Origin of the sequence: Comamonas sp. Z3 (assembly GCF_008121565.1) — a bacterium.
Lineage (GTDB): Bacteria > Pseudomonadota > Gammaproteobacteria > Burkholderiales > Burkholderiaceae_C > Comamonas > Comamonas brasiliensis.
Genome location: NZ_VOQU01000006.1, coordinates 404,980 through 461,272, shown reverse-complemented (window position 1 = coordinate 461,272; position 56,293 = coordinate 404,980). Strand labels below are relative to the sequence as shown.

At 64.2% G+C, this 56,293-nt stretch carries 50 protein-coding genes and 1 other RNA gene (2 of these 51 running past the window's edge); 26 read left to right on the top strand and 25 right to left on the bottom strand.

Annotated elements, in window-relative coordinates; genetic code table 11:
- The 3 genes from FSY59_RS19655 to FSY59_RS19645 all read left to right on the top strand — a co-directional run.
- Nucleotides 1-60, top strand: the 3' portion of a protein-coding gene (locus tag FSY59_RS19655; protein WP_003051098.1) for a Rieske 2Fe-2S domain-containing protein. The gene continues 1,020 nt to the left of window position 1, outside the view; only the last 60 of its 1,080 coding nucleotides appear in the window; the start codon falls outside the window, past its left edge; it ends in the stop codon at nt 58-60.
- Nucleotides 61-90: 30 nt separating this feature from the next.
- Entirely contained in the window at nt 91-1,059 is a 969-nt protein-coding gene (locus FSY59_RS19650) for a PDR/VanB family oxidoreductase (protein ID WP_148729112.1), read from the top strand.
- A gap of 112 nt (nt 1,060-1,171) precedes the next feature.
- A complete protein-coding gene (locus FSY59_RS19645; protein ID WP_029158371.1) occupies nt 1,172-2,113 on the top strand; it encodes a 2-hydroxyacid dehydrogenase in 942 nt (313 codons plus the stop codon).
- 289 nt (nt 2,114-2,402) lie between these two features.
- Here FSY59_RS19645 and FSY59_RS19640 read toward each other — a convergent pair whose 3' ends face one another.
- The 3 genes from FSY59_RS19640 to FSY59_RS19630 all read right to left on the bottom strand — a co-directional run bounded on the left by FSY59_RS19640 (nt 2,403) and on the right by FSY59_RS19630 (nt 5,381).
- Nucleotides 2,403-3,440, bottom strand: coding sequence for a DctP family TRAP transporter solute-binding subunit (locus FSY59_RS19640; protein WP_043008642.1), 1,038 nt, complete (start codon nt 3,438-3,440; stop codon nt 2,403-2,405).
- A gap of 82 nt (nt 3,441-3,522) precedes the next feature.
- Entirely contained in the window at nt 3,523-4,821 is a 1,299-nt protein-coding gene (locus FSY59_RS19635) for a TRAP transporter large permease (protein WP_148729111.1), read from the bottom strand.
- Complete coding sequence (locus FSY59_RS19630) at nt 4,818-5,381, bottom strand: TRAP transporter small permease (RefSeq protein ID WP_003051108.1); 564 nt, start codon at nt 5,379-5,381, stop codon at nt 4,818-4,820. The genes FSY59_RS19635 and FSY59_RS19630 overlap by 4 nt, the downstream gene beginning before the upstream one ends.
- A 424-nt stretch (nt 5,382-5,805) precedes the next feature.
- Here FSY59_RS19630 and FSY59_RS19625 point away from each other — a divergent pair, with 424 nt between their 5' ends.
- The 5 genes from FSY59_RS19625 (at nt 5,806) to FSY59_RS19605 (ending at nt 10,507) form a co-directional block, all read left to right on the top strand.
- Complete coding sequence (locus FSY59_RS19625; protein WP_003051111.1) at nt 5,806-6,756, top strand: LysR substrate-binding domain-containing protein; 951 nt, start codon at nt 5,806-5,808, stop codon at nt 6,754-6,756.
- Between the two features lie 430 nt (nt 6,757-7,186).
- Nucleotides 7,187-8,086 carry a transporter substrate-binding domain-containing protein gene (locus FSY59_RS19620; RefSeq protein ID WP_003051113.1) on the top strand — a complete coding sequence of 300 codons (900 nt, stop codon included), beginning with the start codon at nt 7,187-7,189 and terminating at the stop codon, nt 8,084-8,086.
- Nucleotides 8,087-8,200: 114 nt separating this feature from the next.
- Nucleotides 8,201-8,953 (top strand): amino acid ABC transporter permease, encoded by a 753-nt coding sequence (locus FSY59_RS19615; RefSeq protein ID WP_003051116.1) that lies wholly within the window; start codon nt 8,201-8,203, stop codon nt 8,951-8,953.
- A gap of 1 nt (nt 8,954) precedes the next feature.
- On the top strand, nt 8,955-9,626 hold the full coding sequence (locus FSY59_RS19610; protein ID WP_003051118.1) for an amino acid ABC transporter permease: 672 nt from the start codon (nt 8,955-8,957) through the stop codon (nt 9,624-9,626).
- 143 nt (nt 9,627-9,769) lie between these two features.
- Entirely contained in the window at nt 9,770-10,507 is a 738-nt protein-coding gene (locus FSY59_RS19605) for an amino acid ABC transporter ATP-binding protein (RefSeq protein WP_003051120.1), read from the top strand.
- Between the two features lie 79 nt (nt 10,508-10,586).
- Here FSY59_RS19605 and rocF read toward each other — a convergent pair whose 3' ends face one another.
- Both rocF and FSY59_RS19595 read right to left on the bottom strand, forming a co-directional pair.
- Nucleotides 10,587-11,540 (bottom strand): arginase, encoded by a 954-nt coding sequence (rocF, locus tag FSY59_RS19600; protein WP_003051121.1) that lies wholly within the window; start codon nt 11,538-11,540, stop codon nt 10,587-10,589.
- A gap of 13 nt (nt 11,541-11,553) precedes the next feature.
- Complete coding sequence (locus FSY59_RS19595; RefSeq protein ID WP_148729110.1) at nt 11,554-12,660, bottom strand: ornithine cyclodeaminase; 1,107 nt, start codon at nt 12,658-12,660, stop codon at nt 11,554-11,556.
- A gap of 128 nt (nt 12,661-12,788) precedes the next feature.
- On the opposite strand from FSY59_RS19595, the gene pyrC reads away from it, so the two are divergent.
- From pyrC to FSY59_RS19565, 6 genes are all read left to right on the top strand, one after another.
- Nucleotides 12,789-13,835 (top strand): dihydroorotase, encoded by a 1,047-nt coding sequence (gene pyrC, locus FSY59_RS19590; RefSeq protein ID WP_187427926.1) that lies wholly within the window; start codon nt 12,789-12,791, stop codon nt 13,833-13,835.
- Between the two features lie 149 nt (nt 13,836-13,984).
- Nucleotides 13,985-14,887, top strand: a complete 903-nt coding sequence (locus FSY59_RS19585; RefSeq protein ID WP_003051124.1) for an NYN domain-containing protein — start codon at nt 13,985-13,987, stop codon at nt 14,885-14,887.
- Nucleotides 14,888-15,041: 154 nt separating this feature from the next.
- Nucleotides 15,042-15,764 (top strand): DUF3025 domain-containing protein, encoded by a 723-nt coding sequence (locus tag FSY59_RS19580; RefSeq protein WP_370458233.1) that lies wholly within the window; start codon nt 15,042-15,044, stop codon nt 15,762-15,764.
- A gap of 73 nt (nt 15,765-15,837) precedes the next feature.
- The gene (gene htpX, locus FSY59_RS19575; RefSeq protein WP_003051126.1) at nt 15,838-16,710 is read left to right on the top strand and encodes a protease HtpX; all 873 of its coding nucleotides are present in this window, start codon (nt 15,838-15,840) and stop codon (nt 16,708-16,710) included.
- A 124-nt stretch (nt 16,711-16,834) separates the two neighbouring features.
- Nucleotides 16,835-17,203 (top strand): YXWGXW repeat-containing protein, encoded by a 369-nt coding sequence (locus FSY59_RS19570; protein WP_003051127.1) that lies wholly within the window; start codon nt 16,835-16,837, stop codon nt 17,201-17,203.
- Nucleotides 17,204-17,289: 86 nt separating this feature from the next.
- Nucleotides 17,290-18,084, top strand: a complete 795-nt coding sequence (locus FSY59_RS19565; protein ID WP_003051129.1) for an oxepin-CoA hydrolase, alternative type — start codon at nt 17,290-17,292, stop codon at nt 18,082-18,084.
- Nucleotides 18,085-18,102: 18 nt separating this feature from the next.
- Here the strand turns inward: FSY59_RS19565 and FSY59_RS19560 are convergent, their stop codons facing one another.
- Complete coding sequence (locus FSY59_RS19560; RefSeq protein ID WP_003051130.1) at nt 18,103-18,672, bottom strand: hypothetical protein; 570 nt, start codon at nt 18,670-18,672, stop codon at nt 18,103-18,105.
- A 173-nt stretch (nt 18,673-18,845) separates the two neighbouring features.
- Nucleotides 18,846-20,630, bottom strand: a complete 1,785-nt coding sequence (locus FSY59_RS19555) for an NAD(P)/FAD-dependent oxidoreductase (RefSeq protein WP_003051131.1) — start codon at nt 20,628-20,630, stop codon at nt 18,846-18,848.
- 208 nt (nt 20,631-20,838) lie between these two features.
- Here FSY59_RS19555 and FSY59_RS19550 point away from each other — a divergent pair, with 208 nt between their 5' ends.
- A complete protein-coding gene (locus FSY59_RS19550) occupies nt 20,839-21,873 on the top strand; it encodes an intradiol ring-cleavage dioxygenase (protein WP_043375211.1) in 1,035 nt (344 codons plus the stop codon).
- An 8-nt stretch (nt 21,874-21,881) separates the two neighbouring features.
- Here FSY59_RS19550 and FSY59_RS19545 read toward each other — a convergent pair whose 3' ends face one another.
- From FSY59_RS19545 to FSY59_RS19530, 4 genes are read right to left on the bottom strand one after another with little or no spacing between them, the layout of a single operon-like run.
- A complete protein-coding gene (locus tag FSY59_RS19545) occupies nt 21,882-25,337 on the bottom strand; it encodes an SbcC/MukB-like Walker B domain-containing protein (protein ID WP_148729108.1) in 3,456 nt (1,151 codons plus the stop codon).
- Entirely contained in the window at nt 25,334-26,614 is a 1,281-nt protein-coding gene (sbcD, locus tag FSY59_RS19540) for an exonuclease subunit SbcD (protein ID WP_148729107.1), read from the bottom strand. The genes FSY59_RS19545 and sbcD overlap by 4 nt, the downstream gene beginning before the upstream one ends.
- Before the next feature lie 48 nt (nt 26,615-26,662).
- Nucleotides 26,663-26,941 (bottom strand): hypothetical protein, encoded by a 279-nt coding sequence (locus tag FSY59_RS19535; protein ID WP_148729106.1) that lies wholly within the window; start codon nt 26,939-26,941, stop codon nt 26,663-26,665.
- A 1-nt stretch (nt 26,942) separates the two neighbouring features.
- Nucleotides 26,943-27,209 (bottom strand): DUF2164 domain-containing protein, encoded by a 267-nt coding sequence (locus FSY59_RS19530; RefSeq protein ID WP_043375203.1) that lies wholly within the window; start codon nt 27,207-27,209, stop codon nt 26,943-26,945.
- 393 nt (nt 27,210-27,602) lie between these two features.
- Here FSY59_RS19530 and FSY59_RS19525 point away from each other — a divergent pair, with 393 nt between their 5' ends.
- Entirely contained in the window at nt 27,603-28,577 is a 975-nt protein-coding gene (locus FSY59_RS19525; RefSeq protein ID WP_148729105.1) for a quinone oxidoreductase, read from the top strand.
- A gap of 15 nt (nt 28,578-28,592) precedes the next feature.
- The gene (locus tag FSY59_RS19520; protein ID WP_148729104.1) at nt 28,593-29,537 is read left to right on the top strand and encodes a LysR family transcriptional regulator; all 945 of its coding nucleotides are present in this window, start codon (nt 28,593-28,595) and stop codon (nt 29,535-29,537) included.
- Between the two features lie 78 nt (nt 29,538-29,615).
- On the opposite strand, the gene FSY59_RS19515 is transcribed toward FSY59_RS19520, so the two are convergent.
- From FSY59_RS19515 to cysK, 7 genes are all read right to left on the bottom strand, one after another.
- A complete protein-coding gene (locus FSY59_RS19515) occupies nt 29,616-30,857 on the bottom strand; it encodes a LuxR family transcriptional regulator (RefSeq protein ID WP_050874072.1) in 1,242 nt (413 codons plus the stop codon).
- Nucleotides 30,858-31,073: 216 nt separating this feature from the next.
- Nucleotides 31,074-32,324: a TolC family protein gene (locus FSY59_RS19510; protein WP_148729103.1), complete on the bottom strand. Its 1,251-nt coding sequence runs from the start codon at nt 32,322-32,324 to the stop codon at nt 31,074-31,076.
- A gap of 65 nt (nt 32,325-32,389) precedes the next feature.
- The gene (locus tag FSY59_RS19505) at nt 32,390-35,488 is read right to left on the bottom strand and encodes an efflux RND transporter permease subunit (RefSeq protein WP_148729102.1); all 3,099 of its coding nucleotides are present in this window, start codon (nt 35,486-35,488) and stop codon (nt 32,390-32,392) included.
- A complete protein-coding gene (locus FSY59_RS19500; RefSeq protein WP_148729101.1) occupies nt 35,488-36,555 on the bottom strand; it encodes an efflux RND transporter periplasmic adaptor subunit in 1,068 nt (355 codons plus the stop codon). Before FSY59_RS19500 ends, FSY59_RS19505 begins: the two co-directional genes overlap by 1 nt.
- 78 nt (nt 36,556-36,633) lie before the next feature.
- Complete coding sequence (locus FSY59_RS19495) at nt 36,634-37,029, bottom strand: hypothetical protein (RefSeq protein WP_255439423.1); 396 nt, start codon at nt 37,027-37,029, stop codon at nt 36,634-36,636.
- Between the two features lie 341 nt (nt 37,030-37,370).
- On the bottom strand, nt 37,371-39,215 hold the full coding sequence (locus tag FSY59_RS19490; RefSeq protein ID WP_003051166.1) for an ABC transporter ATP-binding protein: 1,845 nt from the start codon (nt 39,213-39,215) through the stop codon (nt 37,371-37,373).
- A gap of 216 nt (nt 39,216-39,431) precedes the next feature.
- On the bottom strand, nt 39,432-40,352 hold the full coding sequence (cysK, locus tag FSY59_RS19485) for a cysteine synthase A (RefSeq protein ID WP_003051168.1): 921 nt from the start codon (nt 40,350-40,352) through the stop codon (nt 39,432-39,434).
- Between the two features lie 156 nt (nt 40,353-40,508).
- Here cysK and FSY59_RS19480 point away from each other — a divergent pair, with 156 nt between their 5' ends.
- Entirely contained in the window at nt 40,509-41,450 is a 942-nt protein-coding gene (locus FSY59_RS19480) for a LysR family transcriptional regulator (protein ID WP_003051170.1), read from the top strand.
- 174 nt (nt 41,451-41,624) lie between these two features.
- On the opposite strand, the gene FSY59_RS19475 is transcribed toward FSY59_RS19480, so the two are convergent.
- From FSY59_RS19475 to FSY59_RS19465, 3 genes are all read right to left on the bottom strand, one after another.
- Entirely contained in the window at nt 41,625-42,989 is a 1,365-nt protein-coding gene (locus tag FSY59_RS19475; protein WP_148729099.1) for an amidase, read from the bottom strand.
- Between the two features lie 14 nt (nt 42,990-43,003).
- Nucleotides 43,004-43,681 carry a DUF2848 domain-containing protein gene (locus FSY59_RS19470; RefSeq protein ID WP_148729098.1) on the bottom strand — a complete coding sequence of 226 codons (678 nt, stop codon included), beginning with the start codon at nt 43,679-43,681 and terminating at the stop codon, nt 43,004-43,006.
- Nucleotides 43,682-43,754: 73 nt separating this feature from the next.
- Nucleotides 43,755-45,074 carry an MFS transporter gene (locus tag FSY59_RS19465; RefSeq protein ID WP_050874070.1) on the bottom strand — a complete coding sequence of 440 codons (1,320 nt, stop codon included), beginning with the start codon at nt 45,072-45,074 and terminating at the stop codon, nt 43,755-43,757.
- A gap of 413 nt (nt 45,075-45,487) precedes the next feature.
- On the opposite strand from FSY59_RS19465, the gene FSY59_RS19460 reads away from it, so the two are divergent.
- Entirely contained in the window at nt 45,488-45,652 is a 165-nt protein-coding gene (locus FSY59_RS19460; protein WP_223305621.1) for a hypothetical protein, read from the top strand.
- Here the strand turns inward: FSY59_RS19460 and FSY59_RS19455 are convergent.
- Complete coding sequence (locus FSY59_RS19455; RefSeq protein ID WP_043376924.1) at nt 45,636-46,550, bottom strand: DMT family transporter; 915 nt, start codon at nt 46,548-46,550, stop codon at nt 45,636-45,638. The two genes, FSY59_RS19460 and FSY59_RS19455, sit on opposite strands and share 17 nt — an antisense overlap.
- 91 nt (nt 46,551-46,641) lie before the next feature.
- Here FSY59_RS19455 and FSY59_RS19450 point away from each other — a divergent pair, with 91 nt between their 5' ends.
- Both FSY59_RS19450 and rnpB read left to right on the top strand, forming a co-directional pair.
- Nucleotides 46,642-47,466, top strand: coding sequence for a helix-turn-helix domain-containing protein (locus tag FSY59_RS19450; protein WP_003051188.1), 825 nt, complete (start codon nt 46,642-46,644; stop codon nt 47,464-47,466).
- A gap of 21 nt (nt 47,467-47,487) precedes the next feature.
- Nucleotides 47,488-47,848, top strand: an RNA gene (rnpB, locus tag FSY59_RS19445) — RNase P RNA component class A.
- A 42-nt stretch (nt 47,849-47,890) separates the two neighbouring features.
- Here the strand turns inward: rnpB and FSY59_RS19440 are convergent.
- Entirely contained in the window at nt 47,891-48,673 is a 783-nt protein-coding gene (locus tag FSY59_RS19440; protein ID WP_043375189.1) for a LuxR family transcriptional regulator, read from the bottom strand.
- A gap of 136 nt (nt 48,674-48,809) precedes the next feature.
- On the opposite strand from FSY59_RS19440, the gene FSY59_RS19435 reads away from it, so the two are divergent.
- Together FSY59_RS19435 and FSY59_RS19430 are read left to right on the top strand one after the other, a co-directional pair.
- Complete coding sequence (locus FSY59_RS19435; protein WP_148729097.1) at nt 48,810-49,295, top strand: DUF3237 domain-containing protein; 486 nt, start codon at nt 48,810-48,812, stop codon at nt 49,293-49,295.
- A 325-nt stretch (nt 49,296-49,620) separates the two neighbouring features.
- Nucleotides 49,621-50,622 carry a tripartite tricarboxylate transporter substrate binding protein gene (locus FSY59_RS19430; RefSeq protein WP_019042436.1) on the top strand — a complete coding sequence of 334 codons (1,002 nt, stop codon included), beginning with the start codon at nt 49,621-49,623 and terminating at the stop codon, nt 50,620-50,622.
- Nucleotides 50,623-50,679: 57 nt separating this feature from the next.
- On the opposite strand, the gene FSY59_RS19425 is transcribed toward FSY59_RS19430, so the two are convergent.
- Together FSY59_RS19425 and FSY59_RS19420 are read right to left on the bottom strand one after the other, a co-directional pair.
- Nucleotides 50,680-51,447 (bottom strand): pseudouridine synthase, encoded by a 768-nt coding sequence (locus FSY59_RS19425; protein WP_003051199.1) that lies wholly within the window; start codon nt 51,445-51,447, stop codon nt 50,680-50,682.
- 66 nt (nt 51,448-51,513) lie between these two features.
- Nucleotides 51,514-53,208, bottom strand: a complete 1,695-nt coding sequence (locus tag FSY59_RS19420) for an MBL fold metallo-hydrolase (RefSeq protein WP_003051202.1) — start codon at nt 53,206-53,208, stop codon at nt 51,514-51,516.
- A 158-nt stretch (nt 53,209-53,366) separates the two neighbouring features.
- On the opposite strand from FSY59_RS19420, the gene FSY59_RS19415 reads away from it, so the two are divergent.
- The 3 genes in view from FSY59_RS19415 to FSY59_RS19405 are tightly spaced (at most 60 nt apart) and all read left to right on the top strand, a layout consistent with a single transcriptional unit that may run on beyond the window.
- Nucleotides 53,367-54,149, top strand: coding sequence for a crotonase/enoyl-CoA hydratase family protein (locus FSY59_RS19415; protein ID WP_003051204.1), 783 nt, complete (start codon nt 53,367-53,369; stop codon nt 54,147-54,149).
- 37 nt (nt 54,150-54,186) lie between these two features.
- The gene (locus tag FSY59_RS19410; RefSeq protein ID WP_050873887.1) at nt 54,187-56,091 is read left to right on the top strand and encodes a feruloyl-CoA synthase; all 1,905 of its coding nucleotides are present in this window, start codon (nt 54,187-54,189) and stop codon (nt 56,089-56,091) included.
- 60 nt (nt 56,092-56,151) lie between these two features.
- Nucleotides 56,152-56,293, top strand: the 5' portion of a protein-coding gene (locus FSY59_RS19405; RefSeq protein WP_043375176.1) for an SDR family NAD(P)-dependent oxidoreductase. It continues 626 nt past the right edge of the window; the window shows 142 of its 768 coding nt (coding positions 1-142); its start codon is at nt 56,152-56,154; its stop codon lies off the right edge, out of view.

Below are 56,293 nucleotides of genomic sequence, written 5' to 3'. Positions count from 1 at the left end.
CGGCGCGTGATTGAGCGGTTGCGCCAGGCCGGCGCGCAAGCCTCGCAGGCGGTGGCCTAGCGACGCACAAGCAAAAGAGAAGTACCCGAGATGAAGACTGAAACCACGTTCGAGGTGCGCATTGCGCACAAGCAGGAGCAGGCAGCCGGTATCTGCAGCCTGGAATTGCGGGCTCTGGAAGGCGCCAGACTGGCGCCGTTCAGCGCCGGCTCGCACATCGATGTGCACCTGCCTGGTGGGCTGGTGCGCCAGTATTCGCTGAGCAACGATCCCGCCGAGCTGGATCGCTATGTGATTGCCGTGCTGCGCGAGCCCGCCTCGCGCGGTGGCTCGGCAGCTGTGCATGAGCAGCTGCAGGCCGGCCAGCAGATCACCATCAGCCACCCGCGCAACCATTTCGAGCTGCATGCACCGGCCCGCAAGCATTTGCTGCTGGCAGGCGGCATTGGCATCACGCCGATTCTGGCCATGGCGCGCAAGCTGGCGCATGACGGTGCGGAGTTCGCCTTGCACTACTGTGGCCGCTCGCGCGAGCGCATGGCGTTTGCCCAGACCATCGAGACTGCGCAATGGGCTGACAAGGCGCAGATCCATGTGGATGACGTGAATGGAAAGTCGTCGCTGGGTTTGAGCGAATTGCTGCAGCAAAGAGAGCAGGGTCAGCATCTGTATGTGTGCGGACCCAAGGGCTTCATGGACGCCGTGCTCGACACGGCGCGAGCGGCGGGCTGGCCTGCCGAGCAACTGCACTACGAGTTCTTTGCCGCCGAAGTGGAGCACCGCGACGACGACGAGAGCTTCGAGGTGGAGGTCGCCAGCAGTGGCCAGGTGGTGCGCGTCACGCCGGCGCAGACCGTGGTGCAGGCGCTGGAGTCCATCGGCGTCTGCGTGCAGACCTCGTGCGAGCAGGGCGTCTGCGGCACCTGCCTGACGCGCGTCATCTCGGGCGAGCCCGATCACCGCGATATGTATCTGACCGAAGACGAGCAGGCGGCCAACGACCAGTTCCTGCCCTGCTGCTCGCGCGCCAGGTCGGGCCGCCTGGTGCTGGATCTGTGATGCAGGGATGGGGGCGGGCTTTGACCATGCGCAGGCATGGCTGGCGCAGCATGCTCAAAATGGGCACTTTCCATGAAAGCGCTGTGTGAAGCCAGAGCGCCGCGTTCCCGCCATGAAGCCTGCCCTGCTAGTTCTGAACCTCCAGGTCCCCGCCCATCTGCAGCAGATGGAGCAGACCTTTGCCGACTTTGATGTGATCTATGCGCCCGAGGCCGATCAGGCCGAGGCCGCAATCGCCGCCCACGGAACGCGCGTGCAATGCGTGTGCACGATTGGCGCGACGGGCCTGTCTGCCGCGCAGATGCAGCGCATGCCCGGGCTGTCGCTGGTCTGCGCCATGGGTGCGGGCTACGAGAACATCGACGTGGCCCATGCCAAGGCGCACGGGATTGCCGTCGGCAACGGCGTGGGGACGAACGACGACTGCGTGGCCGACCACGCCATGGGTCTGCTGATCGCCGCGGTGCGCGGCATCGTCAAGCTGGACAAGGCCACGCGTGCCGGCATCTGGCGCTCGGCCCTGCCGCTGCCGGCCAATGTCTCGGGCAAGCGCCTGGGCATCGTGGGACTGGGCCAGATCGGCGCCAAGATCGCCAGGCGCGCAGCTGCCTTCGACATGCCCGTCGGCTATCACAACCGCAAGCCGCGCGAGGGAGTCGAGCACCAGTACTTCGACGATCTGCTGGCGCTGGCCACCTGGGCCGATGTGCTGCTGGTGGCCACGCCGGGCGGCGCGGGCACGCGCCATCTGATCAATGCCGAGGTGCTCGACGCACTGGGCGAAAAAGGCGTGCTGGTGAATATCGCGCGCGGCTCGGTGGTCGATACCGCAGCGCTGGCCGAAGCCGTGCGCGCAGGCCGTCTGGCCGGTGCCGGACTGGATGTCTACGAAAGCGAGCCGCTGCCGCCGCAGGAACTGATCGATCTCGACGCCGTGGTGCTGACGCCCCATGTGGGCGGCTGGTCGCCCGAGGCGGTGCAGAACTCGGTAGACCGCTTCATCGCCAATATGCGCTGCCATCTGGATGGCAAGCCCTTGGTCTCGCCCATCTGAGTGCTATTGAATTGAAAGCTTATTGCGCTTGATATTGTTGTATTTCAATATGATTTTACTTTGAAATTCACTTATATCAAGCGCTTATAGCTTTGATATTCATAGCAATAAGAAATCCCCGCGCAGATTGCTCTGGCGGGGATTTTTACTATCTGCGGCGTCATGAAGCTGGCGCGGACCAAACCAGTGACACCAAGCAAGGGCCGCCCCGCAGCGAGGGTGTCGTCCCCCTCCCGAAGAGAGAGGGGGAAGCCGCGGGGCCGCCTAGGCGTAGCGGCTCAGGGGGAGCTTATTTCTGGCTGGCGGCAATGGCTTTTTCGGCCTTGTCGACCAGCGGTGCGCCGATCTGGCTCTTCCACTTGTCGTAGACGGGGCGGGTGGCCTTGACAAAGGCTTCGCGCTCGGCGGCGTTAGGCGTGGTCACGGTCACGCCCAGGCCGGCCAGGTCCTTGAGCAAGGGCTTGTCGGCCTCGACCAGGCCCTTGCGTGCAATGGCGATTTCTTCCTTGGCGGCATCCAGCGCGGCCTGTTTGACGATGGCCTGGTCGGCAGGCGTCCAGCTGGCCCAGACGTCCTTGTTGACGACGAAGATCAGCGGGTCGTTCATATAGCCCCACATGGTCAGATGCTTCTGGCCCACGGACTGCAGCTTGGCCGCCATGTACACGCCGATGGGGTTCTCCTGGCCGTCCACGGCGCCGCTGGCCATGGCCGGCTGGGCATCGGCCCAGCTCATCTGCGTGGGGTTGGCGCCCAGGGCCGTGAAGGTGTCCAGGAACAGGGGCGAGCCCACGACGCGGATCTTCATGCCCTTGAGGTCGGCAGGCGTCTTGATGGCGTGCTTGGAGTTGGATATTTCGCGGTAGCCGTTCTCACCCCAGGCCAGAGGCACCACGCCGCCTTTTTCCAGGGTCTTGAAGATTTCCTGGCCCACTTCGCCCTGGGTCACGGCATCCACGGCCTTGAAGTTGGGGAAGAGGAAGGGCATGGAGAACAGGTTCAGCGACTTGACCTGGGGCGACCAGTTGATGGTCGAGCCCACGGCCATGTCGATCACGCCCTGGCGCAGCGCGGAGAACTCACGCGTCTGGTCGCCCTGCACCAGCGAGGTGCCGGGGTAGAGCTTGATGTTGATGCGGCCCTGGGTGCGCTCGCGCACCTTGTCGGCCCACAGCTCGCCGCCCTTGCCCCAGGGGAAGGCCGTGCCCAGCACCAGGGACATGCGGTATTCGCTCTTGTACTTGGCCTGTGCCATGGCCATGGGCGATGCAAAGGCCAGAGCGGCGGCAGTGGCCACGGCGGATGCGAGGAAGGTACGAAGTTTCATATGGTTTGTCTCCCTTTTAGAAACGAAAGAACTGGAAAGCAGGAATGAGCAGTTGCGGCCTCCAGTGCCGCAACTGCTGGAATCAATAGCCCATCTTTGCGGGCAGCCACAGAGCGAGCTGCGGGAAGGCAATGACCAGAATCATCACGACGAACATGGACAGCAGCATCCAGCCTACCCAGCGCACGGTGGACTCCATGCGCACGCCCGCGATGCGGCAGCTGACCATCAGGTTCACGGCCAGCGGCGGCGTGAACTGGCCCAGTGCCACCTTGAGCGTGAGGATCACGCCAAACCAGACGGGGTCCCACTGGTAGTGATTCATGATGGGCAGCAGCAGTGGTACAAAGATCAGGAAGATCGAGATTCCGTCCAGGAACATGCCCACGGTGATCAGCAGCAGGATCAGCAGACCCAGCACGCCGTATTCGCCGAGACCGGAATTCACGATGGCATTGGCCACCGGATCGATCACGCCCAGTGTGGACAGCGAGAAGGCAAAAATGCCGGCCAGCGACACCACCAGCAGGATCACGGCCGACAGCTCGCCCGCTTCGCGCAGAATCGGGAAGAGGTCGCGCACGCCGATAGTGCGGTGAATCACCATGCCGACGAACAGCCCGTAGAACACGGCAACCACGGCGGCCTCGGTGGGGGTGAACCAGCCCATGCGCATGCCGCCCAGGATCAGCACCGGAGCTGCCAGGCCCCAGGAAGCCTCGCGCAGGCTCTTCCAGAACAGCGGGCGGGGCATGGAGGCTTCGAGCGCGCCCATCTTGTGCTTGCGCGACATCCACACGGCGGGAATGATGAGCGCGATACCCGCCAGCACGCCGGGAATCATGCCGGCCGCGAACAGGGCCGGCACCGAAGCACCGGGCACCAGCACCGAGTAGATGATGAAAGCCACCGAAGGCGGAATCAGAATGTCCGTCGCTGCGGCCGCTCCGACCACGCTGGCCGAGAAGCTCTTGGGATAGCCGGCGCGGCTCATGGCGGCAATCATCACGCCGCCCACGGCCGCCGCATTGGCCGGTCCGGAGCCGGAGATGCCGCCCAGGAACATGGCCACGGCGATCGCCACCAGCGGCAGCATGCCGGGGCCGCGGCCCACGATGGCCACGGCAAAGTTCACCAGCCGCAGGGCAACGCCCGAGCGATCGAAGATGGAGCCCACGAGCACGAACATGGGAATCGCCAGCAGCGGATACTTGCCCAGCCCGGCATAGAAATTCTGCGGCACGGCCAGCAGGCCGAACCACTGCGTATCGGCATTGGCCAGGGCAATCGCGGCCGCACCGGCCAGACCGAGGGCCGTGCCTATGGGCACGCCGATGAACATCAGGCCCAGAAAGGCCACGAACAGCAAGGTGGCGATCATGCGATCTCCTTGCTGTGGTCTTTTTCCACGGGCTCGTCAGGGAAGGCGCCGGGCTTGCCCTGGCGGATGAACAGGCCGACGGCGCGCAGCGTGATCAGGGCCGAGACCACGGGCAGCCAGATCGAATACCACCACTGCGGCACGCCGATGCCGGGCGAGGTTTCCTCGAAGCGGAAGTCGTCCCAGACCACGCGCACGCTGAGCACGGCAATGATGGCAAACAGCAGCGCCACCATCAGCGAGCCGAAACGGGCCAGAGCCTTGCGGCGCTGGACGGAGCCGCTGTCCGAGAAAAACTCGATGCGGATATGCTGATTGCGCGCCACGGCGGCAGAGCCTGCGACCAGGGCCAGCAAGATCATCAGAAAGACCGAGATTTCCTCGGTCCAGGCAAAGGAGGAGTTGGTGAAATAGCGCACCAGCACATTGGCAAAGGTGATCAGGGCCAGAGCGGCCATGATGATCACGGTCAGCCAGTCTTCAATGCGCAGTGAGCGAGGCTCGTCCGGGCGCGCGCCGGTATCGGCGCCACCATCGGTCTCGGGAGGAGTGGAGGACATGAACGCGGAAAGTCAGAAAAACACACAGGGGTCAGGGCAGCTCGCCTGAATGGCGTGATCCGCGCGCACTCGATGAAAATGCCCTTATGTTCACGACTTACGCAAAACGGGTTCAGGCAAGACGATTGCCTCAGGAGGCAGGCCGTTGTTGCATTCTTGTCTGCGTAAGTCCTTATGTTGTTCCTTGACCTTCACGGCGTTGTGCACCGGGATGGCTTGGAGCGAGTAGACACACCGGATAGATGTGAGCAAATATTATCAAGGTATCTATGTCGCATGGCTTACGTCGTGCAGCAGGCATTACCCTAGGGTCTGATGAGCAGGGCGGGCTTGGCGCCGAGTCCGTGCTGTGTCCCGTTTAGCATCCAACAAGGATTACCTCCGTTGCACAGCTTTGGTGCAGGGCAGCGGATAATGAGAGTCTATGGAAACCAAATGGCTTGAAGATTTTGTCAGCCTTGCTGAAACCCGCAGTTTCAGCCGCTCGGCCCAGTTGCGTCACGTGACGCAGCCTGCGTTCTCGCGCCGCATCCAGGCACTGGAGGCCTGGGCGGGCACGGATCTGGTCGACAGAAGCTCGTACCCGACGCGACTGACGCCAGCAGGCAAGACCATGTACGAGCAGGCGCTGGAGATTCTGCAGTCCCTGCAGAGCACCCGGACCATGCTGCGTGCCCACGTCAGTGCGGGCAAGGGCATGGTGGGCTTTGCCGTGCCACATACGCTGGCGTTCACGTTCTTCCCGAACTGGGTGTCGGCCGTGCATGAGAAGTTCGGCCCTTTCCGCAGCCGTCTGTTCGCCCTCAATGTTCACGATGCGGTGATGCGCCTCGTGGAAGGCGGCTGCGATCTGCTGATCGCCTACTACCACTCTTCCCAGCCTTTCCAGCTCGACCCCTCGCGCTATGAAATGGTGAGCCTTGGGCATGAGGTGCTGGCTCCCTACTCCAAGCCCGACGAGAACGGCAACCCTATCTTTGCCCTGCCCGGCCGCCAGGGCCAGCCGCTGCCCTATCTGGGCTATGCCGCCGGCGCCTATCTGGGCCGCGTGACGGAGCTGATCCTCAAGGAAGCGTCCGAGGCCGTGCACCTCGAGCGTGTCTATGAAACCGACATGGCCGAAGGTCTCAAGGCCATGGCACTTGAAGGTCATGGCGTGGCCTTTTTGCCCTATAGCGCGGTGCGTGGCGAGCTGGAGTCCGGCCGTCTGGTGCGCGCCGTGCCCGAGGGCGTGACCGGTTTCCAGATGGACATGGAGGTGCGGGCCTATCGGGAAAAACCCACGGGCGATGCGCCCCAGGGAGGAGCTGCCGCGCTCTGGAACTTCCTCAAGGAGCAGGGCGAGATTGCGGGTGGCGAGGTCAAGGCTGTGTAACCCGACCGAGTGTTGCTTTTCTTCCAAAAGGGCCAATTGGCCCTTTTCTTGCTTGTGTGACCAGGTTTGAGTGATTTTGGGTGTTTTACTGGTGAAAACCCTAATGTTATGCATCGGGTAAATACTGAATATGCAAGTTGCGCATAAGGATTTTTGCCATCGGCATTAGCTTGTGAAATCACGAAAGCATTAGAGTTCGCAGCTTGCACAAAAAGAGGTGCTGCTTTGCAACACAAGATTGAGGCGGTGAGTAGGTGGTTGCCTTCCTGAATTCCCTACGGGAAAAGTCTTAGAAATGATTGCAATTCAGCCATCTTCATGACTGCACAATGTGTGCAGTACATTTGTTAACGCAACCTGTCCACCCTCACAAAGGGCGATGCGTTAAGGAGTGGCAAGCGTTTTTGGTCCTTACCAATAGGAGATCCGTATGAAGAAGCATTTGTTGGCCATCGCCGTAACCGCACTGGCAACTGGCACCGTGTTTGCACAGGCCAATGACACCCTGGCCAAGATCAAGTCCACCGGCAGCGTCACTCTGGGCGTACGTGAGTCGTCCGGCCTGGGCTATACGCTGGGCAATGGCAAATATGTGGGCTTCCATACCGAAATGGGTGAGCGCATCCTCAAGGACATCCAGAAGCAACTGGGCCTGACAGCGCTGGAAGTGAAGTACCAGCCCGTGACCTCGCAAAACCGTATTCCTCTGGTGCAGAACGGCACCGTGGACATCGAGTGCGGCTCCACCACCAACAACACGGCTCGTCAGAAGGACGCAGCCTTCGCCTTCACCACCTATGTGGAAGAAGTGCGTATCGCCACCCGTGCCAACTCGGGCATCACCGGCATCAAGGACCTGAACGGCAAGACCATCGTGACCACGACGGGCACGACTTCCGTGCAGACCCTGCGCAAGAACAAGCGCGCCGACGGCCTGACCTTCAAGGAAGTCATGGGCAAGGACCACGCCGACAGCTTCCTGATGCTGGAAACCGGCCGTGCCGACGCCTTCATCATGGACGGCTCCATCCTGGCCGCCAACATCTCCAAGTCCAAGGCCCCCAACGATTACAAGATCGTGGGTGAAGTGCTGTCGGTGGAACCCATCGCCTGCATGATGCGCAAGGACGATCCCGCCTTCAAGAAGGCCGTGGACGAATCCATCGTGCGTCAGATCAAGGATGGCTCCCTGACCAAGCTGTACGACAAGTGGTTCCTGCAGCCCATTCCTCCCAACAACGTGAAGGTGGGCCTGCCGCTGTCGGCTGCCACCAAGGATGCGTGGGCTCACCCCAACGACAAGCCCATGGAAGCTTACGAAGTCAAGTAATCCCGCCCAATAGGTGTACCGCCCCTTCTGCCAAGCGGTTAGAAGGGGCTTTTTTGTTGCGAGGGCCGGTGTGAGCGTTTGCCCTCATAAACCGAGAATGAAAGAGGTGCTCGTATGAGTTGGGATTGGCAGGTGTTCTGTGAGGACACCATTACCCAAGAGGTCGGGCAGAGTTGTTTTGGCAAGAACGGTGACATCACCTATCTGGACTGGATGATGTCGGCCTGGGGCTGGACCGTGGCGGTGGCCTTGCTGTCGCTGGTCATTGCCCTGGTGCTGGGCGCAGTCATCGGTACCTTGCGTACCTTGCCCGACCGTCCGTGGATCGTGCGCCTGGGCAATGCCTGGGTGGAGTTGTTCCGCAATATTCCCTTGCTGGTCCAGGTGTTCATCTGGTATCACGTGATTCCCGCCATGGTGCCGGCCATGAAGTCCCTGCCGGGCTTTGTGCTGGTGGTGTTTGCCATCGGTTTCTTCACCTCGGCGCGTATTGCCGAGCAGGTGCGATCCGGTATTCAGGCCCTGCCGCGAGGCCAGCGCTACGCCGGTATGGCCGTGGGTTTCACGACCTTCCAGACCTACCGCTATGTGCTGCTGCCGATGGCGTTTCGCATCATCATCCCGCCGCTGACCAGCGAGGCCATGAACGTGTTCAAGAACTCGTCCGTGGCATTTGCCGTGTCAGTGGCCGAGCTGACCATGTTCGCCATGCAGGCACAGGAAGAAACGGCGCGCGGCGTCGAGATCTATCTGGCTGTCACCGGTCTGTATGTGATTTCTGCCTTCATCATCAACCGCATCATGGCCTTCATCGAGAAGCGTTCCCGCGTTCCCGGCCTGATTGCAGCCAGCGGTGGAGGCCACTGATATGAATCTCAACCTCGACTGGTCGTTTTTCTCGTTGGAACTGTTCAGCAACTTTGTGCTGAAGGGGCTGTATTTCAGCGTGTTCCTGACGGTGGTCGCCACGCTGGGCGGCATCTTCTTCGGCACCTTGCTGGCGCTGATGCGCCTTTCGGGCAAGAAGTGGCTGGAGCTGCCAGCCACCATCTATGTCAACGGCATGCGCTCCATCCCGCTGGTGATGGTGATCCTGTGGTTCTTCCTGCTGATGCCCATGCTGATCGGCAAGCCCATCGGCGCGGAGACTTCGGCCATCATCACCTTCGTGGCTTTCGAAGCCGCATATTTCTCTGAAATCATGCGTGCCGGCATCCAGTCCATTCCACGTGGACAGGTGTTTGCGGGCCAGGCGCTGGGCATGACCTATGGTCAGAACATGCGTCTGGTGGTGCTGCCTCAGGCCTTCCGCAACATGCTGCCCGTGCTGCTGACCCAGACCATCATCCTGTTCCAGGATACTTCGCTGGTCTATGCGATCGGTGCCTACGACATGCTCAAGGGCTTCGAAATTGCCGGCAAGAACTTTGGCCGACCCATCGAGTCCTATCTGGCGGCTGCCGTGACCTATTTTGTGATCTGCTTTGCACTGTCTTGGTTCGTCAAGCGTCTGCACAAGAAGATCGCCATTATTCGATGAAACACCCCCTGAGTCGCTTCGCGCCCTCCCCCTCAAGGGGGACGACGGCCTCGGCTGCGGGGCGGCCCTTGCTGGCCGTCCCTGGCCTGACCGAGCCCGTTGCAGGCGCTGCGATGGATCACTGACAAAAGTCGGAGTGAAAAATGATTGAACTCAAGAACGTTTCCAAGTGGTACGGCAGCTTTCAGGTGCTGTCCGATTGCTCCACCAATATCAACAAGGGCGAGGTGGTGGTGGTGTGCGGCCCTTCGGGCTCTGGCAAGTCCACGCTGATCAAGACCATCAATGCGCTGGAGCCCTTCCAGAAGGGCGAGATCTTTGTGGACGGCACGGCCGTGCACGACCCCAAGACCGATCTGCCCAAGCTGCGCAGCCGCGTGGGCATGGTGTTCCAGCACTTTGAGCTGTTCCCCCATCTGTCGGTGACGGAGAACCTGACCATCGCGCAGATGAAGGTGCTGGGCCGCAGCGCGGCCGATGCCAAGACCCGTGGCCTCAAGATGCTGGACCGCGTGGGCCTGACCGCTCACAAGGACAAGTTCCCCGGTCAGCTCTCCGGCGGCCAGCAGCAGCGCGTGGCCATTGCGCGCGCGCTGTCCATGGACCCCATCGTGATGCTGTTCGACGAACCCACTTCGGCGCTGGATCCGGAAATGGTGGGCGAAGTGCTGGACGTGATGATGGGCCTGGCCAACGAAGGCATGACCATGATGTGCGTGACCCACGAAATGGGTTTTGCACGCAAGGTGGCCAGCCGTGTGATCTTCATGGACGTGGGCGGCAAGATTCTGGAAGACTGCAGCAAGGAAGAGTTCTTCGGCCATCCCGAAAACCGCCAGCCGCGTACCAAGGAATTCCTCAACAAGATCCTGCAGCATTGATGCCGCAGGCAAGCCGCAAAAAAGGCGCTCGCAGGAGCGCCTTTTTTCATGGCCTCGCGCCAGCCTCAGACTGAGTCGCTCAGCATTGCAGCACGCCGCGAGGCTCGCGCATCAGCGTGCTCTGGCCAAACAGGCTTTGCACCAGATCCACCACCAGCTCCGCCGTCTGGTTGCGCAGGTCCAGTGCCGGATTCAGCTCCACGATGTCCAGCGATGCAAGGCGGCCGGTGTCGGCAATCATTTCCATGCACAGCTGGGCCTCGCGGTAGGTGGGGCCGCCGCGTACCGGCGTGCCGGTGCCGGGCGCGATGTCGGGGTCGAGAAAGTCCACGTCGAAACTCAGATGCAGATGGACGTCGCTGTCGTTGCGCCCCAGCAAGGTGGCCAGCGCGCGGCGCATGACTTCACGCATGCCCAGCTCGTCGATGGCGCGCATGTCGTAGACCTCCAGCCCCAGCTCGCGGATCATGTGCTTCTCGCTCTCGTCCACGCTGCGCAGCCCGATCTGGCAGAACGATGAGGCGGGCAGGGCGGGAGTTGCCCCGGACAGCGCAGCCAGCTGAGCCGGCCCCAGTCCGCACAGGCTTGACACCGGCATGCCGTGCAGATTGCCCGTGGGCGAACTGTCGGGGGTGTTGCAGTCCGAATGGGCATCCAGCCAGAGCACGCGCAGCTGCTTGCCCGTGGCGCGGCAATGGCGGGCCACGGCGCTGATGGAGCCCGTGGCCAGCGTGTGGTCGCCGCCCAGCAGCATGGGCAGCCGGTTTTGCTGCAGCACCTGCAGTACCGCGTCATGGGCGATCTGGTTCCAGCTCAGGCATTCGGCCAGATTGCGCAGGCCCTGGGCATCGCGCGCGCCACGCGGATTGCCGGGGCCGGCCAGGTTGCCCAGATCGCTGACCTGTACGCCCAGTCGTTCAAGCGCCGGACCGAGCTGGGCCACGCGCAGGGCGTCGGGCCCCATGGCGGCGCCAAGGCGCGAAGCGCCGACATCGGTGGGAAGACCTATCAGTGTGCATGAGGTGTGTGTCATAAGCCGCTCCGCTTCAGGCCGTCTTACGGGCCGCAAGATGGGTGAACTGGGGACTCGATGCCTGTCTCACCATGGCAAACAGATCCTTGGGGTCGGCGAGCTCCGGCACCAGCTCGATCTGCGACAGCAGGCCCGCCTCGCCTGCCAGGCGGTGCATGGTGCGCAGCGCCGAGTAGTCCTCCAGTGCGAAGCCCACGGAGTCGAACAGGGTGATCTGGGCGTCCGATGTCCGGCCCGGCGCCAGCTTCTGCAGCACGCGCCACAGCTCGGTCACGGCAAAGTCGGCCGGCATCTGTTGCAGCTCGCCTTCGATGCGCGTCTGCGGCTCGTATTCGACAAAGACCTGTGCACGCTGCAGGGCGCTGGCATCGAACTCCGTCTTGCCGGGGCAGTCGCCGCCCACGGCATTGATATGCATGCCGGGCTCCAGCAGATGGCCGGGGATGATGGTGGCGCGGGTCTTGTCGGCGGTGGCGGTGGTCACGATATCCGTGCCGGCCACGGCATCGCGCACGCCGGTGCAGACGATGGCCGTGGCGCCAAAGCCGGGCAGGAACGGCTGCAGGTTGCGCAGCAGCTTTTGCGAGGCGGCCGGGTCAATGTCGAACAGGCGCAGCTCGCGCACGCCCAGCAGTTCCATGAAGGCCAGTGCCTGAAATTCGCTTTGCGAGCCGTTGCCGATCAGCGCCATGCTGCGGTTGCCGGCGCGCGCCAGATGGCGCGCGGCCATGGCCGATGTGGCGGCGGTGCGCAAGGCCGTGGTCAGCGTCAGCTCGCTGACAAAGCGCGGCATGCCGGTGGCGACATCGGCCAGCGCGCCGAAAGCCATCACCGTGGGCAGGCCCAGGCGCGGATTTTGCGGATGGCCGTTGACGTATTTGAAGGCGTAGTCCCGTGCATCGGCCACAGGCATCAGCTCGATCACGCCGCTGGCGGAATGGGCGGCCGTACGCGCGCTTTTGTCGAAGTCCTGCCAGCGGCCGAAGTCGGCCTCCAGGGCTTCGCTGACCAGGCGCAGCACCTGGGTGATGCCGATGCGCGCGACCAGCCGGGCAGCGTCGCTGGCGCTGAGAAAGTCGGTGCGCAAAGGTGTGCCGGCCAGAGCTTGAGGAACAGACATAAGACCTCCTCCTTGGCTTCATTCTTGAGGATTTCTGCGCCAAATGCCAGAGACAACAGCCTGTGACCGTCGTGGGAGCACTGCTCTTGCGGGTCGGGTGCGACCTTGCCGCCAGGGAAGATGGGACAATATCGGCCATGACTCAGACCATCACGATTACCCGCCCCGATGATTGGCACTTGCATGTGCGCGATGGCGATGCCATGCGCTGCGTGGTGCCGCACACGGCCCGCCAGATGGGCCGTGCCATCATCATGCCCAACCTCAAGCCCCCGGTCACCACGGCGGAGATGGCAGCGGACTACCGCGCCCGCATTCTGTCTGCCGTGCCTGCAGGCAGCCGGTTCCAGCCGCTGATGACGCTGTATCTGACGGACAACCTGGGCCCCGAGGAAATCGTGCGAGCCAAGGCGGCCGGCGTGGTGGCCTGCAAGCTGTACCCCGCAGGTGCCACGACCAATTCCGACCATGGCGTGACCGATCTGCGCAAGATCTACCCGACGCTGCAGGCCATGCAGCGCGAAGGCCTGGTGCTGCTGGTGCACGGTGAAGTGACCGATCAGAGCATCGACCTGTTCGACCGCGAGGCCGTGTTCATCGAGCAGCAGCTCAAGCCTCTGCGCAAGGATTTCCCCGAGCTCAGGATCGTCATGGAGCATGTGACGACCAAGGAAGCCGCCGAGTACGTGGCCGCAGCCGATGATTTCCTGGCGGCCACCATCACGCCCCAGCATTTGCTGTTCAACCGCAATGCCATCTTCCTGGGTGGCGTGCGACCGCACTTCTACTGCCTGCCGGTCCTGAAGCGAGAAACCCATCGCCTGGCGCTGGTGCAGGCCGCCACCAGCGGCAGCAGCAAGTTCTTCCTGGGCACGGACAGCGCTCCCCATGCCGCGCATCTGAAGGAAGCCGCGACCGGCTGCGCCGGCTGCTACAGCGCCCACGCCGCCATCGAGATGTATGCGGAGGTGTTTGACGGCGTTGGCGCCCTGGACAAGCTGGAGGCCTTTGCCTCCTTCAACGGCGCCGATTTCTACGGCCTGCCCCGCAACACCGACACCATCACCCTGGTCAAGGAAAGCTGGACACCTCCCGTGAGCTTTGAATACGGCGAAGGTGCGCAGCTCAAGCCCCTGCGCTTTGGCGAAGCCTTGCCCTGGAAGATGCTGGATTAAAAACAGTAGCTGCAAGCGCCTGTGTTCACTTGAATTAAAGGTGTTTCCGGTCTGAAATCAAGAAAGGAGTTGAGTAAGCTGCTCCTTTTTTAATTTGGCTTTACGCAAGGCCTCGGTTAGGCTTGGCCAAACAGCGCTCAGGAGATTGCATGCCCAACGATGTCCAGCCCAGGATTGCCTTGCTGATCGATGCGGACAACGCGCCCGCGGAGATGATTGACGAGATATTGACCGAGCTGTCCACCTTCGGCCTGATCAATATCCGCCGTGCCTATGGCAACTGGACCAAGGCCGGTCTGCATGGCTGGCAGAGCAAGCTGCTCGAATATGCCGTGCGGCCCATGCAGCAGTTCGATTACTCCAAGGGCAAGAACGCGACCGACATGGCCATGACGGTGGATGCCATGGAGCTGCTCTATACCGAAAAGCCCGATGCCTTCGGCATCGTCTCGTCGGATGCCGACTTCACCCCGCTGGTCATGCATTTGCGCGCCAAGGGCGCTGCCGTCTATGGATTCGGGGCGGAGCAGACGCCCAAGGCTTTCGTCAACGCCTGCTCGCGCTTCCTGTATTTCGATGCGCTCAAGGAGCTGGGCGACGGCATTGTCAGCCGCAGCGAACGCCGCGAGTTGGAAGAAGATGCGGGGGACGCTTTGCCACAGTCATCTGCCAGCCTTGTCGCAGCTGTGACGGCCGTGCCTGCCATCCTTGAAAAAGCACCAAGCTCTGCGGAGCCGGCGACTCCGGCGCCGGTGCCGACCAATTTGCTGCGCCAGAACACCAAGCTGCTGGCGATGTTGCGGGATGCGGTGAAGGCTACCCAAGATGAAGCCGGGTGGGCGTTGGTGGGTAAGCTGGGCACGCATATCGGCAACAAGCTGTCCTTTGATGCGCGCAACTATGGCTACCCTTCCTTGAGCAAGCTGCTGGCAGCAATTCAGGCATTTGAATTCCGGGATGAAGGCACTTCGCGGGTCGCCGTGCGCGACAAGCGCATGAAGAAGGCAGCATCGCCCCAGAGCACCTCGGCCGCAATGCCACCGCCAAAATAGCGGCATGGAGTGCATGAATCCGCTGCGCACCGCATGTCAGGGCCTGTCGAGTGCCAGCGATGCCGAGGAGTTTTTAGCGATCGACTGGTCACGCCCTTGGCTGAGCTGTCTGGCTTCTGCCGGGCGGACGATGGCGGAGCGCATTGCGAAAGGGATGCCTGTGTACCTTGCGCTCAATCACAGGCTGCCCTCGGCACTGAGCGATCATGGCTGGCAGTTCGTCGATCAGCTGCAGCTGCCTGTCGGTCAGGCCTATGAGGCATTTATCCACAGCCGGCGCTGCATTCCCACTCGCGACAATCTGCATGATTTCTTCAACGGCCTGATCTGGCTGCACTGGCCGCTGCTCAAGCAGCGGCTCAATGCATTGCAGGCGGCCGAGATCGCGCGCCAGGGCGTGGGGGCGCAGCGCGGGCGCCTGCGCGACTCGATCACGGTGCTGGACGAGAACGGCGGCCTGCTGCTGGCGCCTCAGGCCCTGTGCGATGCGCTGCGCGACAAGCGCTGGCAGGAGCTGTTCGTGGGCCGGCGGGCGCTTTGGGAGCAGGCGCGCTTCCTGCCCATAGGCCATGCCCTGCTGGAAAAGCTGGTCCAGCCGCGCAAGGCCATCACGGCGCATGTGATCTGCGTGCCGACGCAGCAGGCGCCGTGCCTGGCATCGCCGGCCGAGGCCGATGACTGGTTGTGCGAACAGCTGCGCACACAGTCTTGCAATCTGGCCGACAAGCCCTATCTACCAATTCCCATATTGGGAATCCCGGACTGGTGCCTGCAAAACCAGAACTTTTCCTTCTATGATGACTCTCTAGTTTTCCGAGCCCCACGTACCGTACAAACAACACAACAACGGGTACCGCCAGAAAGAGAACTGGCTTGATGCGCATTCGCCCTGCACAGGCGGTGCCTCAAGGGTTCTGGTCATTTTGTCCCCTGTGTGGAGTACACCCTCGATGAAACGTATTGCCTTATTTCTACTGACCAATATCGCCGTGGTGGCGGTATTGGGCATCGTCGCCAGCTTGCTGGGCGTCAACCGCTACCTCACTGCCAACGGCCTCAACCTGGGCGCCCTGCTGGGCTTTGCCTTCATCATGGGTTTTGGCGGTGCCATCATCTCGCTGCTGATCTCCAAGCCCATGGCCAAGTGGACATCGGGCGTGCAGGTCATCAACGAGCCGCGCAATGCCGATGAGGCCTGGATCGTCAACACCGTGCGCGGCTTTGCCGAGAAGGCCGGCATCGGCATGCCCGAGGTCGGCATCTATGAGGGCGAGCCCAACGCCTTTGCGACCGGCGCCTTCAAGAACTCGGCCCTGGTGGCGGTGTCCACGGGGCTGCTCGAAGGCATGACCCGCGAAGAGGTCGAGGCCGTGATCGGCCACGAAGTGGCCCACATCGCCAATGGCGACATGGTGACCATGACGCTGATCCAGGGCGTGATGAACACCTTTGTGGTCTTCCTCTCGCGTGTGATCGGCTATGCGGTCGATTCCTTTCTGCGCCGCAATGACGAGCAAAGCTCGGGCCCCGGCATCGGCTACATGATCACCACCGTGGTGCTGGATATCTTGCTGGGCTTTGTCGCCGCCATCATCGTGGCCTGGTTCTCGCGCCAGCGCGAGTTCCGTGCCGACGCGGGTGCCGCGCAGCTCATGGGCCGCAAGCAGCCCATGATGAATGCGCTGGCCCGTCTGGGCGGCATGCATCCGGGCGAGCTGCCCAAGAGCGTGGCGGCCATGGGCATTGCCGGCGGCATCGGCCAGCTGTTCTCCACCCACCCGCCCATCGAGCAGCGCATTGCTGCACTGCAAAACGCCCGTTAAGCGTACACCTGTGTAAACGGCAGTAGCCGGTCTTTACCGCTGCTTCACAAGCCCCTGTCAACAACTGGCAGGGGCTTTTGCGTTGTAGGAGCATATACATGTCCCCGGACTTTCAGGAGTTGTGATGTCCTTCATCTCTCAAACCATGACCCGCCGCCTGCTGCCGGTCTTGCTGCTGGGCGGCTCGGCTGCCCTGCTTACGGGCTGTGTGGTGGCCCCGGCCTATCCGGCTTATGGAACCGAGGTGGTCGCGGGCGACGTCTATGCACCCATGGCCCCGCCTGCCCTGATCAACGAGGTGATCCCGGTGGCTCCCTCGCCGGCCTATGTCTGGATCGGCGGCTCCTGGGGCTGGGGCGGCGGACGCTACAACTGGCGTCCCGGTCGCTGGGCCATGCCGCCACGTCCCGGCTACGGCTGGCATGAAGGGGGCTGGAACCATGGCCCTGGTGGCTGGCATCATGGCGGTGGCCATTGGGGGCCACGCCGCTGAGGGCGTCCGCTAGGTGACAAGAGAGGGCACAAGCCCGCTAGGCGGGCCATGCCGGCATCGCTAGAGTCGGATGCAGGAGGTTTGCCGTGAATCCTGCTCTTGTCACCCGCCGCGAAGGCGCTGTTCTCGTTCTCTCCAACAACAACCAGGCCGCGCGCAATGCGCTGTCGCCCGAGTACTACCACGCGGTCATGGAAGCGCTGCGTGCGGCCGGCACCGATGCCTCGGTTGCCGCCGTGATCCTCACGGGAGAGGGCGGTCATTTCTGCGCTGGCGGCGATCTGAACCAGCTGGCGACGCGGCGCGAGATGCCGCTGGCCGAACGCCGCCTCAGGCTCGAGGATCTCAACCATCTGATGCGTGCCATACGCGACTGCCCCAAGCCCGTGATCGCGGCGGTGGAAGGCGCTGCCGCGGGTGCGGGCCTTTCTCTGGCCATGGCTTGCGACATGCTGGTGGCGGCAAGGTCGGCGGTTTTCTCGGTGGCCTATGTGAAGGTCGGCCTCACCCCCGACGGTGGCGCGACGTCTTTTCTGGCCGAGTTCATGTCCCGTCAGTTGCTGACCGAGCTCTGCCTGACGGGTGAGCGCATCAGCGGCGAGCGCATGCATGCGCATGGCTGCATCAACCGCTTGACGGAGCCGGGCCAGGCCTTGGCCCAGGCGCTGGAACTGGCGCGGCAACTGGCCCAGGGGCCGGAGGTGGCGACCGCGCGTATCAAGGCACTGTGCCGGGTGGCTCACAACCACAGCCTGGAGCAGCAGCTGGCGCTGGAGGCTGACCATATGGTCGAGGCCCAGGGCAGCGAGGAGTCCCGCGAAGGCATCGCGGCCTTTCTGGAAAAGCGTGCGCCCGACTTTGCCAGGCTGCGCGGAGCCTGATGGAGCGCTCCTGGCGACCTAGCGAACCGTGTAGTTGAGCTGGAACATCACGCCGGCATTGCCCAGCACATTGACCTGGGCTCCCCAGTTCCGATTGAAGTCATAGCCCACGGCCGGAATGGCCGTGATGCCCCAGCCATGCCGGTTGTTGAACGGGATCTTCTTGTTGTACGGAAACTTGTAGCCGTGAATGATGCCGCCCGTGACCTTGAAGAAAAGGCCTGGCACGCTGTCAAACGGCCTGAAGCGCCAGCCGTAGTAGGCGTACTGGCTGGGCTGACCGAATGAATTCCTGAAATAGGCAAAGCCTGCGATATGGCGTTCGTCCAGCTCCTTCTCGGCCTGGATCAGCCAGACATAGGCATGCTTTTGTTCGTCAGGCTCGAAATCGTTTTCCTTTTTGGCATCGGAGAAGTGCCAGTCCAGGGGGGCGTAGCCAAACATCCAGCCCGACAGCGCAGAGGGCTTGTCGGCGGCAGTGTCTGCCGCAGCAGCTAAATCACTGGTTTGAGCGCTGGCACTGGCGGCAGCCAGCCAGCAGGCCAGTCCCAGGGTGACAGAGGCAGGTGCGAGTCGCAGAGGTTTCATGGTGACGCTTGGCGTGCGATGAAGTCCCCAGCGTACCGATGCCAAGCCTGGCGCAATGTCAGTCAGCGTCCAAAAACTTGTAAGAGCCATGACTTCCGGTGTGCTCGCGCCCCTCAAAGGCAGCCAGCCGGGGGGCTGGCATGCCTGGGGCGCAACGAGGCAGGCCGCGTGGCTTACAGGGCGCCGCCCGAGCCGCGTGCGCCCGAGGAGGGTACCGACACGCCGAGAATCGCCGCAGCCACGGCCTCGCCGACCTTGATGCCGTCGACACCGGCCGACAGAATGCCGCCCGCGTAACTGGCACCTTCACCGGCCGGGTACAGACCGCGCGTGTTGTCGCTCTGGAAGTCGGCGCCGCGGCCGATCTTGACCGGGGACGAGGTGCGTGTTTCCACACCAGTCAGCACGGCATCCTTCATGTCGTAGCCGCGAATCTTCTTGCCAAAGGCGGGCAGGGCCTCGCGCATGGCTTCGATCGCATAGGCGGGCAGTGCCTGGTGCAGATCGCCGAGGCTGATGCCGGGCTTGTAGGAGGGCTGAACTTCGCCAAACTCGGTGGATGGCTTGCCAGCCACAAAGTCGCCCACGAGCTGGCCGGGCGCACTGTAGTTCTGGCCGCCGAGCACATAGGCTTTGGACTCCAGCTGGCGCTGCAGCACAATGCCGGAGAGCGGGTGATGCTCGCCTTTTTGCAGCTTTTCGACGCCGAAGGTCTTGCCGTCAAAGGCCCAGGCAAAGCTCTCGGCGTCTTGCGGGTAGTCTTCGGGGCTGATGGCGCAGACCATGCCGGCATTGGCATTGCGCTCGGCGCGCGAATACTGGCTCATGCCGTTGGTGACGACGCGCCCGGGTTCGCTGGTCGCGGCCACCACGGTGCCGCCCGGGCACATGCAGAAGCTGTAGACGGCGCGGCCGTTTTTGGCATGGTGCACCAGCTTGTAGTCGGCAGCGCCCAGCAGCGGATGGCCGGCATCCTTGCCCCAGCGGGCGCGGTCGATCACGCTTTGCGGATGTTCGATGCGAAAGCCCACGGAGAAGGGCTTGGCCTCCATGGCCACGCCGCGCTCGTAGAACATGGCAAAAGTGTCGCGCGAGCTGTGGCCCAGAGCCATCACGGCATGATGGGTGGGCAGCGCATAGCTTTGGCCCGTGGCCTGGTCGAGCACCTGCAGGCCGACCAGCTGGCGCTGGCCGTCGACCTCTTCGATCTGCACATCGGTCACGCGCTGCTCGAAGCGGATTTCGCCGCCCAGGCGCACGATTTCCTCACGAATGCCTTCGACCAGCTTGACCAGCTTGAAAGTGCCGATATGGGGGTGAGCCGCGTAGAGAATTTCGGGCGGAGCACCATAGGTCACGAACTCGGTCAGTACCTTGCGGCCCAGATGGCGCGGGTCCTTGATCTGGCTGTAGAGCTTGCCGTCTGAGAAGGTGCCGGCGCCGCCTTCGCCGTACTGCACATTGGACTCGGGCGTCAGCTCGCGCTTGCGCCAAAGGCGCCAGGTGTCCTTGGTGCGCTCGCGCACGGTCTTGCCGCGCTCCAGCACGATGGGCCTGAAGCCCATCTGGGCCAGCACCAGTCCGGCAAACATGCCGCAGGGACCAAAGCCCACGACCACGGGGCGCTCGTCCAGGTCGGCCGGGGCCTGGCCCACGGCTTTCCAGCTCATGTCTGGCGTTGGGTTGACATGGGGGTGGTCGGCAAACTGCGTCAGCAGCGCGGCCTCCTGGCCCTCGTCGGCCAGCGTGATGTCGACGATGTAGACGGCCAGCAGTTCCGCCTTGCGCGCATCGAAGCTGCGCTTGTGCACATGCAGCCTGGCAATGGCGGAGCATGGAATGCCCAGGCGCTCGGCTGCGAGCTGGGTGAGCTGGTCCGTGGGCTGATATTCGGTGTGGTTCTCGGGGTGGTATTCCACCGCCGAGAGAGGGAGTTTGAGTTCTGCGATCCGGATCATGGCTTGTACCTATCAAGCAAGGGTCTGGATGGTAAGCCAAAGCCTTTGGGCCGGCTTGGCGCGGGCGGGGTGACCTTGGCGCCTGATCGGTGACACTATCAAAAACTGTAGCGCATGGCGCTTTATGGAAAAGGCATGGAGAGCAATTTTGTATAGCATCGGTAAAGATGAGGCAGCCGCTGGCTGCGTTGGCGGCTGCGGCGCTAGCATGGTGCGATTCACAGACGAGTCCATATCGCCCATGACCCAGCCGCACTCCTCATCCGAAACGCTTGTACCGGCCGCGTGCGCAACCTCGCGCAGAAGCTGGCTGCGGCAATCCGCAGCCCTGCTGGGGGCACTGCCCTTCATGCCATCGCCCGGTCGTGCCGCGCCCGCCGCAATCGGTTCGGCAGCAGCGCCAGCGACGGACGGCGCGGCGAAGGCCGCTGCTCCCTGGCTCAGCGGCGGTACCAAGGCCATCACCGCTGCCGTGCGCGGCATCAATCCATTTGCTGCGGCCGGTCTGGCGGGCGGTTGCCGCCTGACCTGCGAGGCCACCATCGGCCCCTGCCATACGCTGTCGCCCGAGCGCATGGATGTCAGCGATGGCTGGGACGGCCTGCCGCTGCATATGCAGATTCGCGTGGTCAACGAGCGCTGTGAGCCGGTGCCGGGCACGATTGTGGAGATCTGGCATACCAATCACACGGGCGGTTACTCGGGCCAGACTCACCGCATGTGCAACAACGATGCCGCCGATGTGAACAAGCAGTTCTTTCGCGGCTATCAGCGCACCGACGGCCATGGCGTGGCGCGTTTCGACAGCTGCTACCCCGGCTGGTATCGCGGCCGTGCCGTGCATGTGCACTTTCGCATCCTGCAAGGCAGCTACGACCCGGCGGACAGTGCTGCATCGTGGCTGACCAGCCAGCTGTTGTTCAGCGATGCGCTCAACAGCGAGATCTTTGCGCAGGCACCGCTTTACAAGGACAAGGGCCAGCCCGATACCCGCCTGGATGTGGACAACGTGGTCGGGCAGGAGCCGGACAAGACGCCTTATGTTTTCGATGTGCAGAACCTGGGCGGGGTGATGCTGGCATCGAAGACCGTGGTGGTGCGCAGCGACAGTGCCGACAAGCTCTGCCAGGTCAAGGGCTCCATGCCGCCAGGCGGCCCGGGTGGGCCAGGAGGTCCGGGGCGTCCCGGCGGCATGCGGCCGCCGCGCCCTGGCATGATGCCGCCACCTCCGCCCGGCACCTGAGTCAGGCTTCAGATCACCAGTCTGGAGTAACCGATTCCGGCTGCCTTTTCCACGCGGATCTGCGCCGGAATACGCTCCTTGAGCGCTTCCACATGGCTGATGACGCCAATCATCTTGCCGCTGGCGTTGAGTGCATCTAGCGCGGCCAGGGCGATCTCCAGCGTGTCGCCGTCCAGCGTGCCGAAGCCTTCGTCCAGGAATAGCGAGTCAATCGAGGTCTTGCTGCTGACCAGATCCGACAGTGCCAGCGCCAGTGCCAGGCTGACGAGAAAGGCCTCGCCGCCCGAAAGCGTGCGCGTGTCGCGCGCCACATCGCCCTGCCAGCCGTCCACGATGTCCAGTTCCAGCTCGCCCGTGGGCTTGCGCCGCAGCAGATAGCGGCCGTGCAGGCGCTCCAGGTGCCGGTTGGCCAGCAGCAGCAGATGGTCCAGCGTCAGCCCCTGGGCAAACTTGCGGAACTTGTCGCCCTCCTTGGAGCCGATCAGGCTGTTGAGGCGCTGCCATAGATCGTTGTCTTGCTCCAGTGCCGCAATTTGCAGCAGCAAGGCCTGCTGGCCCGTGCGGCGCTTTTCATCGTCAGCCAGGCGCGCACGCTGGGCACCCAGGCGCTCGGTCAGGTTGCCGCGCTCGGCCTCCAGGGCCTGCAACTGGGCGGCGATGGTCTCGGGTGTTTCCGCAGTCAAGGCCTGGGCCTGCAACCGGGCATGGTGTTGCGTGGCTTCAGCCAGCAAGGTCTGGTTGCGCTGCAAGGCTTGCTGCAATTGATCGCTGCGCTCTGTCAGGCGCTGCCATTCATCGGCGGGCAGCAGGGCCTGGGCAAAGGCGGCGGCATCGGCAAAAGGGCTGGCCTTCAGCGCGGTATCCCATGCGGCCTGCGCTTGGGCGCTGCTTTGCTGCAACTGGGTCAGATGGCCGCTGGCCTGCTGGCTCTGGCCTTGCAGGCTGGCCAGCTGTTGCACCGTGCGCTCCAGCAGTGCGGCGCATTCGACCAGATTGGCGGGCATGGCAGGCGCGGGCACTTGCGCGTCCACGGCCAGCAAATCCGCAGGCGAATCCGTCGGCAATTGCGCAGCGCCTTGCTGCCAGTGCCGGGCGTCTTGAGCGGCTTGCTCCACCTGACGCTGCTGCAATACCAGCTGCTGAGCCAGCGCCTGCAACTGGGTGCTGCGCTGCTGCCATTGCTGCCAGTCCTGCTGGCGCGCCTGCAGCCAGGCCTGGCTGTGCACCGCATCGGGCACCGCCCAGCCGGCTTGCGACATGGCCGCTTGCAGCTCGGTATTCAGGGCAGATGCGCTGGCTTGCAGGGCCTGAACGGCATCGCTCAAACGCTGCTGCTGGGCAGCGTTGCCCTGCTGGGCCTGCTGCACGCGCTCTTGCTGGTGCTCGGCGCCCTGCAAGCTTTGCGCGGCCGCATGGGCCGCATCCCTGGCTTGCTGTGCGCGGCGCTCGCCTGCCTCCGTACCGCTCAGCGCCTGCTGCAGGCTGGCGGCTTGCTGGCTGCCTTGTTGCTGTATCTGCGCCAATGCTTCGGCATGCATCCAGGCATCATCGGCCAGCATGGGCGCGCAGGCCTGGCGCAATGTGCTCCACTGCGCCTGCCATTGCTGGATATGGGCGGTCGTCGCTGCCAGCTGCTTTTGCAGACTGCTGTGCTGGCTTTCGCTGGCCGCGTGATCGGCCTTGCGCTGGCTGCCTTGCTCCTTGAGCGATTCCAGCTCGGCTCTGGCAGTTTGCAGTGCGGCCTCGGTGGCCGATATATCGAGCGCCGCATAGGCGGTGATGGCAGGATGCTCGTGCGAGCCGCACAGCGGGCAGGCCTCTCCGGGCTGCAGCGTGCGGCGGTGCGCCTCCAGGTTTTGAATGCGCCGCTCTTGCGCCAGCAGCTGCTCCTTGTCGCTGACTTTTTCGTTCTGTGCCTTGTACCGGCTGCGCAGGCTGACAAGATCCGCAGCTTGCTGCTGCATGCGTTGGTTGCATTCCTGCAGATCGGCGTCCAGCTGCTGCTCTTGCTGGTGCAGGGCATTGCGCTGGCTGGCCTGCTGTTGCAATTGCAGGATGAGCTGCATCTGCTGCTGCGCAGCCTGCCAGCGGGCACGCAACTGAGCCAGGCTGCCGCCATGGGGAGCCAGCAGAGTTTGCTGAGCCGCGTTGGCTTGTTCGGCAGCGCTCTGGGCCTGTTGCAGTGCGGTCTGCGCCTGCTGCACCACGGTGGCTTGCGCACTGCTTTGCTGTTGCAGGGCTTGAGCCTGATTCTGGGTGTCTTGCAGCTCGGCCTGCGCGCTCTGCAATTGCTGTTGGTGTTGTTGGCGTTGTTCAAGCTGTTCGCGCCAGCCGCTCAGCTGTTCGCCGAGTTGGGCATGGGTGGCATGTTGCTGCTGCCATTCGATCAAATCGGTCTGTTGCGCCTGCAGGTCATGCGCAAGCAGCTCTGCTTTTTGGTGTGATTGCGCGGCCAAGGCACTGGCCTGATGGTGCAGGTGCCACTGCGTGCCGCGCGTTTGCGTCAGTCTGTCTTGCAGATCGCTCAGCTGGCTTTGTGCAGCCTCGCTGGCACTTTGCATCTGTTGCCAGCGTTGGTGCAGTGCGGCAATGGCCTGGGCCGGGCCGTGGGCTTGCAGGCGCTGCAGATCGGGTGCGGCAGCATCCAGCGCTTGCCGGGCTTGCTGGACCTGCAGTTGGGCCTGCTCGGCCTGCACCCGCGCTTGTGCGGTTTGTTCCTGCCAGCGCTGCAGGCTGTGCAGGTGCTGGTGGCTTTGTTGCAGATCAGAGAGCGCGCTTTGCAGCTGTGCGGCCTCGGCCTGTAACTGGGTGCGCTCTTCCTCGGGCAGCAACTGCATGCCGTCGGCCTGTGCCTGGGTGGTGCTCAGCAACTGGCGCGCATCGCGGGCGCGCTCGAACACGGTTTGCGAGATCTGGCTGTAGATGTCGGTGCCGGTCAGCTCTTCCAGCAGCTCGGCGCGCTCGTTGGCGCTGGCCTGCAAAAAGGCTGCAAAGCCGCCCTGGGCCAGCAGCATGGATTTGGTGAAGCGCGCAAAGTCCAGCCCGGTGATCTGGGCCATCTGTCTGAGCTTGTCCGCACTTTGGCTGCTGAGGATATGACCGTCGGCCACGCGCGCCAGTTCCACCTTGGGCGCCTGCAGCGCGCCGCTGGCCTTGTCGCGTGCGCGGCGCTGGCTCCAGAAGGCACGGTAGACTGCACCTTTGACTTCGAACTCCACCTCGGCCAGGCAGTCGGCCTGATGGCGTGTCATCAAGTCATTGCTGCCGGCGCTGATGGTAGCCAGACGCGGTGTCTGGTGGTACAGCGCCAGGCAGATGGCGTCCAGCAAGGTGGACTTGCCTGCGCCCGTGGGTCCAGTAATGGCAAACAGGCTGTTGCCGGCAAAGGGTTCGGCAGTGAAATCGACCTGCCACTCGCCCTTGAGCGAATTGAGATTCTTGAGACGCAGCTTGAGGATTTTCATGCGGCGCTCCCGGGGAGGTTCTCAGGGTGGCTCAGGGATTCGACCACGCTGCGATAGCGCTCGGTCAGCGCCTGCTGCAGCGGCGGCTCCAGTGTCTCCAGTGCCAGGCGGCGGGCAAACACGTCCTGCGGGGTCAGCTCGTCCAGCGACTCCATGGCTGCGCTTTGCAACTGCGGTGCGCTATTGCCGCGCTGGCGCTTGATGCGCAGCACCTGCACGGGCAACTCCTCGACCAGGGCCTGCACACGGGCGGGCAGGTCGGCCAGATAGTCATCCTCTTCAATCGTGATATCCAGCCAGGTGGCGCGCTTGGGGTCTGCGTCAGCGGCTATTTGTTTCAGTGCGTTTGGCAGATCGGCCAGGGTACAGCGCAGCGCGGCCATTGCTTGGGACACCGGAACGGGCAGAGACGTTACGCCCTGCAAGCCGCTTTCGTTCAGCTCGACCAGCAATACCTGCTTGGTCTGGCGCGCTTCGTCAAAGCCCAGCGCAATCGGCGAGCCGCTGTAGCGGATATGCTCCATGCCGCCCACTTTTTGCGGCTGGTGGATATGGCCCAGCGCAATGTAGTCGGCGGGCGGGAAAGCATTGGTGGGAAAGGCTTCGAGCGAGCCCACATAGATCTCGCGCACCGACTCGTTGCTGCTGGCGCCCACGGTGGTCAGATGGCCGGTGGCGATGATGGGCAGCTTGCGGCCCAGCGTGGCTTGCAGCTTTTGCTGCAGGTCCAGGGCCGCTTCATACACCTGTCGATAGGTGGACTGAATGGCGGTCTGCAAGGCCAGCTGCTTGTCCTGCGCGCTTTGACCGGCCTGGCTTTGCTGCACGTCGCGGGCGCGGATAAAGGGCAGGGCGCAGACAATGCAGCCGGGCTGGCTTGCACCGTCCGGGTCTGAGCGGCGTGCATCTGGACCGCGTAGTGGCAGGGTGACGGCATGCTGCTGCGGAGCGCCGGTGGAGGCAATCACCTGTGTGCCCAGATGGCGCAGCAGATCGCGGCTTTCGTCGAGCACGCTGACCGAGTCATGGTTGCCGCCCAGAATCAGCAGGCCCACACCGGCCTGGTGCAGCCGCGCAATCAGCTGGTTGTAGAGTTCGCGCGCATAGCTGGCCGGTGCGCCGGTGTCGAACACATCGCCGGCAATCAGCACGGCGTCGACCTGATGGGCCTGTACCTGCTGCAGCAACCAGTCAATCAGGGCCTGATGTTCGGCCTGGCGGCTGCGGCCCATGAAGTGCTGGCCCAGGTGCCAGTCGGAGGTGTGGAGAAGACGCATGCGGCGATGGTATGCCAGCCGGGCCGGCTGGCGGGCGCAGGCGCCTTCTTATTCGCTGTCCAGCCGTTCTTGCGACAGCTCTTGTTCGAACAAGGCATGGCCTTTGGCCCAGCCGCCACCCCAGATCAGATCCATGGTCCCGGCCAGAGCTTCCAGGCGCGGTTCGTCGAGGTCCGAGCGCGCATGCTCGGCCTGAAAAAGGCGGTAGAGCGCGGCCTGGGTCATGCCTTCATCCCTGAGTGCCTGGGCCAGCGCCACCAGCGTCGCCGCAGGCGGAGGCGGCTGGTCTGGCCGCAGAGCTGCCTGCAGGCGCCGGGCGGGCATCATCTCAGCGCCTGCCAGCGCGCTTGGCCGTCCAGTAGCTGAATTCCTCCTTGCCCACCTCATAGTCCAGCTCCTGCAGCCTGGCCTGCAGGTTCTCCTGCACATCGGCCACGGCACGGTTGTAGATGCTGGGGCCTATTTCCGCGAGAAAGAAATTCAGCAGGGCACCGGATTGCATATTGCCTATGGGCTCGTCCATGTTTTCGCGGAAATAGCGTTCTATGGAGGCAATGGCCTGCTGCTGTGCGTGTTTGGGGAGTTCTATGCTCATCGATCAAGCGTTCCTGTGAATTTCTGGCGCTTCAAGCGTCTGATGGACAAGGATTATTGTGGCGTATCGTGCTTCATCGGCTCCGGAGCGAGCGGTGCTGCAAGTCGTTGTATTTCTGGCTGCCTTTGCTGCCGCAACAGTCTGTGCCTGCGCGGGCCTGGCATGCAGACCTTCATGGATGGACGCGGGCTCGGCGCTCTTGTTCAGGCAGGCCGCGACGTCGCCTCGCGGCTGGCGATGGGCCAAGAGTGCCTGATTCTGGCTGTCGGCCCTGGTGCATGTCAGCATGCAGATATTGCTGCATCGCATGCACTTATCATGTGCATGCGCTCATGTTGATGCACGCAGATGGCATGAATACGATGGTTTCTTCATCATTCCCAAGGAAAAGCCATGCCCCTCGCCATTCGAATCTACCGCTCAGGTGCGCCCGAAGTGATGCAGCTCGAAGCGCTGGATCTGCCGTCGCCAGGGCCGGGCGAGGTTCTGCTCGAGCAGACTGCCATCGGTGTCAATCCTCTGGATGTCAGCCAGCGCAAGGGCCTGGTCCCGATTGCATTGCCTTCGGGATTGGGTCTGGAGGGTGCGGGGAGCGTGGCCGCAGTGGGTGCGGGAGTCCCGGGCCTGAAGGTGGGGGATCGGGTCGGCTACGCCACCGGTCCGCTGGGTGCCTATGCCAGTGCGCGCCTGTTCCCTGCCGGTCGCCTGGTCAGGCTTCCGGACGCACTCGGGGATGACGCTGCTGCGTCGGTCCTGTTCAAGGGCATCACGGCCCAGTATCTGCTCAAGACCACCGGCCAGGTGAAGCAGGGCAGCCGCGTGCTGATCTATGGCGCTGCGGGGGCGCTGGGGCAGCTGATGTGCGCCTGGGCAAAGCACCTGGGAGCCCAGGTACTGGGCGTCGTCTCCAAGCCGGCCAGCGTGGAGCGCGCCAAGGCGGCAGGCTGCGACCAGGTGTTTGTCTTCGACGCGCAGTCGCTGCCATCCCAGGTGATGCAGGCCACGCAGGGGCACAAGGTGGACGTGGTCTACGACCCCATCGGAAAAGACACTTTCTCCGCTTCGCTGGACTGCCTGCGGCCCAGAGGGCTGATGGTGTCGTTTGGCGCCACCTCGGGCTTGCCGCCGGCCGTCGAGCCGGGAGTGCTCAATGCCAAGGGTTCGCTGTTTCTGACCCGCCCTTCGCTGGCCGCACATACGGCAACGATAGAGGAGTACCAGAGCCGCGCGCAGGACGTGCTGGATGCCATCGCCGCCGGCATACTCAGGCCCCACGTCTGGAAAAGCTACGCGCTCAAGGATGCCGCTGCGGCGCACGCGGACCTGGAGCAAGGCCGCTCGCAAGGATCGATCATCCTCACTCCCTGAATCGCCACAGACACCATGCACATACTCGACAGTCAGCGCACGGACGAGCTCGCCACGCTGCTCGCACTGGCAGAGCAGGGTTCATTTGCCGCTGCGGGACGGTCTCTCGGGCGTCATCCTTCGGTGCTCTCCAAGCGCATGCAGGCGCTCGAGCGAAGACTGGGTGTGCGGCTGGTGGAGCGCACCACGCGCCAGCTGCATTTCACCAGCGAAGGCCTGCGGCTGGTCGAGAAGGTGAGTCAGGCCAGCCACCTGATTCGGGAGGCGGAGCAGGAAGCGGCGCAGGGAGCTCAGGAAACGCGAGGACGCCTGCGCCTGTCCATACCCGCGTCGATGGGGCGGCGCTGGATCAGTCCCATGCTGGCCGAATTTTCCCTGGCCTATCCGGAGGTCGTGCTCGAAGTGGAGTACAGCGACCGCATCGTGGACCTCGTGGGAGAGCGTTTTGATGCCGCCATACGCATCGGCCATCTGTCGGACAGCCGGCTGGTGGCCACGCGACTGTGCGAGCAGTACCGTCTTCTGTGTGCATCCGCCCGCTATCTCGAGCGCCACGAAGCACCCCGCAGACCCGAGGATCTCGCCCGTCACAACTGTCTGGGCTACACCGGTCTGCTGGATTTTCCGCAATGGCGGCTCGTCAGGCCCGCAGGCAGGCGCTCAGCCAGGGTGGTCGAATCGGTGCGCGTCAGCGGTTCCATGCTCAGCAACGACAATGAAGCGCTGCTTCATGCAGCCCTCAAAGGTGTGGGCATCATCGCCGGCAGCGACTGGCACCTCGTGCCCTCCATCCATGCCGGAGAGCTCGTCCGCATATTGCCGCAATGGACATTGGGGGAAGCCGGCGGCATCTACCTGGTGCGCCCATCGGGGCAGTACAACACGGGCGCCATGAAGGCGTTCAAGCCATGGATGACCGAGGCCTTTGCGGCAGCGCCCTGGCGGCCCGCAGATCGCTGAGGAACCTTGCCTGTCCCGCTGCTCCAGGGCGATGAGGGCGGGCTGCACAAGGCCTGGGGCGCGGCTGCTGCGCGAGGGCTAGGTGCCGCTCTTGCTTCCCAGCCAGGCCGCGCTATTGAGAAAGAAGCGCACCAGCTCGCTCTGGCGACGGGCGCCGGTCTTGGAGAAGATGGAGCGCAGGTGAGCTCTTGCGGTATTGAGGCGGATGCCCAGCGCTTTGGCGGCCTCCTCCAGCGTCAGGCCATGGGTCAGCTGGATCACCAGCGCGGTCTCCGCCGACGTGAGCTGAAACAGCTGCTGGGCCAGATGCGCGGACGGATCGGCCTTGCCATCGGTGTTGCGCATGAACACCGCGACGCAGGGACGACTCTTGGCCTCTGCTTTTTCATCCGAGGAAATGCTCTGTACGACAAGCCCCCAGTTGAGCTGACCCGAAGGACGCGCAATCGAGATGCCTTCGGTCATGACCGAGGTCGATGTCCGGGAGGACAGCAAGGCATCCTTGATCAGGCGCTGGAGCTTGCGGTTGTCGCTCGCATATTCAGCCTCCAGCATGCCGCCGGAGATCCGGATGCCGTCCTGAGCATCGAGAATGCCTTTGGCCGCAGGATTGCTTTCCAGCAAGTGAGCATTCTGGTCCAGGATGACGACACCGACCATCAGGCGCGCCGTGACGCTGCTGTACAGCGACATGACCTGGCGGTCATGGTGCAGCGCCAGATGCATGTTCAGCGCACGGCGGATATGCGGCATGATCATGCGCCCCAGATCCAGATCCCTCTGGCTGAAGGCGGGTTCCGACTCGGGACGCGTGATCCGCAGGCCGTAGACACTGCCATCGGTGGTCACGATATCGGCAGCCATTACATGGAAAATATTGTGCACACGGCACCAGTCCTTGTAATAGACGCTGCTGCGCCATTCGCTTTCGGACATCAGGTCCGGAATGGTCTTGAATTGCTCCTTGGGCATGCCAAGGAACGGACTGTGCTCGCTGTAGACGTCGTGCGTAAGCAAGTCCTTGAGTCCTCCGGATGCGGTGATCGTCAAACCGATATTGTCGCCCTCGGTCTGGCGGATGATCAGCACGGCAAAATTGCTGCGCATATGCGTGCGAATCACTTCCAGGCAAGACACCCAGGCTTCCGGCAGGGAAGCCGCGTCATAGAGGTGATTGATGAATTCGCTGAAACGCTCCGCGCTGATCAGCTCTTCGGTCGCCGGGCTCTGAATGGCGGATAGCGGGCCATCCTTGATTGCAAAACTCGTGGAAGCTTGTGCGTAATCGATGGGTTTCAGTTTGCCGTAGGTGGGACTCATTGCGTTGACCTCTTGCTGCATCGCATTATCAGCGTCTCATTGCCCGGCTTCGATTTGCAAGACTTCATCCATGGTGTCATCAGTGCTCCCTGGCTCCGGCGCTGGCCAGGACGAGCCGGCCGCAATTGGCAGGGCCGACATTCTCGCTCCTGGCCCGGCCGGCAGCGGCAGCCACAGGTGCGGGCACACGCAGGCACCGCACTGCCTGGCGAGACATCAATCGTCAAAGTCCCAGAACTCATGCAGGTCCAGGCGCAGGCGGCTGTCGCTCTCCAGCGTGTCCACGCGTGCCATGCGCTCGGCCAGCACGGCGTCGGCAAGCACGCGGCGCGCAGCCAGCAGCTCGGCCAGGCCGGACTCGCCGGCACGATAGGCACGCATTGCGCGGTCGGTCGCGCTGCGCTGGAGCGTCGCCGCACGGACCTGTGCCGCGGCGGCAGCACGCCTGCCATTCAGCTGGCTCCAGAGCACATCGAACTCCGCACCCAGGCGTCTGGCTACCGCCAGGCGACGCGACAGCGCTGCATCGGCATCGGCCAGCGCTGCCGCAGCCTGGGACTGCCGATAGGCGGAGCCCAGTGGCAGACTGATGCTGAGGCCTGCAATGCGCTCGGCACCGCCGCGCTCGCTGCTGGCAAACACACCGATCGTGGGGTCGGGGTGGCGCTCGAGATCCGTGCGGCGGGCCTGGTGCAGCGCCAGAGTCTCCTCGGACAGGGCCAGCAGATGCTCATGGCTGTGCTCTATGTAGCGTGAGCGCAGCTGAGCCTCCGATCCGCTCGGGAGTGCGGGCAGCGCGCTTGCGTCGATTGAAATGCCGGCCAGAGGGCAGAGGTCGGGAAAGCGTGCGCAGAGCTCGGCCCGCGCCGAGGTCTGCGCGGCCTCTGCTGCGGCCAGCGCAGCCTGCATGCGGGCCTGTTCGGCGGCAGCCAGCTCGGCTTCAAGTCTGGCTGCATCGCCCGCGCGCAGGCGGCGCTCGGTGACGCGCGCCAACTCTGCAGCAGCATCGGAATTGTCCTGCGCCGCCTGGCGGGCCTGAGCCGCGCGCAGAGCCGAAAACCACAAGGCCAGCAACTGGCGTGCCGTCTCGTGTCGGGCATCTTGCGCTGCCAGCAGGCCGGTGGCCCGGGTTGCCTCGGCCAGCTCGGCGTCGACAGCGGCCTTGCCCCAGAGTCGCAGCGGTCGCTCCAGGGCAATCTGGCCTTCGGTAAAACGCTGGCCTGAGCCGTCATGCGTCCAGCGGCGCTGGCCGGAGGCGCGCACCACGGTTTCATGTGATCCCGTGCGCAGGCCGTCGGCGCGGGCTCGGGCCGCGCGTGTTACCGCCTCGGCCGCCTGCACTGCCGGTGACTGGTCCACGGCCATGCGCACGGTGGCTTCGGCAGGCAGATAGCTCTGAGCCTGGGCCGCACCCGCAAGCAGCAGAGCGCAGGCACAGGCACAGGCATGAAACAGGGAGTTCTTCATAGACATACCCGGGAAATGGAAATTGAAATTGCCTAGGGATCTTGGGCACAAAGCGTTTGCCGCATTCATGGGCGCACCTCCTTGGCGCTGCGTGCCAGGCCAAAGCGTTCGAACAGCAAGGGCAGCAGCAACAGGGTCAGTGCCGTGGAGCTGATCAGGCCCCCGGCCACGACCACGGCCAGCGGGCGCTGGATTTCCGAGCCCGGACCGGTAGCCAGCAGCAGCGGGACCATGCCCAAAGCCGTGATGCAGGCCGTCATCAGCACCGGCCTCAGGCGGTCACGCACGCCCTGGCGTACAGCCTGGGCCAGTTCCATCCCCGATGACAGCAGCGCGTTGAAGTGCGAAACCAGAACTACGCCGTTGAGCACGGCAATGCCCAGCAGTGCAATAAAGCCCACGGAGGCGGGGACCGACAGATATTCGCCACTAAGGCGTAAAGCGGCCATGCCGCCCACCAGCGCGAACGGGATGTTGGCGATGACCAGCAAGGCTTGTCGCGTCGAACGGAAGGTGAGAACCAGTAACACGAAGATGGCCGAGAGCGCCACAGGCACGACCAAGGCCAGACGTGCGGCCGCGCGTTGCTGGTTTTCGAACTGGCCGCCCCAGACAATGCGCAGATTCTTGAGGTCGGGGTCGGCATTCACCAAGGCCTGGGCCTCGCGTACAAAGCCTGCGAGATCGCGCCCCTCGACATTCACCTGGACCACGGCAAAGCGTGCTCCGTCCTCATGGTCGATACGTACCGGACCGTCCTGAGGGGAGAGTGTCGCGAGAGAGGTGACTGGCCAGACCGTGCCGTCGGGTGCGGTCACCAGCAGGCTTGTCAGGCCTTCCGGTGACTGCCGCAGCGCTGCTGGACCACGCAGCAGCAGCGGCGTGCGCGCCATGCCTTCGGGCACGATGCCGATACGCTCGCCCTCTACCAGTGCACGTAGCTGGGCCTGCAGGGCATCACCGGAGAAACCGGACTGACCGAGTGCTGCGCGATTGAGCACGACCTGCAGGTATTGCACGCCGCTGTTGCTGGGTGCAATCACTTCGGAGGCGCCGGGGATGCTGCGCATGCGCGCAGCAATTGCCTGGGCGGCGGCGTCTATCCTGGCCAGGTCGGCGCCGAAGATCTTGATGGCCACGTCGCCGCGCGCACCGGTCAGCATCTCGGATACGCGCATCTCGATGGGTTGTGTGAAGCCGTAGATCAGGCCTGGAAAACCCTCCATCACGCGGCGGATGGAATCGGCGATGTCCTCCTTGCTGCCGCGCCATTCGGCGCGAGGCTTGAGCACCAGAAAGGTGTCGGTCTCGTTGAGACCCATGGGGTCCAGCCCCAGATCGTCCGAGCCCGTGCGCGCCACGATGGAGCGGATTTCCGGAACGCCTTCGAGCAGCGCTTGCTGCACGCGCTGATCCATATCCAGCGATGCGGGAAGCGAAATCGACGGAGCTTTCTGCAACTGCACGATGAGATCGCCTTCGTCCATGGTCGGCATGAAGGTCTTCCCCACGGACAGATACAGGGCCGCCGCGCCGGCGAGCGTCGCTACCGCGAGACCGAGTACCGTGCTTCGGTGCGCGAGGCTCCAGGCCTGCATCCGCGCAAAGCCGCCTGCCAGCCTTCGCATCAGCCAGGGCGCATCGTCGGCATGTGAGCGCAATACCAATGAAGCCAGCGCCGGAACGACGGTAAATGCAATGAGTACAGAAGCACCCAGGGCCAGGACGATGGTCAGCGCAACCGGCGCAAACAGCTTGCCTTCCAGGCCTTGCAGCGACAGCAGCGGCAGGAAAACAATGGCGATGATGGAAACGCCCGCCAGCATGGGAGCCGACACGGCCGACACTGCATCCCGAATCAAGGCGAAGCGGTCCTCGGCTGTTGCCGCAGATCCGCCTTCCTGCCGCTGAGCCAGTGCGGTCTCAATGTTCTCCACCACCACCACCGAGGCGTCCACCAACATGCCCAAGGCAATCGCCAGACCACCCAGGCTCATCAGATTGGCTGTCAGGCCCACATAGTGCATGAGCAAGAATGTGCTCAGCATGGACAGCGGAAGCGTAGCCGCCACCACCAGCGCAGCACGCAGGCCACCGAGAAACAGATAGAGGATGACGACCACCAGCACACTGGCTTCGACCAAGGCGCGCATGACGGTGCCAGCGGCGCGCGAGACCAGCTCGCCGCGGTTGTAGAACACCTGGGTGCTCATTCCCTCGGGCAGGCGCGGCGCCAGTTCGTCGAGTCTGGCCTGCACGGCGTCGACCAGGCGGCGAGCATCCACGCCGCGCAGGCCCAGCACCAGTCCCTGTACCGCCTCGCCCTGCCCGTCGCGGCTCACGGCCCCATTGCGCGTGGCCTCGCCCAGGCGCACAGTGGCCACATCACCTACCGTGGCGGCCGCCTGTGCATTGCTGGCCGGCACGACCACCACTGCACGCAAATCGTCGAGCCCGCGGACCCCTCCCTCCACGCGCACCACCCAATGTTCCTCGCCACGATCCAGCCGGCCTGCTCCGTCGTTGCGGTTGTTGGCCTCTAGCGCCTGACGCAGCTGATCCAGCGTCACGCCGCGCGCGCGCAGCCGCGCCGCGTCCGGAATCACCTCGTAGCCGCGCACCACGCCGCCCAGGGCATTCACGTCGGCAACGCCCGCAACAGTGCGCAGTGCCGGTCGTATCACCCAATCGAGCACATAGCGGCGTTCGGCCAGCGAGTGGCTCTCGCTGTCAATGGTGAACATGAACATCTCGCCCAGCGGCGTGGTGATGGGAGCCAGCCCCCCTTCGGCCGTGGCGGGCAGATCACGCTGCAGGCCGGCCAGGCGCTCGGACACCTGCTGGCGTGCCCAGTACACATCCGTGCCTTCCGAGAAGTCCACGGTCACGTCGCTGATGCCGTACTTGGAGACCGAGCGCACGATGGTCTTGTGCGGCAGGCCCAGCAGTTCCTGCTCTACGGGCGTGGAGACGCGCTGCTCTACCTCCTCGGGCGTCATGCCCGGCACCTTGAGGATCACCTTGACTTGGGTGGGCGAGATATCGGGAAAGGCATCAATGGGAAGTTGCACATAGGCCCAGGCGCCAGCGAGCGCCAGGGCCGCTGCAGCGAGCAGCACCAGAGCGCGCTGGCGCAACGAGAAATCGATCAGCTTGGCCAGCATTACTCACCTCCGGACAGCAGGCTTTTGAGTGCAGCGATGCCTGCCACCGCAATCTGCGCCCCGGCCGGCAGCCTGCCGCGCACCACGGCAGTCGCCTCGTCCCGAGTCTCCACCGACAAGGCCGTGAAGCGCATGCTCTGTCCTGTTTCTATGAATACACCGCTCTGGCCTTGCCAGTACACCAGTGCCGCCGCCGGGATGCGCAGACGGTCTGCGGCATTGGCCTGCGCCTTGCCCGTGCCAGACTCCTTGAGCGTCAGCATGGCCGTGACACTCTCGCCCAGACGCAGATCGCCGTTGTTGCTCAGCGCCACGCGCACGCGCATCCCCGCGCTGCCGTCCCCCACGGGCGCAATGCCCTCGACACGGCCTGTGGCGGCGCGCGTGGCAACCTGCACACGGTCGCCCACAGCGGGCAGCGGAACCTCGCGACCGAGCAGCAGATCCAGTTCCAGCGCCTTGGGGTCAGCCACTCGCACCAGCGCTGCCGAAGCCTCGACGCGCGTGCCGGGCTGGACCATGACTTCGGTCACAATGCCCGCGCGCGGCGCCAGCAACTGTGCCTCCTTGCCATCCATCTTCACGCCGCTGGCAGCCAGTTCGGCGCGTCTGGCCTGGGCCATGGCCGCCGCTTCGACAGCGTGCGCCTGGGTTGTCTGCCAGCGGCTGGCGGCGATGATGCCGTCGTCATGGAGCATCCGGTCGCGCGTCAGGGCCTGCTGCGCCAGCCGTGACTGCGACTCGGCTTGCGCCACTGCGCGACGCGCTTCATAGAGCTGTGGACTGGCAAATGTCGCCACGGGCTGGCCGGCTCGCACGGACTGGCCCACCGCGACCAGCACGCGCGGCAGCATGCCGGCATAGGGAGCTGCAACCACGACCTGGGCATCGGGTCTCAGCAGCACACGCGCATGGGCCGAAACATTGAGTTCGCCAGAACTCTTGATGGATTGAAAGCGCACGCCCAAGGTACGCGCCTGCTCGGGGGATAGGGGCACGGCCTCGGCGGCCATGCCTGTGACTGGCAGCGCAAGTGCGCCAGCCAACAGCCATTGGTACAAGTACATTCCTGACTCCGGAAAAGGAAAAGACATGCATCCATGCGCAGGCACGGATGCTGACCAGCCTGTGAAAGGCTTGGGAGCTCAGGAAAATTGAGGCGGAGCTTGGGCCGGAGACGGCCGGATGATGCGACCGCGCCAAGGCCAAAGCCTGTGCACGGGTTTCGGGCGCGGTACGGGTCTGGCGGCAATGCAACGCATGCGCGACGCACGCAGACCCCAAGTCAGCAGAGCCAGGCCAATGATGGCCAGCAGCGGAGCCGCCAGCAGATCCAGCGGTTGCAATGCGTTCTGCACATCCACTTCAAAGGGCTCGGCTTGAGCCTGAGGGGCAGGGTGGTCGCTGCGAGAGTCGTGTCCGGTGAACAGATGGAAATGAGAATCAGCAATTCTGGAGGGTGTCGCGTGCACGTGCAGGCCGGATTGATTCGGAGTCCCGAAGTGGCCGTGCAGCAGCGGAATCAGCAGTTGCGCTGCCATGATCAGCAGCAGCAATGCGCTCCGCAGAGAAAGTCTCTGGATGGCACGCGACATGCGGTCGATTGTAGCGCTGCGACTGTCGGTGCAACAGCGCAATCCATTGATCAGGATTAGACATCCCGCCGATAAACGGCCGGCCTTTCAGCGGGCAGGGCCATCCGCAGCAGCGCCTGCAGCGATGGCTCAGGCTCGAGAGCATGGTGTCGTGCCGGCCATTGCATGGCTGCTGCAGCGCAGTCAAAAAAGGGGAGCCAAGCGCCCCTTCGAATTGCCGGTGCCCTTATGAAAAGAGCCGAATGCGCCGCATATCAAGCGCTGCAAGCCATGCCGGCTGGGCCGGTCTATTGCACGGCCTCGTCCTGGTCGGCCAGAAAGCCGCCGCTCTGGTGTGCCCAGAGCTTGGCGTAGATGCCGCCGTGCTGCAGCAGTTGCTGGTGCGTGCCTTCCTCCACGATATGGCCTTCGTTCATCACGATCAGGCGATCCATGGCCGCGATGGTGGACAGGCGGTGGGCAATGGCGATCACGGTCTTGCCGTCCATCAGCGAGTCCAGGCTTTCCTGGATGGCGGCTTCCACCTCGCTGTCCAGCGCGCTGGTGGCTTCGTCGAGCAGCAAGATGGGCGCGTCCTTGAGCATCACGCGTGCAATCGCCACGCGCTGGCGCTGGCCGCCCGAGAGCTTGATGCCGCGCTCGCCGACCTGGGCGTCGTAGCCGCTGCGGCCCTTGAGGTCGGTCAGCGTGGCGATGAAGTCCGAAGCCTCGGCCTTGTCGGCAGCGGCGTGCATGTCGGCTTCGCTGGCATCGGGGCGACCGTAGAGGATGTTGTCGCGCATGGAGCGGTGCAGCAGCGAGGTGTCCTGCGTCACCATGCCGATGGCGCTGCGCAGGCTGTCCTGCGTCACGCCGCGGATGTCCTGGCCGTCGATGGTGATGCGCCCGCTTTGCGGCTCGTGAAAGCGCAGCAGCAGATTGACCAGCGTGGACTTGCCAGCGCCCGAGCGTCCGATCAGGCCGATGCGCTCGCCGGGGCGGATGTGCAGGTTCAGATGGTCCAGCACCTTTTTGCCGCCCGCCTTGTAGCCAAAGCTCACATCCTCGAAGGCAATCGCTCCTCGCGTGACCTGCAGCGGCTTGGCGTCGGGTGCATCGACGATGGTGCGCGGCTTGGTCAGCGTGGTGATGCCGTCCTGGATGGTGCCCACGTTCTCGAACAGGCCCGTCATCTGCCACATCACCCAGTGCGAGTAACCCATCAGCCGCAGCGCCATGGCAATCACGGCCGCCACCACGCCGGCGGAGGCCTGACCTTGCGTCCACAGATAGAGCGCCGTGCCGCCGCTGCCCAGCAGCAGCAGGGCAATCATCAGGTGGTTGGTGATTTCGAACAGGCTGACCAGACGCATCTGCGCATAGCCCGTGGCCTTGAAGGCCTCCATGGCATTGCGCGCATATTCGGCTTCGCGGCGCGTGTGGGCAAACAGCTTGACGGTGGCGATATTGGTATAGGCATCGGTGACGCGGCCCGTCATCATGGAGCGCGCATCGGCCTGCTCCTTGCCGATCTGGCCCAGGCGTGGCACGAAATAGAAGCAGGCAGCGGCATAGGCGACGAACCACAGCGCAAACGGAATCATCAGCCGCCACTCGAAGCTGGCGGCCAGGATCAGAATGCCGATCATGTAGACGCCCACGCCCACAAACACGTCCACCACCATGAACACCACTTCCCGCACCGACAGCGCGGTCTGCATGATCTTGGTGGTGATGCGGCCGGCAAACTCGTCCGCATAGAAGGACATGCTCTGGCCCAGCATCAGCTTGTGGAACACCCAGCGCAGCCGCATGGGGAAGTTGATGGCCAGTACCTGGTGCATCACGGTGGTGTGCAGGGCCAGCAGCGCCACGCTGCCGAGCAGGATGGCGGCAATGCCCTGCACCGTGGCCTGCTGTTCGGCCCAGAAGTTGGCGGGCGAGACCGTGCCCAGCCAGTCCACCACGCGGCCCATGATGGCGAACAGTACGGCTTCATAGGCGGCCAGCAGGGCCGAGGTAAGGGTCATCAGGCCAATCCAGCCGCGCATGCCCTGGGTACAGGCCCAGACAAAGGCAAAGAATCCCTTGGGCGGAACCTTGGGCTCCTGGCCGGGATAGGGGGCTACCTGTTTTTCAAAAAATCGGAACAAGATGGAAATACTCCCGTGTCATGCTTGTGGCATATCTTGTCCCCATGGTAGGGGAGTGCCCTGGTTTGGTGTCAAGCGGACTCGATGACCGCTTGTCCCATGGGCCATTGGCATGGGCCGATGAGCGCGCGGCGAACTCGGGCTATGCGCGAGGTGTGCGGCGGGCATGAAAAACGCCGCATCTTGTGCGGCGTGGCAGGAAAGCGCGCGGCGCGATCAGGCGTTGGGCAGGAAGCCTTCCACCGACAGATAGCGCTCGCCCGTGTCGTAAGCAAAGCCCAGCACCCTGGCGCTGGGCGGCAGCTCTGGCAGCTTCTGGGCAATGGCGGCCAGCGTGGCGCCCGAGGAGATGCCGACCAGCAGGCCTTCCTCGCGAGCGGCGCGGCGCGCGTATTCGCGTGCGGGCTCGGCTTCCACCTGGATCACGCCGTCGAGCAGGCTGACGTCCAGATTCTTGGGCACAAAGCCGGCGCCAATACCCTGGATGGGGTGGGGCGCGGGCTGACCGCCGGAGATCACGGGCGAGGCCGCGGGCTCCACCGCATAGACCTTGAGGTTGGGAAACTTGGCCTTGAGCACCTTGGCCACGCCGGACAGGTGACCGCCCGTGCCCACGCCGGTGATGAAGGCGTCGAGGCCGTCGGGGAAGTCGCGCAGGATTTCCTGGGCCGTGGTGGCCTCATGCACGGCCACGTTGGCGGGGTTCTCGAATTGCTGGGGAATCCAGGCTCCGGGCGTCTGGGCGGCCAGTTCCTGGGCGCGGGCGATGGCGCCCTTCATGCCTTTTTCCTTGGGAGTCAGGTCAAAGGATGCGCCATAGGCCAGCATCAGGCGGCGGCGCTCGATGCTCATGCTCTCGGGCATGACCAGGACCAGCTTGTAGCCCTTGACGGCCGCGACCAGGGCCAGGCCCACACCGGTGTTGCCGCTGGTGGGCTCGATGATGACACCACCGGGTTTGAGCGCGCCGGATCTCTCGGCGTCTTCCACCATGGACAGCGCAATACGATCCTTGATGGAGCCACCTGGGTTGCTGCGCTCGGACTTGATCCAGACGTTGGTATTGCTGCCGAACAGACGGTTGATGTGAATGACGGGCGTGTCGCCAATCGTTTGCAGAATGTTGTCAGCTCTCATCGGACCTCCGCGAATAAGGGGTGGTGGGACAGTGGATCGCAGCGCAGGATGTCTGCGCAGACACAGAGCATTGTGCACGCAAGCGTTCTGCGAATGGGCTATATCGATATGACCCGAAAAGTGGGCAAGGCAGCGGGCGGTGATTAACATCGCCCCATGAATCTACGGTTTCTGGAAACCTTTGTGCTGCTGGCCGAGCTGCGCAACTTCCGCATGACGGCCGAGCGGCTGTTCACCACACAGGCTGCCGTCTCCAGTCGCATCGCCACGCTGGAGCAGGAGTTCGGCGTGCGCCTGTTCGACCGCGGCGTGCGCGAGGTCACGCTCACGGCCGACGGCGCCAAGGCCCTGGTGCATGCCGAGCGCATGCTCAGGCTGATGCGCGAGATGCGCGAGGACATGCTGGACAAGCAGGCCTATGCGGGCGTGATCCGCATCGGCGCCATCGAATCCATCGTGCACAGCTGGTTCCCCGACTTTCTCGCGCTGCTGCAGCAGCGCTATCCGCGCCTGCAGGTGGAGATCGCCTGCGACACCACCATCCATATGTCGGAGCAACTGCTCAAGGGCCAGCTCGATGTCTCGCTGCAGGCCAAGCCCGTGTCCGGCGGTGCCATTGCCAATCTGTCGCTGGGCGAGTTCGCCATGGCCTGGGTGGGCAGCCCCAAGCTGGGCATAGGCGACGAGACCCTGAGCCTGGCCGAGCTGGCGGCTTTTCCCATCATGAGCTTTGCGCGCGGCTCCGAGCCGTATGCGGTGATCGAGCAGCTGTTCAGCGCCGAAGGCAACGCCTCGCCGCACATGAACTGCATTGCCTCGGTGGCGACCATGATCCGCGTGGTCTGCGACGGCCTGGGCGTGGCGGCCGTGCCGCCGGCCATCATCCAGCGTGAGCTGGCCGAGCAGCGCCTGCGCCTGCTGCGCGTGGATCGCGAGTTCCCCTCGCTGCCGCTGGTGGCCTGCTGGCGCAACGATCACCAGAACCCGCTGGCTGAAACCGTGGTGCGCGCCGCCGAAGAGGTGGCCACGGCGTTTGCGCTGAACCACGGCCAGGCCGTGGCGCGGCTGCCGGGCGCCCGTCTGGCAGGGGACGCTTAAAGCGCAGGAGCAGGCACAGCTGGTGCTGGCACCAATGCCTGCCGAGCCTGGGGGTGTGCCTCATACTGAATAAAAAAGGAGCTGCTACCGCCTGTTGCATATAGATTTCAGAGTGTTTTCTGTCTGAAATCGTTTGCAGTAAAGCGTTAGCAGCTCCTATTTTTTACTCGGCAATCAGGCTTGGGCGAGCAAGGCCTCGACGGCCAGTGCCACCGACAGCAGGCGTTGGTCCTGAGCGGCCGTGCCGGCCAGGCTCAGGCCCACGGGCGCTTCGCCCGGGCGGTGGCAGGGCAGGGACACCGCGCAGCCGTCGAGGAAGTTGATCAGCGTGGGATTGCGCAGCATCAGCCCGTTGGCCGCGAAATAGGCTTCGTCGCTGGCCTCAAGCTCGGCAATCTTGGGCGCGATCACGGGCACCGTGGGCATGAGCATCAGGTCGTGATCGGCCATCTGCGCCTGGACGCGGGCAATCCACTGCTGGCGGCGCGCCAGCAGCTCGATATAGTCGGCCGCGCTGATGTCCTTGCCGCGCAGAATGCGCGTGCCCACGCGCGGATCGTATTCGGCCAGGCGGCCGGCGCCGGCGATATGGCTGCGGTGCCAGGCCCAGGCCTCGGCGGCGGTGAAGCCGCCCTTGGCATTGATCTGCGCAAGCTCGGAGAAGGGCGGCACCACGGCCTCGGTGATCTGCACGCCGGCCGCGTACAGCAGCGACAGCGCACGCTGCCAGGCCGCGGCCACGGCGCTGTCCATGCCGTCCAGCACCACATTCGTGGGCGTCAGCAGGCGCAGGCCCTGCAGCGAGGCCGCGCGCAGTTCGCCCTGCGATTCGCCCGACAGCACCGCGTCCAGCGCGGCGCAGCAGCGCACGCTGGGCGCCAGCGGTCCGATGGAGTCCAGATTGGCAGACAGCGGCAGCACGCCCTGCATGGGCACGCGGCGCGCCGTGGGCTTGAAGCCGGTCAGGCCGCACAGCGCCGAGGGAATGCGCACCGAGCCGCCGGTGTCCGAGCCGATGGCGGCCAGCGCCATGCCGTCGGTCACCGAGATGGCCGCGCCCGAGGACGAGCCGCCGGGAATGCGGCCGCCGTCGTTTTCCCGCTGCCAGGGATTGCGCGGCGTGCCGTAGTGCGGATTCAGCCCCAGGCCCGAGTAGGCGAACTCGGTCATATTGGTCGTGCCCACGATGACCGCGCCCGCGCGGCGCAGGCGCTGCACGACTTCGGCCGTCTGCGTGGCGGGTGCGGCATCGGCCAGCAGCCTGGAGCCGCCCAGCGTGGGGTGGCCCGCGATGTCGAACAGATCCTTGACCGAGATGGGCAGGCCTTCGAGGGGCGAGCGTGCCAGGCCAGCCGCGCGCAGCGCATCGCTGGCGCGGGCTTCGGCCAGGGCCTGCTCGGGCAGCACGCGGGTGAACACGCGCGGGCCTTCGCCTTGCGTGGCGCGCTCCAGTGCCTGCTCGGCCAGTTGCACGGCGCTGGTCTGGCCTTGGGCCAGGCGCTCGGAGACCTGGTCCAGGCGGGGAGAGACTGACGTCATGGGTAGCTCCGTGTTCAGGCGACGATGTCCAGCAGCTCACTGCGGTAGCGGTGGCGGATGCTGCGCTGGCTGCGCGGGTCGTACAGCTCCATGGCGAACTGCGTGGCAGGGCGTATGCCGCCGATGGCGGCCATGGTGCCGCAGGTCATGCCACTGCCTTCGGGCAACTGGCTCTGGCCGCCGGTGTAGCGCGCGATCAGGTCCTGGGGCGTGCGCAGGCTGGCCAGCGTGCCTTCCTGGTACAGCACTTCGCGGCCGTCCTCCACGATCCAGGAGCGCAGGATCAGCTCGTCCCAGTGGCCGGCCACATCGGCGAAGCGCCAGGCCTGAGTGGCCACGGGCTTGATGCAGGCCTGCTTGGAGAAGGCAACGCTATAGGCTTCGAGCTTGCGGTCGGTGTGGTCCGAGGCCAGGCTCACGAACATCTCGCCGCCATGGCTGAAGACGAAGACCTCGGCCTCGCCCGAGGAGTCCGGGCCGAGCACTTGCAGCGTGCTGCTCTGGCTCAGCTGGTTGCTGGCGATGCGGTAGTACAGCGGCACGGCGCTGGGGCGCGGAATGCCGAGCGCGGCCAGCTCCTCGATGTGGTGCTCGATGGCCGCATGGTCGCGTCCGGCCCAGCCGGCGACGATCAGGGTGTCGAAGATGGGGGCCAGGGTCTGGCCTTCGGGGGTGGTGAATTGCAGTTGCATGGCGGAAAGCTCAAAAAGGGGAAGGCGGGGCCTTGGCCCCGCATGGCGGCGCTGCGCAGGCAGCGTCAGGAGGTCACTGCTTCTTGACGAAGAGCACGACCAGGAAGGCGGCGAGGAACTCCAGCGCGGCCACGAAGTACAGCCCCGAGGACAGCGAGCCGGTGCTGGTCTTGAGCGCGCCGATCATGTAGGGCGCCACAAAGCCGGCCAGGTTGCCAACGGAGTTGATGAGGGCGATGCCGCCGGCGGCCGCCGTGCCGGCCAGAAAGGCCGAGGGAATGGACCAGAACACGGGGAAGGCGGCGAGGATGCCGACGGAGGCCAGCGTCAGCGCGCACAGGGCCAGCACGGCGTTGTGCAGGAACATGCCGGTCAGGATCAGGCCTGCTGCGGCGATCAAGGCGGCGATGGCGCTGTGCATGCGGCGCTCGCCGGTCTTGTCCGAATGCATGCCGTTCCAGACCATGGCCAGCGTGCCCGCGAGAAACGGAATGGCCGAGATCAGACCGATCTGCAGATTGTTCTGGATGCCGATCTCCTTGATGATGGACGGCGACCAGAAGGCGATCGTGGCGTTGCCGCTGACGATGCAGAAGTACACGGCAGCGCACAGCCAGACGCGGTAGTTGCGGCAGGCATCGGCGAAGGAATGCTGCTTGTGGCCTTGCTGGCTTTCCTCGGCCACGGCGGCGCTGACGGCGCGCTGCTCGGCTGCGCTCAGCCACTTGGCGTTCTCGGGTTTCTCGGGCAGCCAGGCCAGCACGAAGAAGCCGGCGATCACCGAGGGAATGCCTTCAAGAATGAACAGCCATTGCCAGTTGGCCAGATGGCCCACGTCCTGCATGCCGTTCATGATGGCGCCTGCGATCGGGCCGCCCACGGCGCCGGCGATGGCGAACGAGGTCATGAACAGGCCGTTGATGCGGGCGCGGTGGCGGGCCGGGAACCAGTAGGTCAGATACAGCACCACACCGGGGAAGAAGCCCGCCTCGACCACGCCCAGGATGAAGCGCAGCACATAGAACATGGTGGGCGTGGTCACATAGGCCATGGCCATGGACGCCACGCCCCAGAGGATGGTGATGCGCGCCAGTGTCTTGCGTGCGCCGATCTTCTCCAGCAGCAGGTTGCTGGGCACTTCGAACAGGAAGTAGCCGATGAAGAAGATGCCGGCACCCAGGCCGTAGACAGCCTCGCTGAACTGCAGGTCCTGCAGCATCTGCAGCTTGGCGAAGCCGACGTTGACGCGGTCTATCCAGGCCAGGACAAAGAGAAAGACCAGAAAGGGGATCAGGCGCCAGGTGATCTTGCGGTAGGTGGCGTCCATGTCGGGGTGCGCGTGCGCACCGGCATGGCCGGCAAGAGGGTGGGTGGCGGAAGCCGGGCTGCTCATGGGAGTCTCCTGTATGCGAAAGTGCAGCGGGCACATGGGGCGCTTTTGCTGGCGCTCCTGTGTGTCTTGGAACAGTGGAATGCGGCGCGGGCCGGTGTTCCTGTGGCGGCAGTATCGAAAGGCAGCGAGGGGCTGTCCAACAAGAAATTCTGAGCGGCCCTGAATGCAAATTCTTATGAGCAGAGGTGGTGCGGGCTGTGCACCGGCATGAGGCAGGCGTGCACCGATAAGGCGCGGGAAAACCCTAGGATCTATGCGCGCCGGATCGCGCTGCCGGGCCGCTCAAAACCCCGGTCGGCGCCTGGTGCCGGAGATTGCTGATTGATTCACATCAAGTCCTGGGGAGATGGTGTTTCCCCTCGGGCCTGCAATCGGGAACAATGAGGCAAAGTCTGTTTGAGGGAGGACTGCTCTTGCTCACGTTCAACACAATTCTGGTGCTGCTGGGGGTCTGTTGCGTAGGCCTGCTGGTCGGCTTTTCCTGGCGCGAGCAGCGCTGGGGCCCCTGGGTCATGCTGGTGTTCGTGGTGAGTCTGCTGTCGCTGATGAGCTACGCGATTCTCAATCTGCTGCTTTAGCACCGCAGGCCAGGGAAGGCCGCGCGCGCAGCGGGGCCTTCCAGAGCTCGGCCAGCAGCAGACCGGCAATCGTCATGATGCCGCCCACGGCGTGGTAGCCCGCCAGGGGCTCGTTCAGGGTGAATGCCGCGATCAGGGCGGTGAAGACCGGGATCAGATTGAAGAACATGCTCGATCGCCCGGGCCCCAGCGTCTGCACCGCCTTCATCCACAGCAGCGGCGCGGCGATGGAGGCCATGATGCCGGCGTAGCCCACCAGCGGCAGGTTGCTGGCGTCAAGCCCGGTCTTGGGCGAGAAGAGATACAGCGGGAACTGCACGACCACGGCAACCAGCACCTGCAGATACAGCAGCTGCACCGTGGCTAGGCGCGGCATGGGCCAGCGCTTGAGCAGGATGTTGTAGACCGCATAGGCCAGCATGGCCAGGAACATCATGGCGTCGCCCAGGTTCAGGCCCTCGGAAGCCAGATGGCTGAGCCGGCCCGATGAAACCACCAGCGCGACTCCCACAATGGCCAGCAACGAACCCCAGATGCCGCCATGCGTCAGCGGCTGGCCCAGCATGAACACGGCCAGGGCCAGCACCAGCATGGGCGTGAGCGAGCCGATGATGCCCATGTGCGTGGCCGTGGTGAAGTGGGCGGCGTAGTAGGCCAGGCTTTGGTAGATGACCATGCCCAGCACGCCCAGCACGACGATCCGTGGCAGCAGGGGCTTGATGTCGGCGCGCTGGCGCCAGATCGAGGGCAGGACGAAGGGCGTGAAAAGCACGGCCGCCACCAGCCAGCGGAAGAACCCGATCTCGGCCGCGCTGATGCTGTCTGCGGCCAGCTTGCTGACCACGGTGTTGACCGACCAGATCAGCACCGCGCCCAGTGGTAATAGGTATGCACCCATATGAAACTCCTTGAGGTGCTTATGATGCGCTTGACGTATTTGAAGCGCATTGCTGATTTCAGACATTTCATAACTCAAGCCGGACGAACCCATGCCCGCCTCTGCCCCGACTCCCGGCCCGGCCGCCAAGCGGTATGCCGTACAGATACTGGACACCGACAAAGTGCCTGGCAGCTATTACTTCCGCTATGACGAGTTCGGCGAACACAGCGAGGCCCCGTCGCACAGCCACCGCTGGGGGCATCTGAACTATGCGGCCCACGGCAGCCTGAACATGGATGTGCCCAGCGGTCATATCCTGTGCCCGCCGCAGCATGGGGTGTGGATTCCGCCTGGCGTGGTGCACAGCTGCTATCTGCAGCATGCGGTGCAGTACCGCTCCGTCTATCTGGCCCCCGATCTGTGTGCGGACCTGCCGCAGACGGCGGGCTGCATGCGCCTGGGACCTATCGTCAAAGCCGTGCTGGCGGACTTTGGTGCCAGGGGCGTGCAGATCCCGGTGACGGACGCCGATCTGCGGCTGGCCCGGGTGGTGCATGACCAGTTGCGAGCCACGCCGCTGGAGCTGAGCTTTCTGCCCGTGGCCCGGCATCCCGCGCTGGTGCAGGTGCTGGACGCCATGCAGTCGCGCCCCGACGACCACCGTAGCCTGGCCGAATGGGCCGAGACCGTGCACATGACGGAACGAACCCTGGCCCGCCACTGCCAGCGCGAGCTGGGCATGAGTCTGGGGGAATGGCGCCAGCGCATGCGCTATCTGCAGGCGATCGACGCGCTGGAGGCCGGCCACACCGTGCAGCGCATCGCCTATGACATGGGTTACAGCACGCCATCGGCCTTTATTGCGATGTTCCAGCGCGAATCAGGCCTGCCGCCCGAGCAGTTCAGGCGCGAGTTCTGTGCAAGTTCTTTCTGAACGCGGGATAATGCGCGCCGTGAAGTGCGCCAGACCGCCGCTGGTACTAGCCGAAAGGCCAACGCTTGCGTTGGGTCGAAAGACCGTACTGGAGGAACGTCCGGACTGCATAGGGCGGCGTAGCAGCTAACAGCTGTCCACCGTGAGGTGAGGATCAGAGCAACAGAGACGAGTCTGGCAGGAGTGCCGCAAGGCAGACCAACCAGGGTGAAACGGGCAATCTCTACGCGCAGCAATACCAAGTAGGCACACGTTGACGGGGCCCCCGGAGTGTGCGGGTAGGTAGCACCGAGCCATCAGGCGACTGATGGCCAAGATTAATGGCGGTCACATGGCGGGCAACCGTTGTGCACAGAATCCGGCTTATCGGCGCACTTCACACTTTCTTCCTCGGCCGGGCACAGCACCGGCGAATCCCCGGCATTCACTCCACCATCAGCGCGAACAACTGGTGGCGGTGGTGGATATCGAGCCGCGCAAAGGCGCGGTTGCGATAGGTCTTCACGGTGGCTGCGCTCAGCCCGAGATCGGCCGCAATGCCGTCCTGGGTCATGCCGCGCAGCAGGCGCAGGCAGACCTCGAGTTCACGCGCCGTCAGACCCGGTGCCAGCTCGCGCAGTCGAGCCGGCCATCTCTCATCTCCGGCAGCCATGTCCGCCGTCAGCGCCAGGTGCTTGTGCGTCAGAGCCATCAGGGCGCTGGACAGGTCCGCGAAGTCGCTCAGATGCCGGTCGGCAAAGGGTTTCTGGTGCGCATGGCGATAGAGGTTGACGGCAAACACCGAGCCGTCGGCACCGGGCTCGGCAATCGAGATGCGCTCAGCCACGCCATGCGCGTCATACACGCACTGGCGATGCAAGGGCGTGACCTCGTTGGCCTGCACATGGACCAGATTGCGCGCGCCTGGTGTATGCATATGTCCGGGCCATTCCTGGCCCCAGCTTCTGTCCTCGTGCTGGGGTCCCGAGAGATAGGCGCTCCAGCACTGGCGCGTGGTGTCCGCAATGCCCTGGGAGGCCGATAGAAACAGCCGCGGCCGGTAGCTGCCGATGCGATACACCGACAGCGAGGCCGTGGGCGCGATGGCGCTCAGCTGCTCCAGCGCGGTCTGGGCAAAGCAGCTCTGTCCCAGATGTTCCACCAGACCGGCCAGCAAGGCGCTGGCCTGGGCCATGCCGCTGGCCTGGGCCATATCACTGGCCGGCATGGCGTCAGTCGTCGAAGGTAGCTTCCAGGTTCTCATCGGTGTGTCTTGGCGTGGGCTGTCATCTTCTTGGGGGACAGCGAAATCTTCAACAGTGCTTACGCTCATGTCCCTGTGCCTAGACATCGCAAGGAGAGCAATGCTGTCGCCAAACCATGATTTCCAGATTGCCGCTCCAGGGCTGCGCCACTTTGCCGAATTTCGCGTGCAGGTGGGGCCGGCGCAGGAGGTGGGAGAAACGACACGTGGCTTGCGGCGTGTGATTCCCATCGTCGGCGGCCAGGTGCAGGGAGAGGACTGGTCGGCGCGTGTGCTGCCGGGCGGGGCCGACTTCCAGCTGCTGGTCAGCGAGGAAGTGGCCGAGCTGGACGCGCGCTATGTCATCGAAACCGACGGCGGCGATCTGATCTATGTGAGCAACCATGCCTTGCGCACCGGGCCGGCCGAGCTCATGCAGCGTCTGCGCCGCGGCGAGAGCGTCGATCCCTCGGCGATCTACTTTCGCTGTGCGCCGCGCTTTGAAACGGCCTCCAAGCGCTTTGCCTGGCTGGGGCAGCGCCTGTTCGTGGGTGCGGGAGCGCGCTTTCCGGAGCACGTCGTCATGCGGTTTTTCGAAGTGCTGTGAAACAGCATCGCAACAAGGAGACAAAAACATGAAAGTACTGCAAGCCCAGAACCAGCCCGGACCCGCTTTAGAACGTGTTCACGATCTCTACGCAGCCGCGTTGGAGCGCAATCGGGATGAGTTCGAAGCGATGGCTCGCCGCTTGCACCGGGGTGCAAGCAAGAGTCAGCGCGCAGCAAATCGCCCGATTGCGCTCCAACCCTGCGGGACAGCGGCTTTGCGGGCGGTCTGCGGCGTTGCGAATCCTCGCAATAGCGCGGCTATTGCTGCGGTATCGCGCCTTGCATCCCATCCCGCAAAGCCTCTGTCGCGGCACGAGGAAATCGTGAACACGTTCTTGGCACGGGCCTGGCGACGTCGGCTGCTGGCCCTGGCACTGCTGGCCGGCGGCAGTGCAGCCCTGGGCGTCGCTCAGGCCCAGACGGCTTATCCGAGCAAGACGGTGCGCATGATCGTGGGCTTTCCGGCGGGCACGGGACCCGATGTAGTGGCCCGGCTGCTGGCACAGAAGCTTTCCGAAGCATGGGGCGGCGTGGGCGTGGTGGTGGACAACAAGCCCGGTGCCGCCGGCCTGATCGCAGCCAGCGAGGCGGCGCGTGCACCGGCCGACGGCTACACCATCATGCTGGCCGAGACCGGACAGCTCAGCATTGCGCCCAATACCTACCAACGACTTGCCTACCAACCGCGCAAGGATTTCGCCCCCGTCAGCCAGGTGGTGAGTTCCGACTTCGTGCTGCTGGTCAATCCCGAAAAGGTCAAGGCGCGCAACGTCAGGGACTTTGTGGCCTGGACCCGGCAGCAAAACGGCTTGTTCATGGCCACTTTCGGAGCGGGCACGCCGGGGCATTTCGGGGCCTATATGTTTGGCGATGCCGTGCAGTCCAAACCCGAGGTGGTGCACTACAAGAGCACTTCGGATGCCTTGAGCGGCATTTTCAGCGGCGATGTGCAGGGCGTGTTCGCTTCCTCCGGCATGGCGATCCCGCAGGTGCGTGCCGGCAAGCTGGTGGCCCTGGGAAGCACGGGCAGCGCGCGTGTGGAGCAGTTGCCCGAGTTGCCGACCATGAAGGAGCAGGGCTTTGGCAACCTGGAGTTCAGCTCCTGGTTCGGCATCGTGGCGCCCGCCAGGACACCCGCGGACGTGGTGAGCAAGCTCAATGCCGATCTGCTCAAGGTCCTGCAATCGGGCGACGGCAGGGCGCGGCTGCAGGAGGCAGGCTTCAGGGTCACGGGCACCAGTGCGCAGCAGTTTGCCGACATCATTGCTGCCGATACCGTCAAATGGGGCAAGGCAGTGGCTGCGACGGGCTTCAAGGCGGATTGAGCGGGCCGGCGCGTGCCGCGGCCGAGTCCGGTTGGCGGCACGCGAAGGCCGTTCCGCTCAGAACCTTTCCCAGGGCATCAGATAGCGCCACTGACCCTCGGGTACCTTGGCCAGCGAGACGCGGCCAAGGCGCAGCCGGCGCATGCTGACCACCGTCAGGCCGATGGCGGCGCACATTTTCTCGATCTCTTCGGGCGCAATGCCCTTGAGAGCGAAGCGCAGATGGCTTTCGCTTTGCCAGCTGACATGGCAGGGAGGCATGCGGCGATGGCCGTTGCCACCGGGAATGGGCAGACCTTCGTACAGGATCTCCAGGCCATCTTCAATGATCTGGCCCTCCACGCCGACGATGATTTCCTGCTCCAGCCAGATGCCTTCCTCGGCCAGCTTGCGTGCCACGCGCTTGTCCTGGGTGTAGACGATGAGACCGCTGGCAGGCAGCGGAATCGTCAGAAACGACTCCAGATTCCTGAAGTGATGGTCCAGCACCAGCTGGGGCATGGGCGTGTCCAGCTTGGCCTTGGTGTCCTCGCTCAGCAGCGAATGCGCGCTGCGCACGCGGCCATAGGCCGGGCCCTGGGTCATGCCCGCGGGCTTGTTCATCAGGATGGTGACGGGCGGAATGGCTTCAGGCTTGGCATCCTTGCGCAGGATCACCACCTGGTCGGGGCGCACACGGGTTTCGGGCACTTGCACCACTTTGCCGTCCACCTGGACATTGCCCGCGACGATATGGAGCTCGGCCTCGCGGCGCGAGCATTGTTCTTGCTCTGCCAGGCGCTTGGCCAGGCGGATGCTTTCTTGTTCAGGCAGGGATTCAGACATGGCAAGAGCTTAATGCTCCGGCCATGTCCTAGTTGTCCACAGGTCTAGCGCGGCGCTTGCGGCGCGCTATCGGCCCAGGCAGAGCTTCTGGATGCGTTCCACATGCGCCAGCAGCGATTGCTGGGCCACGGGCCACAGCGCTTGCGGCGTGTCGGCATAGGCAATCGCCACCCAGTCCTGAATGCTGCCGTCCGGCTTGGTGCGCATGGCCTGATGCACCTTGGCCTCGCGCGCCAGGCGGTGGGCCTTGAGGCGGGTGATCTGGTGCGCAGCAAAGCCCAGCACGTAGCCGTGGGCGGGCAGGATGTAGCGAATGTCGTACGCCAGACACAGGGAGTGCAGCCGGTCCAGCGAATCGAGGTAATCGATCATATTGCCGTCCGGCGGGCTGATGACGGTGGTGCTGCCATTGAGGATGTGATCGCCGCTGAATAGCAGCGCGTCCTCCTCCAGCACAAAGCACAGGTGGTTGGCCGCGTGGCCGGGCGTGAAGACGGCTTGCAGCGTATGCGTGATTTCGCCTTCTTCTCCTTGTCCGCTAAGTGTGATGCGCTCTCCGTCCTGCAGCGTCACCTCGGGTCGGAAGCGGCTGTTGGCACGTGCCGTGGGCGCAGACGGCAGGCCCATGATGGGGGGGCTGGCATGGCCGGAGAGCAGGACCATGGCCTGCAGCGGCGCGGCACCCGGCGAGTGATCGGGGTGGGAATGGGTGCACACGATGTAGCGGATATCGCCGCCGGCGGCATCGTGCAGGCGCTGCAGATGTTCGGCATCGTTCGGTCCGGGGTCGATGGCGATATAGCCGGTGTGCGCATCGCCGACCAGATAGCTGTTGGTGCCGGGGCCGGTCATCATGCCGGGGTTGGGGGCCGTCAGGCGCATCAGGTTCTTGCGCAGCGGCACGGCTTTTTCAAACTGCCAGTCGAGATGGTGGGCGGCCTGGCCGTCGGGGTGGACCATCTCCAGTTCGCCGTAAGCCGTATCGGTTTCCAGCTGTCTTGTGTCCTGCCCCTTGAGATAGCCCGCACGAGGGTGGGCGTGCCATAGCGGCTTTTCACCCTGCAGGGCATCCAGCACGGCTTGCGTGTCGGCATAGCCCGTCAGGCGCTGCAAGGTGCGCTGGGTGGGGAAGAGGATGAACAATTCCTTTTCCTCGAAGCGCTGCAGGGCTTGCTGGGGGCGGATCCAGGTGGGCTCGAACTGCTCGGTCTCGTCGGCCACCGCTGTTTGGCCCTCGGGCATGCGGGCCACGAAAAACGGCACGTTGAAGCGCTTTGCCAGGTTCAGCGGCGCCGTCCAGTGGGCCAGATACCAGAGCTGATCCACGGCCAGGCTCCAGCCGCGCGCGCGGCATTGCTCGTACAGCGATGCCTTGCGGTCCAGCTGCTCGACTTCGGCCGCAGGCACGGGCCGGCCGGCCTGGTCATAGGCCAGCAGGATGCCCAGCTCCTCAAACGTTTCGCGAATGCCTGCCAATGCCTGTGTGATGCGGCCGGTGCCGGCAATCTCCGCCATGGATGGACGAACCCGCGCCAGCGCATGGTTGGCAGGGGTCGCGTCCTGATCCTCGAGGCCTCCGCCGGGGAACACATAGGCATTGGCAAAAATACCCTGATCGGCGCGCCGCGTCATCAGCACCTCGAAACCGTTGCCGTCGGCGCAATCGCGCAGCAACAGCAAGGTCGAGGCGTCACGCGTGGGCACCGGTTCGCGCTGGGGCAGAAGGAGCTGGCTGGGACGGGGCTGGCTGGTTGATGTCATGAGGTCACATTATGCGAAGTCGCAGGCTTCGTGCCTGTCACGCCCGGACTAGTTGTGCACTACAGCTCCCGAATCGGGGAAAGCACTGAGAGCAAACTCCTGAGGATGTCTTGCATTTAGTTATTTGAAATAACAATAATGATGCAAAAGGAATGGTTATGACTCATAAAGAAATTGCAGTGGAATTCCGTGGCGAAGCCGAACAGGTTGCCGTCATTCGCCTGATGCGCGCTGCCAAGCGCAATGCCTTGTCCGATGGACTGGTGCTGGGTCTGCGCGATGTGTTCATGAATCTGCCCGCCAGCGTGCGCGCGGCGGTGGTGGATGGCGATGGCCCGCATTTCTGCGCCGGCCTGGACCTGAGCGAGCTCAGCGAGCGCGACGCGGCCCAGGGCGTTCTGCATTCGCGCATGTGGCATGAGGCCTTGCGTCAGGTGCAGTTCGGCGCGGTGCCCGTGGTCGCCGCCCTGCATGGCGCCGTGGTGGGCGGCGGTCTGGAGCTGGCCAGTGCCTGTCATATCCGTGTGGCCGACAGCAGCACCTTCTATGCCTTGCCTGAAGGCTCGCGCGGCATTTTTGTCGGCGGCGGCGGCTCGGTGCGCATCCCGCGCCTGATCGGCGCGGCGCGCATGGCAGACATGATGTTCACGGGCCGTGTGTACAAGGCCGAAGAAGGCGAGCGCGTGGGTCTGTCGCAGTATCTGGTGCCAGAAGGACATGCGCTGGACAAGGCTGTGGAGCTGGCGCTGCGCATTGCCGAAAACGCCCCCATGACCAATTACGCGCTCATGCATGCGCTGCCCCGGATTGCCGATCAGCCCGCCGATCAGGGTCTGATGACCGAAGCTCTGATGGCCGCCGTGGCGCAGAGCGCGCCAGAAGCCAAGTTCCGTTTGCAGGAATTTCTGTCCGGGCGGGCCGCCAAGGTCAGCAAGGACTGAAGGCAAGCCAAAAAACAACGCTGTGGAGACAAAGACAATGCAGGAGACAGACACAGCCATGCAGGCTCTGGGCCAGGTGGCAGAGGGGGGCAGGCCCCGCTACCGCGAGCTGGAGTTCGGCGTGCGCAGCATCCGGGTCAGGGAAGCGGGCGACGGCACTTTCTACGTGCGCTCCGATCAGGAGCTGGCAGGGCATGCAGCGCGCATGACGGACAGGCTGGTGCACTGGGCGCAGACCACGCCGCAGCAGACCTTCATCGCCCAGCGGCAGCGATTGGCGGACGGCAGCACAGGAGACTGGCAACGCATCAGCTATGCCCAGACGCTGGCTGCGGCACGCGGCATTGCGCAGGCACTGGCGGACAGAAGACTCTCGGCAGAGCGTCCCGTCATCATCCTTAGCGAGAACGACCTGGACCATGCCATGCTGGCCATGGGCTGCCTCTATGCGGGCGTGCCCTATTGCTCGGTCTCCACGGCCTACTCCCTGGTCAGCACCGATTACGCCAAGCTACGCCATGTGGTCGATACGCTCACGCCCGGCCTGATCTTTGCGGCCGATGCGGCGCGCTATGACAAGGCGGTACGCGCCGTGCTGCCCGAGGGCTGTGAGGTGGTGTACCGCAAGCCGGCCGTCGAGGCCGCGAGCTGCACCTTGTTTGCCGACCTGCTGGCGACCGAGCCCACAACTGCAGTGGATGTGGCCATGCAGGCCACCGGGCCCGACACCATCACCAAGTTCCTGTTCACCTCGGGATCGACCAAGCTGCCCAAGGCCGTCATCAACACCCACGGAATGTGGTGCGCCAACCAGCAGCAGATTGCCCAGACCATGCCCGATATGGTCCAAGGCCCGCCCGTGCTGGTGGACTGGCTGCCCTGGAACCACACTTTTGGCGGCAACAAGAACATCGGCCTCGCGCTCTACCATGGCGGCACGGTCTACATCGACGAAGGCAAGCCGACGGCGACGGGCATTGCCGAGACGCTGCGCAATCTGCGCGAGCTCTCACCCACCGTTTACTTCAACGTACCCACCGGCTTTGAATACATCGCCCGCGCCATGGAGAGCGATGCGCAGCTGCGCCGCAGCCTGCTCAAGCGCGTCAGGCTGTTCTTCTATGCCGGAGCCTCTCTGGCGCAGCCCGTCTGGGATAGCCTGCACCGCACGCAGGAGGCCGAGTGCGGCGAGCGCATCGTGATGGGAACCGGCCTGGGCATGACCGAGTCCTCGCCATCGGCCCTGTTCATCAACCGTCCCGATGTGCGCTCCGGAGACCTGGGCGTACCGGTGCCGGGTCTGGAGCTCAAGCTGGCGCCCGTGGATGGCAAGCTGGAGGTCCGCTATCGCGGGCCGAACGTCACGCCCGGCTACTGGCGCGCGCCCGAAGCCACGGCAGAGGCATTTGACGAGGACGGATTCTTCCGCACCGGCGACGCTGTGCAGTGGCGCGACCCGCAGGATAGAGACCAGGGTCTGCGCTTCGATGGCCGCATTGCCGAAGACTTCAAGCTGGCCACGGGCACATTCGTCAACGTGGGGCCGCTGCGCGCGAAGATCATTCACGCAGGCGCGCCCTATATCCAGGACGTGGTGCTGACCGGCCTGGATCGCAAGGAGGTCGGTGCCATCGTTTTCGGGACCCCGGCCTGTGCGGCCTTAAGCGGCCTGGCCGCGGGAGCGACGCTGGAGCAGATCATGCACAGCGAGCCGGTGCAGCAGCATCTGCAGGCGGTCCTTAACGAGCTGGCGCAGACGGCAACCGGCAGCGCCACCCGCATTGCGCGTGCAGTGGTGGCGATCAAGCCGCCATCGCTGGACCTGGGCGAAGTCACGGACAAGGGCTCCATCAACCAGCGTGCCGTGCTCCAGCACCGTGCCGATGTGGTGAGCGGCCTGTATGACGAAACGCTGGCCCTGATCCTGAAGCCGAATCTCTGAGCCCGTACCGGCTTGAGCCCGACAACAGGAAGCGCAAGCAGCTTTTGAAAGGATAGTGATATGCAAGTTCAGGATCAGATTGCCATCGTGACCGGGGGAGCCTCGGGCCTGGGCGAAGCCACGGCGCGTGCGCTGGCTGCCGCAGGGGCCAGGGTTGCCGTGCTGGATCGTCAGATCGACAAGGCCAAGGCGGTGGCTGCCG

What these genes read in the sequence shown, in the direction of transcription:
- FSY59_RS19650 (WP_148729112.1), top strand. Translation starts at nt 91, where the DNA reads ATGAAGACTGAAACCACGTTCGAGGTGCGCATTGCGCACAAGCAGGAG.
- FSY59_RS19645 (WP_029158371.1), top strand. Translation starts at nt 1,172, where the DNA reads ATGAAGCCTGCCCTGCTAGTTCTGAACCTCCAGGTCCCCGCCCATCTG.
- FSY59_RS19640 (WP_043008642.1), bottom strand. Translation starts at nt 3,440, where the DNA reads ATGAAACTTCGTACCTTCCTCGCATCCGCCGTGGCCACTGCCGCCGCT.
- FSY59_RS19635 (WP_148729111.1), bottom strand. Translation starts at nt 4,821, where the DNA reads ATGATCGCCACCTTGCTGTTCGTGGCCTTTCTGGGCCTGATGTTCATC.
- FSY59_RS19630 (WP_003051108.1), bottom strand. Translation starts at nt 5,381, where the DNA reads ATGTCCTCCACTCCTCCCGAGACCGATGGTGGCGCCGATACCGGCGCG.
- FSY59_RS19625 (WP_003051111.1), top strand. Translation starts at nt 5,806, where the DNA reads ATGGAAACCAAATGGCTTGAAGATTTTGTCAGCCTTGCTGAAACCCGC.
- FSY59_RS19620 (WP_003051113.1), top strand. Translation starts at nt 7,187, where the DNA reads ATGAAGAAGCATTTGTTGGCCATCGCCGTAACCGCACTGGCAACTGGC.
- FSY59_RS19615 (WP_003051116.1), top strand. Translation starts at nt 8,201, where the DNA reads ATGAGTTGGGATTGGCAGGTGTTCTGTGAGGACACCATTACCCAAGAG.
- FSY59_RS19610 (WP_003051118.1), top strand. Translation starts at nt 8,955, where the DNA reads ATGAATCTCAACCTCGACTGGTCGTTTTTCTCGTTGGAACTGTTCAGC.
- FSY59_RS19605 (WP_003051120.1), top strand. Translation starts at nt 9,770, where the DNA reads ATGATTGAACTCAAGAACGTTTCCAAGTGGTACGGCAGCTTTCAGGTG.
- rocF (WP_003051121.1), bottom strand. Translation starts at nt 11,540, where the DNA reads ATGACACACACCTCATGCACACTGATAGGTCTTCCCACCGATGTCGGC.
- FSY59_RS19595 (WP_148729110.1), bottom strand. Translation starts at nt 12,660, where the DNA reads ATGTCTGTTCCTCAAGCTCTGGCCGGCACACCTTTGCGCACCGACTTT.
- FSY59_RS19585 (WP_003051124.1), top strand. Translation starts at nt 13,985, where the DNA reads ATGCCCAACGATGTCCAGCCCAGGATTGCCTTGCTGATCGATGCGGAC.
- FSY59_RS19580 (WP_370458233.1), top strand. Translation starts at nt 15,042, where the DNA reads ATGCCTGTGTACCTTGCGCTCAATCACAGGCTGCCCTCGGCACTGAGC.
- htpX (WP_003051126.1), top strand. Translation starts at nt 15,838, where the DNA reads ATGAAACGTATTGCCTTATTTCTACTGACCAATATCGCCGTGGTGGCG.
- FSY59_RS19570 (WP_003051127.1), top strand. Translation starts at nt 16,835, where the DNA reads ATGTCCTTCATCTCTCAAACCATGACCCGCCGCCTGCTGCCGGTCTTG.
- FSY59_RS19560 (WP_003051130.1), bottom strand. Translation starts at nt 18,672, where the DNA reads ATGAAACCTCTGCGACTCGCACCTGCCTCTGTCACCCTGGGACTGGCC.
- FSY59_RS19555 (WP_003051131.1), bottom strand. Translation starts at nt 20,630, where the DNA reads ATGATCCGGATCGCAGAACTCAAACTCCCTCTCTCGGCGGTGGAATAC.
- FSY59_RS19550 (WP_043375211.1), top strand. Translation starts at nt 20,839, where the DNA reads ATGGTGCGATTCACAGACGAGTCCATATCGCCCATGACCCAGCCGCAC.
- FSY59_RS19545 (WP_148729108.1), bottom strand. Translation starts at nt 25,337, where the DNA reads ATGAAAATCCTCAAGCTGCGTCTCAAGAATCTCAATTCGCTCAAGGGC.
- sbcD (WP_148729107.1), bottom strand. Translation starts at nt 26,614, where the DNA reads ATGCGTCTTCTCCACACCTCCGACTGGCACCTGGGCCAGCACTTCATG.
- FSY59_RS19535 (WP_148729106.1), bottom strand. Translation starts at nt 26,941, where the DNA reads ATGATGCCCGCCCGGCGCCTGCAGGCAGCTCTGCGGCCAGACCAGCCG.
- FSY59_RS19530 (WP_043375203.1), bottom strand. Translation starts at nt 27,209, where the DNA reads ATGAGCATAGAACTCCCCAAACACGCACAGCAGCAGGCCATTGCCTCC.
- FSY59_RS19525 (WP_148729105.1), top strand. Translation starts at nt 27,603, where the DNA reads ATGCCCCTCGCCATTCGAATCTACCGCTCAGGTGCGCCCGAAGTGATG.
- FSY59_RS19520 (WP_148729104.1), top strand. Translation starts at nt 28,593, where the DNA reads ATGCACATACTCGACAGTCAGCGCACGGACGAGCTCGCCACGCTGCTC.
- FSY59_RS19515 (WP_050874072.1), bottom strand. Translation starts at nt 30,857, where the DNA reads ATGAGTCCCACCTACGGCAAACTGAAACCCATCGATTACGCACAAGCT.
- FSY59_RS19510 (WP_148729103.1), bottom strand. Translation starts at nt 32,324, where the DNA reads ATGAAGAACTCCCTGTTTCATGCCTGTGCCTGTGCCTGCGCTCTGCTG.
- FSY59_RS19505 (WP_148729102.1), bottom strand. Translation starts at nt 35,488, where the DNA reads ATGCTGGCCAAGCTGATCGATTTCTCGTTGCGCCAGCGCGCTCTGGTG.
- FSY59_RS19500 (WP_148729101.1), bottom strand. Translation starts at nt 36,555, where the DNA reads ATGTACTTGTACCAATGGCTGTTGGCTGGCGCACTTGCGCTGCCAGTC.
- FSY59_RS19495 (WP_255439423.1), bottom strand. Translation starts at nt 37,029, where the DNA reads ATGGCAGCGCAACTGCTGATTCCGCTGCTGCACGGCCACTTCGGGACT.
- cysK (WP_003051168.1), bottom strand. Translation starts at nt 40,352, where the DNA reads ATGAGAGCTGACAACATTCTGCAAACGATTGGCGACACGCCCGTCATT.
- FSY59_RS19480 (WP_003051170.1), top strand. Translation starts at nt 40,509, where the DNA reads ATGAATCTACGGTTTCTGGAAACCTTTGTGCTGCTGGCCGAGCTGCGC.
- FSY59_RS19475 (WP_148729099.1), bottom strand. Translation starts at nt 42,989, where the DNA reads ATGACGTCAGTCTCTCCCCGCCTGGACCAGGTCTCCGAGCGCCTGGCC.
- FSY59_RS19470 (WP_148729098.1), bottom strand. Translation starts at nt 43,681, where the DNA reads ATGCAACTGCAATTCACCACCCCCGAAGGCCAGACCCTGGCCCCCATC.
- FSY59_RS19465 (WP_050874070.1), bottom strand. Translation starts at nt 45,074, where the DNA reads ATGAGCAGCCCGGCTTCCGCCACCCACCCTCTTGCCGGCCATGCCGGT.
- FSY59_RS19455 (WP_043376924.1), bottom strand. Translation starts at nt 46,550, where the DNA reads ATGGGTGCATACCTATTACCACTGGGCGCGGTGCTGATCTGGTCGGTC.
- FSY59_RS19450 (WP_003051188.1), top strand. Translation starts at nt 46,642, where the DNA reads ATGCCCGCCTCTGCCCCGACTCCCGGCCCGGCCGCCAAGCGGTATGCC.
- FSY59_RS19440 (WP_043375189.1), bottom strand. Translation starts at nt 48,673, where the DNA reads ATGCCGGCCAGTGATATGGCCCAGGCCAGCGGCATGGCCCAGGCCAGC.
- FSY59_RS19435 (WP_148729097.1), top strand. Translation starts at nt 48,810, where the DNA reads ATGCTGTCGCCAAACCATGATTTCCAGATTGCCGCTCCAGGGCTGCGC.
- FSY59_RS19425 (WP_003051199.1), bottom strand. Translation starts at nt 51,447, where the DNA reads ATGTCTGAATCCCTGCCTGAACAAGAAAGCATCCGCCTGGCCAAGCGC.
- FSY59_RS19420 (WP_003051202.1), bottom strand. Translation starts at nt 53,208, where the DNA reads ATGACATCAACCAGCCAGCCCCGTCCCAGCCAGCTCCTTCTGCCCCAG.
- FSY59_RS19415 (WP_003051204.1), top strand. Translation starts at nt 53,367, where the DNA reads ATGACTCATAAAGAAATTGCAGTGGAATTCCGTGGCGAAGCCGAACAG.
- FSY59_RS19410 (WP_050873887.1), top strand. Translation starts at nt 54,187, where the DNA reads ATGCAGGAGACAGACACAGCCATGCAGGCTCTGGGCCAGGTGGCAGAG.